A 56,161-nucleotide genomic window follows, 5' to 3' on the forward strand; every position below is an offset into this window, starting at 1 on the left:
CCCGGCAGGAGGAGGCCCAGCGATTGGGCCGGCTGCTGCGCCCCAAGAACGGCGCCACCGCACACTTCTACACCGTCGTCGCCCGCGACACCGTCGAGGCGGACTTTGCCCAGCACCGGCAGCGTTTCCTCGCCGAACAGGGGTACGCCTACCGGATCGTCGACTCCCACGACCTCGACGCCGTCACCCCCTGAGGGGTTAAGGTCCTCACCTGATGAAAGGTGAGGACATGACTGCGGACCGACCCTACGGAGCGCCCGGTGGAGACCCCGGGCAGCACCCGCCGACCCGCCCACAACCACCGGAGCGCCCGCCCGGCAAGGATGCGCCCAAGCATCTGATCGCCGGCCCGATCCTGATGATCCTCGGTGTTGCCCTGTGCTCGGTCGGCGTCATGTTGCCGTGGAATCCGCAGGCACTCGCCAAGGGCGAGGCCTGGAACGGTGTCGAGCAGGCGATGGTCAACATCGAAGAGGGCCGGATCTACGGCTGGCTGATGGTGGTGGCCTTCGGGGTGGCCGCCGTCGCCGGCTTGCTCGCTCTGATCGCCGCGGCGCTGGCAATGACGAGGCGGGCCGCCGCCGTACCCGCCGTCACCGCCACCGTGTTGGGCCTGGTGGCCACCCTCGGAGTCCTGAGCGGGTACGTCGCGATGGAGGCCTTGGACGAGTCAACCGTGGGCATGTGGCTCTACGGGGCGTCCTTCCTGCCGGTGCTGATCGGCGCGGTGGGCGTCGCCGGCCGTCGGTTCTGACCCGATCCCGGGCACGGGACAGCCGCCTCAGATCGGTCGCGGCGACTCGTCGTCGACCTGGCCCAACTCCCAGCTGGGCGGCACCGGGACCTGGCGGGCCCGGCGTACCAACTCCACCAGCTGTGCCGGCCAGATCCATTCCTGGGTGGTCGACAACTCGACCAGTGGCCACCAGCGGGCGCCGGTCAGCGTGATGACCTCCTCAGGCGTCAGGCCGCTGGTGTCGAGATCGAACCGCTCCACCTCGACCGCATAGAACAGCTCGGTCTGAGTGAAAATCTGGTCGGAATAGCCGTGCCGCACCAGCCGGTTCGCCAACGGGCCGATCAGCTGGTCGGTGCCGATGCGCAGCCCGGTCTCTTCGATGAGCTCGCGCACCGCCGCCTGGTGGTCGGACTCCCCGGGATCAATGCCGCCGCCCGGAGTCACCCACCAGTGCAGGTCTGGACAGCCGGGGTCGGTGTCCCGCAGCAGGAGCACCTCGTCCTCGGGGGTCATCACGACGACTCGGACGGCCTGCCGGGTGACGGTGTCGCGGTCAGGTTCGTAGCGGAAGCTGCGCACGCGCCCGATTCTAGAGGCGCGCGATCCTCAATGCAGCCGGTTGCAAGGGCAGGGAATCACCTTGCGCAGGCCGGGAGGCCGGCGTACGGTCTCTTGCTTCCCCTCTTTCGCTTCCCCTTGGCGTTTGGAGCAGCCGTGCCCGAATCCCCCACCACCGATGCCCTCGCCGCCGAACGCGACCACCTGCGTACCGCCCGGGAAGCCCTGGTCTCGATGTTGGACCGCGCCGTCGACTGGGAGACCGCAGTTGCCGCCGACCACGTGTCCACCCAGCACCTGCGTCAGACCCTCTATCGGCGGATGCAGTCGCTGCAGGCCGACCCCGAGGTGCCGCCCTTCTTCGGACGGATCGACTACGACACCAGCGCCGGCGCCGCCACTGACGAGGTCTGCCACATCGGCCGCCGCCACGTCTCCAGCGACGCCGGCGGCGAACCCCTGGTGGTCGACTGGCGCGCGCCGCTGTCGCGGCCCTTCTATCAGGCCAAGGCCGACGACCCGATGGGCGTGGCGCTCCGGCGACGCTTCGGTTTCCGCGACGGCGAGCTGACCGCGTACGAGGACGAGCGCCTCACCGAGGCCGACAGTGATGCCAGTTCGGCGCTGTTGGCCGAGGAGATCGAGAAGCCGCGTACCGGCCCGATGCGCGACATCGTCGCCACCATCCAGCCCGACCAGGACATTCTGGTGCGAGCCGACCTGGCCTCCTCACTGTGCATCCAAGGGGCGCCCGGCACCGGCAAGACCGCGGTCGGCCTGCACCGCACCGCCTGGCTGCTGTACGCCTTCCGCGATCGATTGGCGCGCACCGGTGCGATGGTGGTCGGGCCGAGCGCTGCCTTCCTCTCCTACATCGGCGACGTGCTCCCGACCCTGGGCGAGATCGACGTCAGCCAGCACACCATCGACTCCCTCGTCAGCACCGACCTCGGGCTGACCGCCAGCCAGTCCGACCCGGCCGAGCTGGCCGTCCTCAAGGGCGACGCCCGGATCGCTGAACTGGTACGCCGCGCGGTCTGGGCACAGCTGCCCGCCGAGGAACCGCGCGAATCGTTGGTGGTGCCGCGCGGGTCGCGGCAGTGGCGGGTGCCGGGCTACCTGGCCGCCGAGGCCGTCGCCGGGCTGCGGGAGCGCGGCGTACGTTTCGAGTCAGGACGGCAGTTGTTGCCGCAGCGGCTCGCCCACCAGGTGCTGGTGCGCATGGAGGCTGCCGGCGAAGCCCCCGACGACCGAGTCCAGAACGCGGTCGCACGCAGCCGACCGGTCAAGGCGTACGCCGCGCAGATGTGGCCCAAGGTCGATGCGGAGAAGCTGTGGTTGGCGCTGCTCACTGATCCCGAGCTACTTGGCGAGCATGCTGAGGGCCTCCTGGACGACGAGGAACAGCGGCTGTTGCAGTCCCGTCGGCCTGGCCGATCCAAGGCGCAGCGTTGGTCGGCGGCTGACCTGGTCGTCATCGACGAGATCACCGACCAACTGCAGCGGACGCCGAGTCTGGGGCACATCGTCATCGACGAGGCGCAGGACCTGTCGGCGATGCAGCTGCGGGCGCTGGGGCGCCGCAGTAGCACCGGATCGGTGACCCTGCTGGGTGACCTGGCCCAGGCCACCACGCCGTGGGCCAGTGAGTCTTGGGACGAGGCGCTGCACCATCTGGGCAAGCCCGACACCCGCGTCAGCGAACTGGTCGCCGGCTTCCGGGTGCCGGCCGCTGTCATCGACTACGCGGCCCGGCTGCTGCCCCACATCGCCACCGGATTGGACACGCCGCACTCGATCCGGCCCGGCTCCGGCGAATTGGTCATCACCGCCAGCGAGGACCCGCTCCGGAACGTGATCGCCGTCGCCACCGAGTTGGGCAGCCGGCCGGGCACCCTGGGCGTGATCGTCCCCGACGCGGCAGTCACCACGGTGTCGGCCGCGCTCCCGATCAGCCATGCGGTGCTCGGCGAGTCGCAAGGGGCGGATGGCGCCGAGGCCCCGTCGGTCGATGTGGTGCCCGCCAGCTTGGCCAAGGGCTTGGAGTTCGACCACGTCATCGTCATGGAACCAGCCGCAATCGTGGCGGCTGAACCGACCCGGCGCACCGGATTGCGCCGGCTCTACGTCTGCCTGACCCGCGCCGTCACCACCTTGCACGTCAGCCACGGCCAACCGCTGCCGGCGGAGCTGGACCTGACACCGAGCGGGACCTGACACACTGACACCGACGCCGACCGGAGGACCACCATGACCGAGCTGAGGACGCTGGACCACACCGTGGCCGGGCATTCGATCCGCGCCAGCATCGCACCGGCGTACGCCGCGCAACTCACCGACCTGCTGGCCAACCTGGCCGAGCAGCCCCAACTCGTCTTCGAGGGCGCCACCGTACAGTTCGGCTGGGGTCCGATCTTCTTGGAGTCGCTGGAGGAGGGCAGCGACGCCCTGATGATGCGGATCCCCGACTACGCCGGCGAGGCGACCCACGAACGTACCGATGACCTGACCGCCGCCTTCGCCACCGAGGTCGCGCAACGCGACGCGGCCGACCTGGGCGGATTGCGGCTGCAGGAGGTGCTGTTCTGGCAGGACATTCTGCTGGTACGCGGCTGGCAGGACTTTTCCGGCCACCGATTGCGCCGAATGATCTCCGACGTCGACCGCTGGTCCGGCTGGCTGGTCACCTCCGCCGACCACGACTACGACCTGCACTTCGAGGAGTCCGAGATCGAGCACGAGGCGGCGTGGCGGGTCGCCCAGCTGCGCCCCGAACTCGCGCAGGTGTGGCAGTTCCCCGCCGGCGTCGGCGTCGAGATCCGAGACGGTCAGATCGACCACATCCTGGATCTCGACGACGACGAGCGGGAAGTCTTCTACAACCGCGGCGACAGCTGATTCAGGGGCCGGTTCAATCGGTCGGCTCGGGGAGTTGGGGGTAGTCCGGGATCGGATAGATGCCCAGCGCAAAGCCGTGTACGACATCGCCCTCGCGCTCGATACTGTCGAACTCGTCGACCAGGGCCGTCATCTTCTGCCAGAACTCGCGCCTCTGCGCGGCGCTGATTCGTGCCCTGCGCACGAACCCCCACAGTTGACCCTCGGCGTACGCGGGTGCGGACTCGCGCGCCGCCACCTCGAAGTCGTTGAAGTCTTGCGGGTGGTCCTCGCCGCCGTCCTCGAGCTGCACGTAGAACAACCGCGCGGTGCGACCGTAGAACGACTCCTCGACCGCGCGCACGCGGCGCGTCCGCACCACGTGAACCAGCCCAGCCTCGGCCAGCACCTTGACGTGGTGGGCGACCGTGCTCTTGGGGCGGGCGACCGCCGTACTGAGTTCGGTGACACTCGCGGCGCGCTCGTGCAGGAGTCCCAGGATCGTCGTGCGCAACGGGTTGCCGAGTGCGCGGACCTGCTCCGGCTGCGTCAGCGCGAGCCGGTCCGGAAGGTCGTAGTCGAGGGTCTTGACACTCATGGGAAGCACATACTACCGTTCCAGAACGTTCCACAAAATTGGTCCGATTCTGCAAGCCAACCCAAGGGAGTGACCATGGCCGAGATCGTCCTGTTTCATCACGCACAGGGACTGACCGACGGGATGAACGCCTTCGCCGACGAACTGCGATCTGCCGGGCACACCGTCCACCTACCCGACTTGTTCGAGTCACAGACCTTCGAGGACGTCGAGTCGGGCGTGGCGTACGCGCAGCAGATCGGGTTTGACACCGTCCTGCAACGAGGAGTCGATGCCGTTGCCTCCCTGCCGGATGACCTGGTCTATGCCGGTTTCTCCCTGGGCGTCATGCCGGCACAGAAACTCGCCCAGACCCGCGCTGGCGCGCGCGGCGCACTGCTGATCGATGCCTGCTTCCCGTCCGACGAGTTCGGGTCATGGCCCGCTGGGCTGCCCGCACAGATCCACGGCGGCACCGATGACGACTGGTTCGCCGAGGACATCGACGCCGCGCGGCAGTTGGCCGAGGCGCAGCCGTCGGTCAACCTGTTCTGCTATGCCGGCACCGCGCATCTGTTCGCCGATTCCTCGCTCCCGACCTACGACGCCGCCTCCGCCGCCCAGTTGCGCGAGCGGGTCGCGGACTTCCTGACCCGACTCGCCTGATCGACCACGACGTCGGCGCACCGGCGGGCGCCGACATCTGGGGCAGCTGGGTCGGGGCGCCGGCTCAGGGCAGCTTCCCGAAGCCCGCCGACTCCTGGCAGATCCGCGGGATGTCGATCATGCCGGGCTCCCCGCCCTCCCCGCCGCGCCACATGAAGCCGATCGCCCCCTGCGTCATCGGGGCCGTCGCATCGAGCTGCTGCCGGATTCGCTCCAGGGTGGAGACGCCGCGGCTGGTGGTGGTGCCGCCGCCGGGCGTCATGCACTCCACCGTCACCCAGATCCGATCCGGGTCGACCTCGGCGAAGGCGGCGAAGAACTCCTCAGTGGTGTGGTGGTGCTCGGACAGATCGTCGACGGCCAGTGCTGTGGTGTCCGTGCCGAGGCCGTCCTGCGGGGCGATGATCAGGTTGGTGCCGTTGGCAGTCTCCAGCAGCTTGGCGTAGCCGAGCGCCGCATCTTCGGGCCCGAAGGCCGACGCCTTGGCGATCCGGTCCTCCAGGTAGGGCGCGATGATGGTGAGGACACCGGGCCGCAGCTCGTTGGCGAACTGGTTCTGCCGGGCGTACAGGTCACGCACGTCATGCCAGGCGTCGACGTGGCGCATCGGCATTTCGACGTGGTGGTAGTAGCCGTCGGTGTCGGGGTAAGCCTTCAGGAAACGCTTCGAGAAGGCGTCCAGTTCAGGCAGATAGCTGCGGTCCGGCAGCCACGCCGGGTCCTTCCCCATGATCGGCGCCGGCATCCCGAGCACCACCTGGGCGCCGATGCTGCGGGCGGCCTCGATCAGCATCCGGTTGCGGTCGCTGCCCGGGTCGGCCGGCGCCACGACCGCGGCATCATCGGTGATGCTGAGCACCACGAAGCGACCGCTGGCGCTGTCGACGAAGACATCGTCGGCCTGGCGACCCTGCGCGAGCTCGAGGCCGCCGCTGTACCGGAAGGCGCGGCGGCTGCCGACCACGGCCTGGACTTCGGCGGCCAGCGAGTCGGTGGCGACCGGGGTGAGCCGGTAGCCGAACGTGATCGGCGCGGCGTTCATCCGGCGGATCATCCGCCGGTTGTCGGACACAGTCCCCGCCGCGAAGACGAAGTTGGCGGCAAACTGGCCCGGCGATCCGGCGGTCGCGCTCGGAGCGGCGACGGCGATGCGCGGGCCGACCACGGCGGCGCCGGCCAGCGCGGCGGCAGCTCCGATCAGGGTCCGGCGGGACATTTCATGTGACATGGCAAACCTCTTCTGTGGGGTATCCGCCCATCCTGCCCGAGCCACGCTGTGGGACTCAGCGGGGGTCACTTCCGCGGCAACGGGTGCCGGCGCGCCAAGTCGTCGATGAGCCTGCGCCAGGATCCGACCAGCTCCGGATCGACGGGGCCGTCCCAGGTGCCGCCCCGGGCGGGCCGGCCGATGTGGAAACGGCGAATCCCGACCCGCATCAACCACGGCAGGTGTTCGGCGGTCAGGCCGCCACCGGCCATGATCAGTTTGGCCTGCTCGGGGTGAGTCCGGGCCCGGTCCAGTAGCGTGTCCAGGCCGTGCTCGACGCCGCGGGCGGAACCTGCCGTCAACACCGATTCGAGCCTGGGCATGTGGGTGACGGTACGCCAAGCCTGCCCACTGTCGAAGGCTTGGTCGATCGCGCGATGCATGGTCCATGGCCATTCGGTCTCCCGCAACAGCTCGATCATCACCTCGGTGTCGACCTCGCTGTGGCCGTTGAGGAAGCCCATCACGATGCCCTCGGCACCGGCATCCAGATAGGCCTGCGCCAGACCGCGCAGGCGTACGAACTCACCGCCGTCGGTGCCGAATCCGGGCCGCAGTCGCAACATCACCCGCACCGGAAGGGTGGTCGCCGCGGTCACCTCGCGGGCCACGTCGACCGCCGGGGACATGCCCCCGTCCTCGAGGCTGCCGAGCAATTCGATGCGGTCAGCGCCGCCCGCTTCGGCGCGACGCGCGTCCTCGGCATCCAGGCAGATGACCTCCAACATGGCCATGGCTCCAGTGTGACCTGCGGACGCGCTTCGGTGGCGGACCCACGCGCAAGTCGCGCGCACTGGGCGCAGTCGATTCACGGGACAGCCCACATCGGGGCTCTGGACGATTCGACTGCGCGTCGTGCGCGCGAATGTCGCTCTCAGCCGATGGCCGACTCAGAAATAGACGGCGAGCCGACCCTTGGGGCCGTCGATGATCTCCACCGGCGTCTCGAACAGCCCGGTCAGCACCTCCGAATCGAGCACCTCCTCGGGTGAGCCCACGGCGTACACCTTGCCGTCCTTCATCGCGCAGATGTGGTCGGCGTAGGTCGCGGCGAAGTTGATGTCGTGCAGCACGATGACGATGGTGCGATCCAATTCGCGGGCGGCCCGCCGGAGGTGCTTCATCATCTGCACCGAGTGCCGCATGTCGAGGTTGTTCAGCGGCTCGTCCAGCAGGATGTATTCGGTGTCCTGGGTCAGCACCATCGCGACGTACGCCCGCTGCCGCTGGCCACCCGACAGCTCATCCAGGAACCGGTCCTCCATCTCGGTGAGCCCCAGGAAGTCGATCGCCTCGCTGATGATCACCTCGTCCTGCTCGTTGATCCGGCCGCCGCTGTAGGGAAACCGGCCGAAGGCGACCAGCTGACGCACGGTCAGCCGGGTGATGAAGTGATTCTCCTGGCGCAGGATCGAGACCACCTTGGCCAAGGCCTTGGACTTGGTGGTGGTGACGTCGTGGCCACCGATCCTGATCACGCCGGTGTCGAGCCCGAGCAGTCGTCCCATCATGGTCAGCATGGTCGACTTGCCGGCACCGTTCGGGCCGACCAGCGCGGTGATGCCGCCGCGGGGCAGGTCGAGGTCGACCGGGCCGATGGTGACCTCGTCGCTGTAGACCTTGGAGACGTCCTTGAGCGAGATCACAGCCGCCCCTTCCTGAGGATGTAGACGAGGAACACCGTGCCGCCGACCAGCTCGATGATCACCGACACCGATCCGCCGGCGTAGAAGATGTTGCGCAGCACGAAGTACGCCCCGGCCAGCACCGCGAAACAGGTCAGCAGCGCCACCGGGAAGACCAAGCGGTGGTCGTAGGTGTCGGCGAACTGGTAGGCCAGCATCGCCACCATGAAACCGAGGAACGTCATCGGCCCGACCAGTGCAGTGGAGGTCGCCATCAGCACCGAGACCAGGAAGAGCACCGTCATCACCTCACGGCGATGGTTGATGCCCAAGTTGCCGGCGACGTCCTTGCCGAGCCCGACCACATTCAGCCTCCGGCTGCGCCACCACAACGCCCCGGCGGCCGCCAGGCACAGCGGGATCGCGATCGGCAGGTATTCGTCGCTGGCATTGGAGATGTTGCCGAACAGCCGCGCACTCAACACGTCGAACTCGCTCGGCGCCAGCATCCGCTGCATGAAGGAGGACACCGAGCCCAGACCCCCGCCGATGATGATGCCGATCAGGAGCATCAGATGGAGGTTGCCGTAGCGCCCCGACAGCAGCCAGCCGTAGAGCACCAGCGCAAAGCCCACCATCAGCGCCACCTGCAACAGGAACTGCGGTACGCCTTGGATTGCGGTCACCCCGGCCACCCCGAGGAAATAGACCGCAGCGGTCTGGATGGCGGTGTAGAGCGACTCGAAGCCCATGATTGAGGGCGTGATGATGCGGTTGTTGGTGACGGTCTGGAAGGCGACGGTGCCGGTGGCCTGACACAGCGCCACCACGGCGATCACCAGCACGCTGTCGACGCGAGTCCCGGCGACCCGCCAGTAGCCATCGGTGCCGAAGGGCAGCGGGTTGTTCCAGACCAGGATGCCGATGGCCGACACCAGTCCGATGAGGACCAGGACGGCGATGACGATGGCGTAGCGGCGGCGCTCGGCCGGCGTACGCAGGGCTTGGGCGCTGCGTTGCCCGGATCGGGTGAGTGCCGGCGTACGCCGGCTGGAGACCTGAGTGTCAGCCACGGCGACGCTGCCTCAGCAGGACCGCGATGAAGACCGCAGCGCCCAGGATGCCCAGCACCAGCGAGACCGGCACCTCGAAGGGCGCGATGATCGTCCGGCTGACCAGGTCGCAGACCGTGACGATGGCGATTCCGAGCAGACAGACCCAGGGCAGGTTGCTGCGCAGGTCGTCACCGCGGAACATCGAGACGATGTTGGGCACGATCAGTCCCAGGAATGGCAGGTTGCCGACCACCACGGTCACCACGCCGGCGGCGACGGCGATCAGGCCGGTGCCCAGCAGGACCACCCGGTTGTAGTTGAGGCCGACATTGGTGGCAACGTCCTCCCCCAGCCCGGCCACGGTGAACCGGTCGGCGACGAAGAAGACCAGCACCACAACGATCCCGGTGATGAGCAGCGGTTCCCACTGACCCTCCACCACCGAGGTGAAGCTGCCGGCAAACCAGATGCCGAGGTTCTGCAGCGAATCGGTCTCCAACGCGATGAAGGTCGACACGGCGCTGACGACCGAGCCGAGCATGATGCCGACGATCGGCACGATCAGCGAGGAACGCAGCTGGACCCTGCGCAGGAAGGCGAAGAAGATCATGGTGCCGACGAAGGCGAACAGGATCGCGCCGATCATGCGCTGGCCGACGGTGGCAGTCGGGATGGCCAGGCTGACCAGCAGCAGGCCCAGACCCGCCCATTCGGTGGTGCCGGTCGTGGTGGGTTCGACGAACCGGTTCTGGGTGAGGAGTTGCATCACCAGTCCGGACATCGCCATCGCCGCGCCGGCGAGCACCAGCGCCGCGGTCCGCGGGATGCGGGTGATGGCGAACATGTCGGCGCCGAAGTCACCGGCGAAGATGTCGTACTGGCCGGTGAACAGCGACACCACCAGCAGCATCGCCACCACCACGATGCCGATGATCAGCTTGGGGTCGAACAGCCGCCCGGTGCTGCGCCGATCGCGCTTCACCGGGCGGGTCTGCTCAGTGTGGGTCTGACTCATCCGAGGGTCAGCTCGCCGACTCCAGCTGGTCCGCCAGGTCGTTGAAGAACTCCGTGTAGGTCTGGACGCCCTCGTTGGTGTAGGTGTCCGGGGGCATGATCACGATGGCATCGTTCTGCACGGCAGGCACATTCGCAAGTGCGGCGTTGTTGGCGAGCAGGTCCGCTGCCGGGGTGTAGCCCTCCTCATCGGCGCCGACGGCTGCGTCACGGTCCATCACCAAGATCAGGTCCGGGTTGGACTGCGCGATCGCCTCCACCGAGATGTCATCGCCCTGGTGGTCGTCCGAGGCACCCTCAACTTCCAGCGCGGGGGTGAATCCGAAGATGTCGAAGGCCGGGCCGAGCGTACGCCCGACAGTCGGAGCCAGGTAGCCGATGTTGCCACCGGAGGTGTTGACGGCCATCACCTTGGTGGCCGGGTCATAGGCGGCCTTGACGCGCTCGATCGACTCGTCGAAGGCGGCGTTGACGGCCGCAGCCTCATCCTTCTTGTCGAAGATCTCGCCGAGCACCTCGACCTGACGCTTGAGTTCCTGGTCGAAGGGCTCGCCCTCGCGCGGATCGAGCTCGATGATCACCGCGTCAGGAACCAGCTCCTTGATCTCATCGGTGTACTGAGCAAACCGCTGACCAGTGATGATGACGTCGGGGGCAGCGCCGGCGATCAGGTCGAGATTGGGCTCGCGGTGGCTACCGACGTCCAGGATGGACTCGTCCTCGGCGAACTTGTTGGTCGAGGGCATCAGCGACCGGGCCGCAACGGTGGGCTTGATGTCCCACTCGGCGAAGAGCTCGAACGTGCGGTTGTCAAAGATCCCGACCGATTCGATCGGCAGCGGAATGGTCTTCTCGCCGGTGTTGTCGGTGATGGTGACGCTCTCGCGGTCATCGGGCGCGGCCGGTTCCTCAGCGGGGGTGCTGCAGCCAGCCAGCAGCAGCGCGGCCGAGGCCAGCGCAAGCGCGGCAGCGCGCGCACGGCGGGTGAAGGATGCGGGACGCATCGGCTCTCCTTGCCCTCGGGCAGTCCGCCCGAGCTATAAGTAATGAGGGTGTGACGTTATTCGCCGTCGCCGACGTTAACATAGGCTTGCCTTACATCAGAACCGATCCCAGCGATCGCCCTGTGACCTGCGTCACACCGGTTCGAGGCTCCGAGAAAGCAAACGTGGCGGTGACCCGAAGGTCACCGCCACGTTCGGCGTACTGAGTGTCAACTCAGGACTGGATCACATCATCCCGCCCATGCCACCCATGCCCATGTCGTCGCCGCCGGCAGCAGGCTGAGCCTTCTCCGGCTTGTCGGCGATGACGGCCTCGGTGGTGAGGAAGAGAGCCGCGATGGAAGCCGCGTTCTGCAGCGCCGAGCGGGTCACCTTGGCCGGGTCGATGATGCCTGCCTGAAGCATGTCGACGTACTCGCCGGTCGCCGCGTTGAGGCCGACGCCGGCCTCCAGGTTGGCAACCTTCTCCGCCACGACGCCGCCCTCAAGGCCGGCGTTGATGGCGATCTGCTTCAGCGGAGCCTGCGAGGCGGTGAGGACGATCTGTACGCCGGTGCGCTCGTCACCGACACCCTCCTCGATGCTCGCCTTGGCAGCAGCCTGCAGCAGCGCCACGCCACCGCCGGGGACGATGCCCTCCTCGACGGCCGCCTTCGCGTTGCGAACGGCGTCCTCGATGCGGTGCTTGCGCTCCTTGAGCTCCACCTCGGTGGCAGCGCCAACCTTGATGACAGCAACGCCGCCGGCGAGCTTGGCCAGCCGCTCCTGCAGCTTCTCGCGGTCGTAGTCGGAGTCGGAGTTCTCGATCTCGGCACGGATCTGAGCCACGCGACCGGCGATCTGGTCGGCATCGCCGGCACCGTCGACGATGGTGGTCTCGTCCTTGGTCACGACGACCTGACGGGCCTGACCCAGCAGCTCCAGGGTGACGCCGTCGAGCTTGAGACCGACCTCCTCGGAGATGACCTGACCACCGGTGAGGATGGCGATGTCACCGAGCATGGCCTTGCGACGGTCACCGAAGCCCGGAGCCTTGACGGCGACGGACTTGAAGGTGCCACGGATCTTGTTGACGATCAGGCCGGCGAGGGCCTCACCGTCGACATCCTCCGCCACGACGACCAACGGACGGCTGGCCTGGACAACCTGCTCCAGGATCGGCAGCAGGTCCTTGAGGTTGGACACCTTGCCGCTGACCAGCAGGATGTAGGGGTCATCCAACACGGTCTCCATGCGGTCGGTGTCGGTGACGAAGTAGGGCGAGATGTAGCCCTTGTCGAAGCGCATGCCCTCAGTGAGCTCGAGCTCCAGGCCGAAGGTGTTGGACTCGTCGACGGTGATGACACCTTCCTTGCCGACCTTGTCCATCGCCTCGGCGATGATCTCGCCGACGCTGGGATCACCGGCGGAGATCGACGCGGTGGCGGCGATCTGCTCCTTGGTCTCGATGTCGGTGGCCAGGTTGGTCAGCTCTTCGCTGATCGCGGCCACGGCGCGCTCGATACCGCGCTTGAGGTCCATCGGGTTCGCGCCGGCGGTGACGTTGCGCAGGCCCTCGCGTACGAGCGCCTGAGCGATCACGGTGGCGGTGGTGGTGCCGTCACCCGCGACATCGTCCGTCTTCTTGGCGACTTCCTTGACCAGCTCGGCGCCGATCTTCTCGTACGGCTCCTCGAGCTCGATCTCCTTGGCGATGGACACACCGTCGTTGGTGATGGTGGGGGCGCCCCACTTCTTCTCCAGCACGACGTTGCGGCCCTTCGGGCCCAGGGTCACCTTCACCGCGTCGGCGAGGGTGTTCATGCCACGCTCGAGGCCACGACGAGCCTCGACGTCGAATTCAATCAGCTTTGCCATGTTCTTCGGGAGTCCTCCCGCGTCTGGGGCTGGTGAGCCCCTGTGGTTGTCAGTTACCTGTCAGACGGTGCCCGCGACGGACGGCTCGTAGCTGGACGCTGATGCCTCACCGGACTGACGTGGCACTCTCGCCTGCCGAGTGCCAACTCCATTCTTAGCACTCGCCCCCTACGAGTGCAAGAAGTTGGCACCCGGCAGGCTTGCTCCATGACGTCGAACTCAGCCGCCTCGGGTACGCCCGCGGCCCGTGACTCGAAGCGCCCCGCCACCCGCGCCCGGCTGCGCCGCTGGGGCAACCTGCTCAATGGCTCCACCGGCCTGGGCCTGCTGACCGCCAAGCTCGGCGGCGCCACCCTCGAGAAGGGTCCCGCCGGACTCCACCTCGCGCAGGGGTATGCCCTGCCCTTTCCGATCGCCGGCGCCTTCACGATCGGCAACGTCATCATCACGTCGCGGCAGTGGACGGACTTCGGCTCCCGCTGGCCGACCGTGATGCAGCACGAGGAACGCCACAGCTGGCAGTGGTTGCTGTGGGGCGGCCCGGCCGGCTTCCTGCCGGCATACACGGTGGCGATGGGCTGGTCCTGGCTTCGCACCGGCGACCGGGCCGCAGCCAATGTCTTTGAGACCCTGGCCGACCTCGATCTCGGCGGCTACCGCAAGGTCAAGCCGCGCTGGCAGGGCGTACGCCGGCTGCTGACCCGCACCCGACTACGGTGAAGCTCATGTCGGAATCCTTGTCCCCGATGGACTATCTGAATCTGTTGGATCAGGTCAGCGCCGAGTTTCAGGCTCAGGCCGATGCCATCAACGCGGCCGTGGCCGCCGCAGCCGCCACGGTGGAGACCAAGTACTTCACGATCCGGGTCACCAACACTCAGGTGGAGTCGCTGGAGTTCACCGACCAGGCGGGCAAGCTTGCGGGCACCCAGCTGCGCGAGATGGTCCTGAAGGCGTACGCCGACGCCTGCGCCGAGGCGTCCACCCAGCTGGCTGACTCGGTCAGCCGGGCCGGCAGCCCTGCGGTGGCCGAGGGCGTACGCCAGGCGCGTCGTCCGGAGACCGCGGAGGCGGTGGAGCGCCGCGATGCCGCCGTCGATCGTGGCTCCGCCGAGGAGGCCGACGCTCCCGCCGATGCCGACCAGCCGACCGCCCGCGAGCAGTTGGCGGCGCAGGTGGGCAAGCCACTGCTGCCGTTGAGCCGCGAAGAGATCGACGAGCTGGCCGCCCAAGCCCCCGAGGACCCTGCGGCCGACCTGCAGGCGGACCCGGACTGGATCAAACACCACCGCCCCGAACCTGCCGGTGGCTGGCAGGCCGACTGGGCTCAGGAACTCACCGACCACGTGGCGACGGTCAAGGCCCAGCTCCAGGAGGCCGCCAACCGACATACCACCGCGAGCTCGACCACGATGACCGTGGTGGTCAGCACCGACGGCTCGCTGCTGGACCTGACCTTCCGGCGCCGCGCCGAGGCGAGCGTCCTGACCAGCGAGTTCACCAAGCTGTACGCCGAGGCAGTCACCGAAGCGGCGACCGAGGCCGCCCAGCTGCTGGACGATCTGGACGATGATGATGAGGACGACGACGATCCGACCGAGAATTTCTTCGCGGACCTGCTGAGCCGATTCCAGCCGCCAGAGCCTGACGAAACCCGGCACGCGCCGCGGCGCTGGTGACCCCAAACCCGCTTAATGTTTGGTGGGTACTTTTCCGAGGGAGGCAGACATGAGTGGCATGAGCCATGAGGTGAGCGTCAGTGAGATCGAAACGCACCGCAGCAAGGTGCAATCGATCAGCGGCGCCGTCAGCTCGACCGCATCATCAGCGCAGGGCACCGGCATCGGCGACACCTCGCTGTACGGCATCATCGGCCAGGCGATCCTGCCGCCGATGATGGATCCGACCCTCAAGGCCGCCAGCGGCGCCATCGGCGAGCTCGACAAGCTGCTGCAGGAGGTCGTGGTCGGACTCGGCGAGACCGTTTCGGCGTACTCGACCACCGAGCAGACCAACGCCCAGGGCAGCACCTCGATCGGGAGTTGGTGACATGGCGACCACCCTGTCGAACCCGAACATTGGCGGCGCGGATCTGAAGATCCCGATCTACAAAGACATGGTCGCGATGACCGCGAACCTCACCGACGGTGAGTTCGCGCTCAACGACATCACCAGCGTCGCCGACATCGGCCTGGGCATCCTCAGTGCCGCACTGGACCCGATCGGTTCGGTCGTCGGCGCCATCGTCGACTGGTTGCTGGACCTGCTGATCCAGCACTGCCAGCCGCTGCAGGACGCGCTCAACAAGTTGCTCGGCAACCCTGATGAGATCCAGAAGATCTCCGATGACTGGCGGAAGTACTCAGAGGAGCTCGCCAACCAGGCCAATCAGCATGCTGGCACCGCCGGTGACATGCCCAGCTGGCAGGGTCCCGGAGCCAATGCGTACCGGCAGATCCTCAGCGGCACCAACGACGCCTTCAAGGCTGGCAGCTCCGCGGCAAACTCGATGTCGACCGCGGTGCAGAACTCCGGCACCATGGTCGCCGCCTTCCGGGAACTGATCTGGGGGATGATCAAGGACTTCATCAAGGCCGTCGTCAGTGCGGCACTGAAGTCGTTGATGACTGGCCCCGCCGCTCCGGCAGTTTTCGGTGGCTGGCTGGCCGGCAAGGTCGGCGCCATGATCACCAAGGTCGGCAAGAAGCTCAAGAAGCTGATGGAAGCGCTGTCGAAGTTCGCCAAGAAATGCGGCATCGCGACCGACAAGTTCGACGAGTTCATCGACGGTTTCGGCAAGCTGGTCAAGCAGCTCGGCAAGAATTCCGGCAGCGGGATGGCGCCGTTGGGTGGGCCAAAACCATCGCTGCCGGGCAAGACAGATCTCGGCGACACCCACCCCGGCGTCAAGGACGCGATCGACGCCTACAACAAGGGCAAGAAGACCAAGGCGCAGGACCTCACCGGGGGCGAGGCCGACCCGGAGATCCAGGACATCTGAGTGGCCAGGCCCAGCAAGAAGACCCCCAGCCAGCCGGCCTGGCTCACCGGCACCGTGCTCGCGGTCGTGGTCGGCCTGTGGGTGGTCGGCGCACTGCTGGCGATCCAGGTCATCACCGCGCTCGGTGGACCCGGCGAGGGTGCCTCGACGACCCGTCGCGGCACCGCGACGATCATCTCGTGTGAGTCAGCCAGCTTCGGGCTGGTGCAGGAATGTCAGGCCGAGGTGACCTGGGAGCCCGAGACGCAGTGGGATGAGGCCGACCTGCCCACCGAGCCGACGATCACGGTCTGGTCCAAGGAGCCGCTCTCGGGCGAGGTGGCCGTGACCGGCTACTGGGCCACGGCGCTGGGCGATGAGAACACCCCGGCGATCCGTGAGGGTTCGGAGTATGTGACGCCCACCGATGATCCGGTGAAGGATCCACCGGCCGGCCTGACCGTCGGCGTGGTGGTCGGCGTGATCGTGGTGCCGTTGGTAATCGGCTGGCTGATCACGCTGATTTATCACCGCGGCCGCGGCAGTGCGGCGCAGGGCAAGTCGACCTCGAAGAAGTGAGGCGGCGTCTCAGTCGAGGGTGACGCCGAGCCGCTTCGCGGAGCGGGCGCGCTGCCGCTGGGATCGCAGCCGCCGCAGCCGCTTGACCAGCAGCGGGTCGGTGGCCAACGCCTCGGGCGTGTCGATCAGTGCATTCAGCAACTGGTAGTAACGGGTCGCAGACATGTCGAACTCGTCGCGAATCCCCTGCTCCTTGGCGCCGGCGTACTTCCACCACTGCCGCTCGAAGGCGAGGATCCGCTCATCGCGCTCACTGAGGCCGCCGGTGGCGACGTGCTCGTTGGATGCTGCGCTCATGTCGACCGATTCTAGACCCGAATCACACCCGTGTCATTCGGCGGGTGGGACTCGCGGCGTACGCCCTGGCCCCCGCTGGTGTGCAGCTCGGCCCGGCGAGGTGCCCGTTCCGGTCAAAGACGCAGCAACGAAGAGGTGGGCGAGGGTCGGGCTGCCTGGCGCCGCGGCCGTGCACAACTACGCGATGCTGTAGCTAGGCGGGTCAAACGGCCCGAATCGCCTGCGCAGCTACGCGATGCTGTAGTTGTGCAGGCGCGGGGACACAGCGGCCGCCCCCACAAGAGAGCCTCCTACAGGATTCGAACCCGCGACCGGCTGTTTACAAAACAGCTGCTCTACCAACTGAGCTAAGGAGGCGTACGCGGCTCGGCCGCGCACCCATCATGCCGGGCCGGGGCCCTGGGCGCCAAACAATTCGGGTCAGTTGATGCCGTGGGCCGCCAGGAAGGCGGTGCCGGCACCGGCCAGTCGGACCTGTTCGCCGGCAGGCAGATAGATCGACTGGCCCTTGGCCACGGTCAATTCACCGGCAGCACCGGTCGCCGTGTACGAGCCGTCCAGCACCAGCAGGATCCGGGCCGAGGACTCAGCCGGCAGGGCGGCCTCCACGTCGTCCAGGCAGCGCAGCGCAAACTCCGGAGCCGGCGTGGGATAGCGGCGTACGCCGGGTGCTTCCTCCACCGGGGTCAGGATCGGCGGCGCGTAGGGCGAGAAGTCAACGACCTTGGTCAGTTCCGCCACGTCGATGTGCTTGCTGGTGAGACCACCGCGCAGCACGTTGTCGGAGTTCGCCATGATCTCCACGCCGGTACCGCGCAGGTAGGCATGCAGGTTGCCCGCCGGCAGGAAGATCGCCTGTCCCTGCTCCAACGTCACCCGATTCAGCAGCAGCGCCGCCAAGATGCCCGGGTCGCCCGGATAGGAGGCGTCCAACTCGATCGCGGTCCGGGCAAACTCGCCCACCGGGCCGCGGTCCTGAGCGTGTTCGACCGCCGCCACCAGGAGTTCGTTGATCAGTCCGGCCCGCTCACCGGTCAGGCTCAGCGCGTCCAGGAAGGTCTCCGCCAACGCGGCGGCCCCCTTGCGTTCGGTCAGCGGCCCCAGCACGGTGCTGAGCCGGTCCGCCAGCCCCAGGCCGCCGAAGAGGTCGGCAGCGGCACGCGGTTCCCGGAAGCCGCACAGGGCGTGCATCTCCCCCAGCGACACGATCATCTCGGGCTTGGGCCAGGAGTCCTTGTAGGTCCGCTCGCGGGCATCGGCGGCGATCCCCTGCTCCTCCTCGCGGGCGTACCCCTCCTCGGCCTGGGCGCGGCTCGGGTGCGCCTGCAGCGACAGCGCCCGCTCAGCCGACAGGATCTTCATCAGATAGGGCAGTCGGTCTCCGAACTGCTGTCGGCTCGCCTCCCCCAGCTGTGCCGGATCCTCGGCGATCACGGCATCGAGGGGGCGGTCACCGACCTGCGAGGGAGACTTCGGGTGCGCGCCGAGCCAATACTCGGCCTGCGGCTGGCCGTCGGGGCTGCGGCCCAGCAGGTCGGCGATGCCGTCGCTGGTGCCCCAGTCATAGTTCTGAATGGTGCCGGTCAGGAACTCCATGCCCGCCATTGTGGCCCATCCTGCCGAGGAGTGTCGTACGCCGCGTGTCCCGTCGGCCGCCTCCGCGGCGGCTCAGGCAGGCCGGGAGGCGATCGCCACCACGAAGTCCGAGGCGTCGCCGAAGGGCCGGAGGTCCCAACTGCTGAAGCAGGCGTCGATGTCGAGCCCGGCCTGCGTCAGGTGCCGCAGGAAGTCATCGAACGGATAGCCGCGGCCGGCGCCGAAGCCGATCACCATTCGAGCACCGGGCCGCAGGTTGGCTGCCAGTCGGGCGACCACGTCGGCGCGGGTGGATTCGGCCAGGAAGGTCATCACGTTGCCGGCGGAGACGATCAGGTCGAAGCCGGACTCGTCCGGCTCCAACTCGGCCAGATCACCGACGCGCCAGTCGCCCTCGGGATGGTCGGTCCGCGCCGCGTCGATCAGGACCGGGTCGAGGTCCACCCCGACCACCTGGTGGCCCCGGTCGTGCAGCCAGCCACCGATCCGCCCGGTGCCGCAGCCGGCATCGAGGATCCGCGAGCCGCGCTCGGCCATCGCGTCGATCAGCCGCGCCTCACCCCACAGGTCGCGGCCCTGGGCAGCCATGTCGATCCACCGCTGCCGATAACGATGGGAATGGGAGGGATCGGCCTCGATGATCTTCTGCCATTGGCTCGCTTCAGGCATGCCGCCATCCTCCCATGTCAGCCCTGCTGCTGGGGCTGGTTCTCAGCCCCCTTGGCCGCCGCCTCGGCCTTGACCTTGCGGCGGCTGCGCCACCACATGCCGGCGAAGATGACCACGATCAGACCGATCGAGACATACCAGGCGTACTGCCCGTAGACCTCGAGGAAGCCGACCGCCGGCTCACCGATCCGGTAGCCCAGATACATGTAGCCGGCGCGGCTGATGAGCGCGAAGAGCAGGTCCAGGATCAGAAACTTGCGCAGGCTGGTGCCGGCCATGCCGAGCGCGGCATGGACCACCGGGGTCGGGAACGGCAGGAAGGGCACGTAGGTGAGCGCCATCGCCAGGGTGGCGTACTTCTTGGTGAGGTTGGCGGCCCGGTCGGCATTGCGCTTGGCGCGCTGCCCGCGATCGCCGACGATGATGTCGATGATCCCGCTGCCCCACAGCTTGCCGGCCCACCAATAGATCCAGTCAAACTTGCTGATGCCGATGGTGCCCAGCACCAGCCCGATCACCCACCACCAGCCGCCGTTGACCGCGGCTTCGGCGCCGATCAGCGCCATCGAGATCGAGGATCCCGACACGATCGCCAGCACGAAGGGGTTGGCTGCCAGCAACACCGGCCGCAGCGGCATCATCACCAGAGCCCAGACCCCGTACGCCGCGATCGCGATCCAGCAGCCGATGTCCTGTTTGCCGGGCTTGCCCGCCCACGGCATCCGCGGGTCGTCCCACCACTCCCGTTCGGCCTCCTTCGCCTCCCCGGCCGTCCCGTCCTCGGTGGCGGCCCGGGCCTCCTCGGTGCGTTCGGCGGCGGTACGCCCCGCCTCGGCCACCTCGATGTCGGGCAGCGGGGACAGCGGCCGCCCGTCGTCGCGGCGGTCGGGGTCCTGGTCGGAAGTCACGCCCCGACTGTAACGCTCAGGACCCGGTCACGGCCTCCCGCGCGGCTTCGAAAGCAGCGATCGCCCGATCCAGATCCGCCCGGGTGTGGGCCGCCGACAGCTGGGTCCGAATCCTGGCCTTGCCCTTGGGGACCACGGGATAGCTGAACGCCCGCACATACACCCCGGCAGCGAGGATCTGGTCGGCCATCCGGGCCGCGGTGGCGGCGTCGCCCACCATCACGGGCACGATTGGATGTTCGGAGACCGGAATCTCGAACCCACGCCGGGTCATCTCGGACCGGAAGTACGCCGTGTTCTCCCGCAACTGCGCCAACAGCTGCCCCGAGTCGGCCAACAGGTCCAAGGCGGCCGCGGTGGCCGCGACGATCATCGGCGCCACCGAATTGGAGAAGAGGTAGGGCCGGGAGCGCTGCCGCAGCAGGTCCACGATCGCCTGCCTACCGCTGGTGTAGCCGCCCGAGGCGCCGCCCAACGCCTTCCCGAAGGTGCCGGTGAGGATGTCGACCCGGTCCTGCACGCCGAACATCTCCGGGGTGCCGGCACCGGTGCCGCCGATGAAACCGACGGCGTGGGAGTCGTCCACCATCACCAACGCGTCGTGGCGTTCGGCCAGCTCGCAGATCTGGTCCAGCGGCGCGAAGTAGCCGTCCATCGAGAACACCCCGTCGGTGGCGATGATGCGGCGCCGGGCGCCGGCCGCCTCGACGAGTTTTGCCTCCAGATCGGCCATGTCGCGGTTGCGGTAGCGGAACCGCTGGGCCTTCGACAGGCGTACCCCGTCGATGATGGAAGCGTGGTTGAGCTCGTCGGAGATGATCGCGTCCTCGGCGGTGGTCAACACCTCGAAAAGGCCGCCGTTGGCGTCGAAACAGGAGCTGTAGAGGATGGTGTCATCGGTCCTCAGGAAGCCGGAGATCTGCTGCTCCAGGGCGGTGTGGGCGGTGGTGGTGCCGCAGATGAAGCGCACCGACGCCATCCCGAAGCCCCAGTCCTGCAGGCTGTCCCGGGCCGCCTCCACCAACACCGGGTGGTCGGCCAACCCCAGGTAGTTGTTGGCGCACAGGTTGAGGATTCCGCGCTCGCCTGCCGGCGTACGCCGGTGGTCACCGACCTGCCCGACCGCGATCTGCGCGGACTGGGCCGAGGCCAGGGGCTCCTCGACCTTGATCAACCCTTCGGCGCGCAGCTGGTCCAGCTCGGCGCGCAGGTCGTCACTGATGGTGTCCATGTCTCAGTTCTCCTCAGGTCCAGTCCAAGACGACCTTGCCGGCGGCACCGGCACGGGCAGTCTGGAAGGCAGCTTCCCACTCGTCGGCGGGAAACCGGTCGGTGATGATGCCGGAGATGTCCAGGCCGCTCTGCAACAGGACGGCCATGGCGTACCAGGTTTCGAAGATCTCCCGGCCATAGATCCCTTTGATGGTGAGCATCCGGAAGACCACGGTGGACCAGTCCAGACTGATCTCCTCAGCGGGGATGCCGAGCATTGCGATCCGGCCGCCGTGGCGCATGTTGTCGATCATCGCCCGCAGCGCAGACCCGGCGCCGGACATCTCCAGGCCGACGTCGAAACCTTCGCTCATCTCGAGCTCCTGCTGGGCCTGCGCCAGGCTGGTGGTACGGACGTCGATCGCCTTGGAGACGCCGAGTCGCTCGGCCAGCGCGAGCCGTTCCGGGCTCAGGTCGGTGATCGCGACGTGGCGGGCGCCGGCATGCTTGGCGACCAGCGCGGCCATGATGCCGATCGGTCCGGCACCGCTGACCAACACGTCCTCACCCAGACAGGGAAAGGCGAGCGCGGTGTGCACCGCATTGCCGAACGGGTCGAAGATCGCTGCCACGTCCGGGTCGATCGGCTGCTTGTGGACCCAGACATTGGTCGCAGGCAGCACCAGATGGTCAGCGAAGCAGCCGTCGATCTGGACACCGATGCCCTTGGTGCGTTGGCACAGGTGACGGTTGCCGGCCCGACAGTTGCGGCACTGGCCACACACCAGATGTCCCTCACCGGAGACGAACTGACCCGGGGACAGGTCCGTGACGGCCGACCCGACCGCGACGATCTCGCCGGAGAACTCGTGACCCACCACCACCGGGGTGGTGCTGACCGCACCGCGTGCCCAGTCGTCCCACGCTTCGATGTGCAGGTCCGTGCCACAGATGCCGGTCCGCCACACCTTGATCAGCACGTCGGTCGGCCCCGGTGTGGGGGTGGGCGCCTTGATGTATGTCAGCCCCGGCTCCGGGGCAGCAGTGGAGCCGAGCGGCAACGCCTTCAACGAGATCTCCCTGGACCCCTTGGGTCGTCCCCGCAACCCGATGATCAACATCGGCGCCATCACGACCACCTCGCTTGCCTCGATCGACCCCGATCAGCGGTGGCAGCGGATCCACAGTGGGCTGTCGGCCTTCGCCGGCCGGGAGCTGGAGGTGGACGAGTCGGTGTATCGCTCCGAACTGGAGATCTCCAGCCGCAACATGTCGCTGGCGTACATGGTGAAGGCCCATGACCGACTCGAGGGCGACCCCGACCGGGTGGTCGCCGACTACGTCCGGCAGTGCGCGCTGGTCGTCGATGTCCGCGACCTGGCAGTGATGGGGATGACGCTGGCCAATCAGGGCCGCAACCCGATCACCGGCGAGGAGGTGGTGCCAGCCGCGATCTGCCGTCAGGTGCTGAGCGTGATGATGACGTGCGGCATGTATGACGCCGCCGGTGACTGGATGAGCAACGTCGGTTTCCCCGCCAAGAGCGGGGTGTCGGGCTGCATCATGGGCGCCCTGCCGGGTCAGGTCGGCATCGGGGCGTTCTCGCCGCGACTCGACCGTTTCGGCAACTCCGTGCGGGGCGTACGGGTGTGCGAACGCCTATCGGCCGACATGGGGCTGCATCTGATGCAGGCGCCCGAGGCGGCCTCGCACGTGCTGCACAGCCTGGGCGACACCCCCGAAACCGACAAGGACGGCGACGGCGTACGCCAGATGCAACTGCAGGGCTCCCTGCATTTCGCTGCCTCCGAGGCGGCGCTGCGCGAGTTGGCGCGGATCCCCGAGGACGACACCATCATCGAAATCGACCTGGATCGGGTGACTGCGATCAACTCGGTCGGCAAGCGGATGCTACGGGAGGGCGTACGCCGACTGCGGCTGGACGGTCACGAGGTGCGGGTGCTGGACGGCCAACAGCATCTGGGGGGCCAGGACCAGTAGCGATCAACCGCCCCGGGTGGCGCGGCGCAGCACCGCTAGCACCGGGGCGCCGAGCACCGCGATGAACAACCCGTTGGCGACCGCCCGGCCAGTGTCCCAGCCCAGCGTCGAGGTGAGCAATGTGAACGTGAGGAACCGGGCCAGGTTGTCTCCGAGCGGCGCCCCCGGTACGTAGTCCAGGCCGCCGGGCGCGATCCCCTCGGGGGTGGCGCTGCCGGTGACGAAGGGCCAGAACCACAGGTTCATCAGGGCACCGAAGGCGTACGCCGCCACCGCGACGTAACCGACCAGCATCACGATCTCACCGACGCCGCGGACCCGCCGCGGCAACAGCCCGGCACCGCAGCCGATCCAGGCCGCGAACATCATCTGGAAGGGCAGGTAGGGCCCCACCCCGCCGGTCAGCAGCGCCGAGGCCAACAGCGACGTGCAACCCAGGACGAAACCAAAACCGGCCCCGTACGCCCGACCGGCCAACACCAGCAGGAAGAACACAGCCTCGATGCCGGCGGTGCCAGCGCTCAGCGCGGGCCGGATCGCGGCATTCAGCGCCGACAACACCCCCAGCATCGCCAGGCTGCGGGTGTCCATACCGCGTTCGCTGAGCTGGGCCAGCACCACCGCGATGATCATCGGCAGCAGCAGCGCGAAGGCCAGCGGAGCGTCGGTGGCCTGCCGGGTGGCGCCGGCCGGCACCGGGACCAGCAGCGGCCACGCCACCATCACCAACCCGATCAGGGTGGCAATGATCAAGGTGGTGGCCGAGGCCGGGCCGAGCGGTACGCCGACCTCCGGTTGTCCCACCACCAGCCGTGGCAGGTCGTCCAGCTTGGCCGGCTTGGCCTTGGGAACGGTGTGGTCACTCACTCGGCTCACCTGCCAGCGCCTGCGTGACGTCCTCGGTGGTCAGCGCCGGCACCGGCGCCATGATCCGGCTCACCTGCGGCGCGAGGTAGGGCGATCGGGTCAGCACGGCGCGGGTGGGTCCGTCGGCCACCAGGTCGCCTTCGGCCATGACGAGGACCCGTTCGCAACTGCGGGCGACGAACTCGACGTCGTGGGTGGCGATGAGGACACAGCGACCACCGCGAGCCAGGTCCGCCACCACGGCACCGAGGGCCGCCTTGGCCTCGTAGTCCAGGCCGCGGGTCGGTTCGTCGAGCAGGATCACCCTGCTGCCGGTGACCAACTGCAGTGCCAACACCAGCGCCAATCGCTGCCCTTCGGACAGGTCACGGGGGTGCCGGTCGAGATCGACCTCGCCGACCAGATCGCTCAACATGTCGGCCGTGGTGCCGGGCAACGCCTGCGCGCGGCCATCGGCCTCGGCGCATTCGGCGCGCACCGACTCGAGATAAAGCAGGTCGGTCGGACTCTGCGGCACCAGCGCCACCTGCTGTTCCTTGGCCCTACCGTCCCCAGCGATCCGGACAGTACCGGCGTGCCGGGCGTCGGCACCGTGCAGCGCCCACAGCAGCGATGACTTGCCTGAACCGTTGCGTCCCATCAGCGCCACCACTTCCCCCTCACCGACCCGCAGGTCGACGTCGGAGACTGCGACCCGGGCGCCGTAGCGCACCGTCACGCCGCGAGCGGTCAGCAGTTCGGGTCGAGCCGGCGGTCCCGCCGACCACCGATCCGGGTTGCTGCCCTTGCGGATCGTGAGCTCCTCGCGTACGCCAACGGCCCGCCGTCGCGCCGCCCGGATCGACAGTGGCAGCGGCTGCCAGTCCAGGGCCCGCCCCAGCTCGACGATCGGAGGAACTGGCCCCTCGGTGAGCATGTCGGCGGGCTCACCCTGGCGCACTTGGCCCTCGCCGATCCGGATCACCTCATCGACCTGGGCGATCACCCGTTCCAACCGGTGTTCCGCGATGACGACGGTGGTGCCCTGGTCCTCGACCAGACGTTGCAGCACCGCCAACACTTCTTCGGCCGCGACCGGGTCCAGCGCCGACGTCGGCTCGTCCAGCACGAGGACGCGGGGCTGCGCGGTCAGCACCGAGCCGATGGCGACCCGCTGCTGTTCGCCGCCCGAGAGCGTACGCAGGTTGCGGCGCCGCAGGTGCGCGATACCGAGCAGGTCGAGCACCAGCTCGACTTGGGTGCGCATCCGGTCGGGGGCGTACCCCAGCTGCTCCATGGCGAAGGCAAGCTCCTCCTCGACGCTGGAGGTGACGAATCCGGCCATCGGGTCCTGGCCGACCCAGCCCACCAGGTGCGCGAGGTCGCGGGGCGGCAGCAGGGTGACGTCCTGGCCGTCGATGACGACCCGGCCCTCGCGGGTGCCACCGGTGAAGCGCGGCACCAGGTTGTTGAGGGAGCCCAACAGGGTCGACTTGCCCGACCCGGTACGCCCGACCAGCAGCGCGAAGTCTCCCTCGGCGACGCTCAGGCCGGCGTCGCGGATGATCCAGGGCGCGTCGGCGCCGTAGCGCACCGACAGCGAGCTGCAGCTGATCATGGCTTGGCTCACGACACCGCCCCCGTCGCGGGGGTCTGTCCCGAGGCCGTCGTCAACGCAGGCGGCGGCGTCAGGAAGGCCAGCAGCACCACCCCGACCAGCGGCGCGGCGGTCGCGAGGGTGAGCGTGGGCCACTCCCCCATGCTGGGGTGCAGCGCCACCATGTCGGCCGGCCACACGCCGAGCAGCGCCTGACCGATCACCAAGTAGACCACCCCGGGTGCGAGCCCCAGCACCGCGACCAGGGTCTCGGCCACGCCCCAGCGTTCGGGTCGGTAGCGGGTGCGGCGCACCTGTCGGCCGGCCGCCCAGAAGCCGACCTGGGTCAGCGCCAGACCCGCCACCAGCAGCGGCCAGCCGGCCAGCGAGGTGCCGCCCGGGCCCACCATAGGCGCGTCGCCTGACAGCAGGACGTAGACGGCGACGAGGAGCAGGCACAGGCCCGCGATGACGGCGGCGCCCACCAGGTGTTGGCCGCGCCGGCTGCCCTCGGTGCGGCCGAATCCGCGTACGTCCATCGACTCCGCCAGCCGGACCGAGCGTTCGATCGCGTCGGTGAGCACGGGCACCAGCACGCGTTGCACCCATCCCAACCACCCGCGTACGCCCTTGCGACGACCCGAGCGGAGCCGCCGAGCACGCGCAACCCGGCGGGCCGAGTCGGCCAGTTGGACGAACGCATTGACAGCCACGACCAGCACCGTACCGATCTCATAGAGCGCTGCGGGCAGGGTGGCGAGCAGCCGACGCGGGTTGACCAGAGAGTTGGCGGCACCCACGCACAGGATGATGGTGGCCAGCCGGAGACCATCGAACAGGCCACCGAGCAGCGAATACAGCGTCACCGGCCCCAAGAGCCGAAAGCCGACCGCCTCGGGCATCTCGATGCCGGGCAGCGGCAGCACCACCGGGCCGCCGTCACCGCCGCCGAAGACCACCCGATAAAGGGTGCGGACCACCACGATCGCGAGCGCCAACCACAGATAGATCCGCAGCGAACCGGACCATTCGGAGTCGCCACGGCGCGCGACCACGACCAGCACGATGGCGCCGATCATCAGCAGGTGCAGCAGCGGGTTGGTGGTCGCGCCGGCGGCAACCGCCAGCCCGATGGCCATCAGCCACCAGGACCAGGGATGCAGCGATCGGGGCAGCCAGTAGTTCGCAGCAGGGCGGCGCCTCGGCCGCGTCGGGGTCGTGACGGTCAGTCCACCTCACCGCCCTCGACGTCAGCGCCATCATCAAGGGGCGTCCTACGGCGCAGCGCGTACACCACCGCCGTGCCACCCAGACTGAGGGCCGCCAGCACCGCGAGGATCGTCGGCCAGGGCAGGCCCGGGTCCTCCTCGTAGGGCCGGACCGAGGGCGGCGGGCCGTCGAGATCATGGTCGAACGGCGTCGGGCTCGGCGTCGGCGGCGCGGTTGCCGGCTCGCTCGGCGTCACCGGTGGCTGCGGTGGTGGTGAGGACGGTGGCGCCGAGGTGGTGTGACCGGGCTGTTCCCCGGCGTCCTCCTCGGTCCGGCCCGGGCGCTCCGAGGTGCGGTCCGGGGACGGCGCCCGCTGCGTCGAGGGTGCCCGGCTGGTCGCCGGCGGACGACCGGTGCCGGGCGCCCGACTGGTTCGCTCGGGCTCCGAGTTCCGGGGTGGCGCGGGCTGCTCGGGTCCCGGCTCGGGCTGCGGCTCGGGCGGCGCGGTCTCGGCGGGCTTGGTGGGCTCCCCTTCGTCGCCATCACCGGGGGTCGGCTCGGGATCGGGCGCCGGCGCCGGATTCGCTCCGGTGCCGGGCTTCGGCAGGCCGCCTCCCTTGGGGATGGCGTCCTGACGCAGCTGGAAGACCAGCGCCAGCAGTTCGCCGTTGTCGACCCAGCGGCCGGCCACGCCCTGCTGGGAGAAGGTCCACGAGCGCTGCCCAGGCCGGGAATACCAGAACGTCCAGTACGCCGACGCTTCCGGAGTGTTGGCACAGGTCTCGTAATGGGGCCGGCCGTCGCGGTCCACCAACTTCTCGGTGGCGCTCGGGCGGCCGTCGACCCGGCAGACCAGCGCGTCACCAAACCGCGCCGTGCCCTGGATCGAGAAGCCCGCGGTCCGGATCACGGTCAACGCCAGTGACTCATCCGGCATGCCCCGTACGCAGCGGATGGTGACCTGACCGCCGGCATCGAACTGGGTCGAGTCCACGACGACGCTGATGCCGTCCTCACCGCGGCACTTGCCGGCGCTGACGCTGGGCGTCGCCGAGGCGGGGGCGCCGGCGTACCCGACGCCCCCGATCGCCAACATCATCGCCACGGCAAGGCCGAGGCATCGTCGAATGGTGTTCCGATCGCGCATCAGCGACGGCGCCGCAGCGCCAGCGTTGCGCCGGCCCCGACCAGCAGCAGGGCCGAGATTCCGGCTGCGGTCTGGCCGCCGGTGGCGGGCAGCGCGGTGGGCCGGGGCGAGGGTGTGCTGGACGGGGAGCTGGAGCCGGCCGGGCTGGTGGGCGCCGGCGTGCTCGGCCCGGCGGGCGTGCTCGGAGCTGGCGTGCTGGCCTCGGGGCTCGGCGCCGGGGTGCTCGGGCCCTCCTCGCCGGGGCTCGGTTCGCTCGGGCTCGGCTCGTTCGGTTCTGGGCCAACCTGGCCGATCACGTGCAGACCGACCGGCGCGAGCGCGAAGATCGCCTGGGTGGTCGCCCGGCGGAACTGGTCCTGTTGGTTGCGTCCGATGCCCTCGGTCTGTGCGGTTGCCAGCGCGTTGCCGTCGTAGGCGATCGCGCCGATGTCGGCCTGGGCGGCGCCGGCGTTGTCTGCGGTGAGCTGGCGCGCCGCGACGAAGGCTCGCGCCGCCTCGGCTGCCTCGGCCTCGCCGGCCGCGGCCAGCACGGGGGCGACCAGTCCGGTGCTGTTGGTGTTGGGCGAATCGGTGCCGAAACCGCCGGCGAATCCGCCCTCGTCGGTCTGGTCCTCCACCAGCCACGCGACGGCCCTCTCGATCGCCGGGCCCGCCTCGGCAATGCCCTGCTCCTCGGCGGCCAGCAGCGCCATCACGGCCATCGCGGTGGCGTCCCGGTCCGGTTGCACCGGCTCGCCGTTCGCGCCGGTGTCGCAGGTGGCGTCGTCGTTGAAGAAGATCCGGAAGTAGCCGTCGCTGCACTGCTGACGCAGCAGGAAGGTCACCGTCTCCTCCGGCATCCCGCCGTTGCGGGCCAGCGCCATCATCACCAGGCTCTGGCCGAACATGTTCGCGGGGGTGCTCGTGTGCTCGCCCTGCTCGGTGTCGACGACCCGACCCTCCTCGGTGACGGTGCCCCGCACCATCTCGACCCAGTCGCGGCCGGCGAAGTCAGTCGGATCGGCACCGATGCTGCTGATCGCCAGCAGCACCTTGCCCGCAGCCCCGCCGATGACGTGCTGGGACTCGGGATCCCACCGGTCGTACGTCGCGTAGTCCACCGCGTTGGCCTCAATGCCGCGCGCGACCCGATCGATGTCCGCCTGGGGTGCACCCGCGGCGATCAGCGCCCACAGCGCATCGATCGTCAGGCCGATGTCACCGCCCCGGCCGAAGCCGGGCATCACATCGTCCTCGGTCAGGCTGGCTTCCAGCCAGGCAGCTGCGGCCAGTGCCTGCTCCGAACGGGGCGCGGCGGTTGCCTGGCGTACGCCGATGAACCCGGCGCTGGCGACCAGCAGGGCGAGCATGGCGACCAGCAGCGCGAGCGGGGAGCGTACGCCGGCGCGGGGCTGCGCGGTCGACGCAGCCGGCAAGACGGCAGAGGTTGGGAGCATGATCCACGTCCTTTCCGAGACGCAGACTGGTGTGCGACTCGGACGGATGGGAACCTCCGTCGGCCCACCCACATCTGTGATCCTCGACAGAGTAATTTGGTGACCTCGTCGTCAGTGGCATTCCGACTTCACGCTCCTGCGGGGCGTGTCACGGCTGCGGGTCAGCGCCGGATTCTCACCGACTTCCCCACTGAGGACCGCCACATCATCGCACAGACCCGCGAGAATGGCACTGAAAGCGTTTGCTTGGGTGCTCTGCCGTTGCTATTCGCCGACAGTGAGGCACAATGAGGGCGTGACTGTCTCAGCGTTCGAGCTGTTCAAGATTGGCATCGGCCCCTCCAGCTCCCACACCGTCGGGCCGATGCGCGCAGCGAAGCGCTTCGCCACGGCGCTGGTCGAGGACGGCATCCTGCTCAACGTGACTCGGATCAAGGCCGAGCTCTTCGGCTCCCTGGGCGCGACCGGCTTCGGTCACGGCTCCCCCAACGCCGTGATGTGGGGGCTGGAGTACGCCGAACCCGAGACCATCGACACCCACACCGCGCCGCTGCGGGCCGAGGAGATCATCGACAGCCAGATCCTGCTGCTCGCCAACCGGCATCCGGTCCGCTTCGAGCCGCGCACGGATCTGGTGCTGCACCGCACCAAGTCGCTCGACTTCCATCCCAATGGGATGACCTTCCGTGCGTGGAATGAAGCCGGCGAGCAGATCGCCGAGCACACCTACTATTCGGTCGGCGGCGGCTTCGTGGTGGCCGACGACGGCTCCGGCGCACCCTCGGTCCAGCTGGACCCGACCCCGGTGCCGCACCCCTTCCGTACCGGCGCCGACCTGGTCGAGGTGTGCAACAGCACCGGGCTGAGCGTGGCCGAGGTGATGTGGGAGAACGAGACCGCGCGGCGACCCCGTGAGGCGGTCCGAGCCGGGCTGCTGCGGATCTGGCAGGTGATGCGTACCTGCGTGGAGGCCGGTTCCCGCACCGAAGGCGTGCTGCCCGGGGGCCTGAAGGTACGCCGCCGCGCGGCCGATCTGCACCAGCGGCTGATCGCCGCCGCAGAACCCGGCCAATTGGTCGACCCGCTCGCCGCGATGGACTGGGTCAACCTGTGGGCACTGGCGGTCAACGAGGAGAACGCCGCCGGAGGCCGAGTGGTGACCGCCCCCACCAACGGTGCCGCCGGGATCGTGCCGGCCGTGGGCCACTACGTGGCCCGGTTCGTCCCGGGCACCGATGACGACGCGATCTGTGACTACCTTCTGGTCGCCGCCGCGATCGGCGCCATCCACCAGCAGACCGGGTCGATCTCGGGTGCCGAGGTCGGCTGCCAGGGAGAGGTCGGCACCGCCTGTTCGATGGCGGCGGCCGGCATGACCGCCGTCAAGGGCGGCACTGTCGAGCAGATCTGCAATGCCGCCGAGATCGGCCTGGAGCACCACCTGGGCCTCACCTGCGACCCCGTCGGCGGCCTGGTCCAGATCCCCTGCATCGAGCGCAACGCCGTCGGATCCATCAAGGCCATCAATGCCGCCAAGCTCGCGATGGCCGGCGACGGCACCCACAAAGTCAGCCTGGATCAAGTCATCAAGACGATGATGCAGACCGGCAAGGACATGAAGGTGAAGTACAAGGAGACCTCCCGCGGCGGCCTGGCTGTGAACATCGTCGAGTGCTGACCCCAACCGGCCAGAAAGCGTTTGAACAAGCGGTTGACGAGCGACCCGCTGGTCGTGCAACAATGCGACAAATCGCCGGCTCAGGTGCCGGCTGAACATCGGCCCGGAGGTCACTCCGGGCACGTTTCCACTACGGATCGTCGGGCACGTACCTGCCCGTGGAAAGGATGTGGCTCATGGCCACTGTGTCATTCGACGACGCGACACGCGTCTACCCGGGCGGCGAAAGCCCCGCCGTCGACAAGCTCAACCTCCAGATCGATGACGGCGAGTTCATGGTGCTCGTCGGCCCGTCGGGCTGTGGCAAGTCCACCTCGCTGCGCATGCTCGCCGGCCTCGAGGAGATCAACGAAGGCAGCGTCCACATCGGTGACCGCGACGTCACCGACCTGCCGCCCAAGGACCGTGACATCGCCATGGTCTTCCAGAACTACGCGCTCTATCCGCACATGACGGTGGGCGACAACATGGCCTTCGCCCTGAAGATGGCGAACGTGCCCAAGGCCGAGCGTCAGCAGCGCGTGATGGAGGCTGCCTCGCTGCTGGGCCTGGAGGACTTCCTCAACCGCAAGCCGAAGGCGCTGTCCGGTGGTCAGCGTCAGCGTGTCGCCATGGGCCGCGCCATCGTCCGCCAGCCGCAGGTCTTCCTCATGGATGAGCCGCTGTCGAACCTTGACGCCAAGCTGCGTGTGTCGACGCGTACCCAGATCGCGGCCCTGCAGACCCGCCTCGGTGTCACCACCGTGTACGTCACCCACGACCAGGTCGAGGCCATGACGATGGGTGACCGCGTCGCGGTCATGAAGGACGGCGTGCTGCAGCAGGTCGACAGCCCGCTGGCGCTGTACGACACCCCGAAGAACCTCTTCGTCGCCGGCTTCATCGGATCCCCCGCCATGAACCTGATCCGCGCCGACATCGCCGAGGGTGGCGCCCGCGTGGGTGACTACATCGTGCCGCTGCCCCGTGAGGTGCTGGCCCGCGCCGGCAACGACACCAAGGTCACCATCGGCGTCCGCCCCGAGAACTTCACCCTGTCCGAGACCGGCGAGGGCATCGCCCTCGAGGTCGCGGTGGTCGAGGAACTCGGCGCCGACTCCTACGTCTACGGTCACCTCGCCGGCATGAGCGATGAGCAGAAGCTCGAGGCTCAGCAGATCGTGGCTCGTCTGTCGACCCGCCGTCCGCCGCAGCGCAACACCGAGGTCCGCCTGCTGGCCGATCCGGAGAGCATCCACGTGTTCTCCGACTCGACCGAGGAGCGCATCTCCTGATCGCCGTCCGCGGACGCCGATGACGATGGCCAGCCCCACCGGGGCTGGCCATCTGTCGTTTTCAGCAGGCGTACGCGGCGCCACCTCGATAGGATGACCCCGTGCCACGTTTCCTGTCAGCGAAGCCGGATGGGCGGTTGATCCCCCTTCCGTGGGACGTTCCGCTGGCCGATTGGCCCACCGATCACCTCGTTGCTCTGCCCCGTGGTATCTCCCGCCACGTCGTCCGATTCATCAAGTTGGGCACCTCGGTGTATGCCGCCAAGGAGATCCTCGACTCGGTCGCCGTGCGCGAGTATCGGCTGCTGCAGGACCTGCACCGACTGCAGACCCCGTCGGTCGAACCGGTAGCAGTGGTCACCTCCCGCAGGGACCGCGACGGCAATCCGCTTGACTCAGTACTCATCACCCGGCACCTGCAGTTCTCGCTGCCCTACCGCTCGCTGTTCGCACCCGGCGTACGCCAGGACACCGTCACCCGGCTGATCGACGCGCTGGTGGTGCTGCTGGCGAAGCTGCATCTGGTCGGTTTCCTGTGGGGCGACGTGTCGCTGTCCAACAGCCTGTTTCGCCGCGACGCCAGCGAGTTCGCCGCCTATCTGGTCGACGCTGAGACTGGTGAGTTGCATCCCACCCTCAGCACCGGTCAGCGCGAACACGACCTCGAGATCGCGCGGGTGAACCTGTTCGGCGAGTTCTCGGACCTCGAGGCCGGCGGTCTGCTCGACGAGTCGCTGGACCCGTTGGCACTGGTGCAGCTGATTGAGGCCCGCTATCGGGAACTGTGGTCCGAACTCACCGATGTGGAGGAGTTCGCCGGCTCCGAACTGCATCGGTTGGAGTCTCGCGTACGCCGCCTCAACGCGCTGGGATTCGATGTCGCCGAGCTCGACATCCGCACCACCGAGGACGGCAAGAAGATTCGGATCCAGCCCAAGGTCGTCGACGCGGGCCACCACTCCCGGCGGCTGATGCGGCTCACCGGACTGGACGCCGAGGAGAATCAGGCGCGCCGGCTGCTCAACGACCTGGACAGCTACCGGGCCCGGACCAATCAGCGCAATGCCGATGAGGCGATCGTGGCGCACCAGTGGGTGACCCAGATCTTCGAGCCGGTGCTGGCCGCGGTACCAGAGGACCTGCGCGGCAAGCGGGATCCCGGCCAGCTCTTCCACGAAGTCTTGGAGCATCGCTGGTTCCGTTCCCAGGAGGAACATCGCGAGCTCTCGATGCTCGAGGCCACCGAGAGCTACATCGATTTGGTGCTGCGACAGCTGCCCGACGAACGGCTCAGCCAGGATGCGTTGACCGTGGTCGGTGGCGAGGAACGTCGACTGGCCAACCCCTACGACCCGTCGATGGGCTTCGCCGACGACCACGCCGACAAGCCCTACGACCCGTGGGAGGACGGCGAGGCGGAATCACCTCCGACACCGGCCAGCGACTTCCTCGACATCGACGCCCTGCGCGCGAAGGCGAAGAAGTAGGGCGTTTCAGTCGACGGTGATGGTGATCCGGGCGGGCTCCGAGGTCCCCACCGGCACACTCACCACGATCCTGGCCTGATTCAGGGGGGCCGCACCGTCCTTGGCGTACGGATTGTGCGGCCGGACTGGCCACTCGAGGATCGCCTGCTCCGGCAGTTCGAGGCGCCAGCCGGCGTGGCTGAAGCGGCCGCCGTGCTCGGCGCCGGTGAGCCGGATCGGCGTCTCCCCCAGCACCCCGTGGTGCTCGCCGGCCTGCCACTCCTTGCCGACCTGAGCGACGAAGGCGGCATGGGCCGCGACCGGCGCGTCAGTTTCGCGATCGACCCGGTACGCCAGCAGTGCCCGTTCACCGTCCAGCTCCACTCTGACCTGACACGGCACCTCCCCGTAGACCAGATCGACGCCCCAGCCGTCCGTGCTCAGGGATGCCGTCGTCGGCAGGTGCTCGAGGCCGTCCGGTGCGGTGAAGTCGGGTTCCTCCTCGCCACGATGCTGCAGCAGCTGCGGGTCACCCACGGTGAACGTCGACCAGCGGGGCTGCAGCCGGGTGTTGCTCCCGCTCAGCACCAGTCCCACCCGGTCGTGGAAGACCGACAGGTGGGCCTGGCGGTCCTGGATCCAGCGCGCTTCCGGCGGAGCGCAGTGGTAGGTGTACTGACCGGACACGTTGGTTGAGGAGCGAAACGCGATTCGGTCTCGTCGTGCGGGAGAACTCCTCACCGTCGGACGAGGAGTTCCTGTGATGCGGCGCAGGCTTGGGTGAACACCTTCGGGTCTCCTTGGATTGACGCGCTGACCTGTGCGCCTTCATAGAGCAGGTGCAGCAGGGTCCCCGTGTTCTGGTCGCCACTAGCAATCTGCGTAAATAAGGCCAGCATCCAGGCCTTCTCCGCCCGGATGAAATCGGCGGCCTCATGGTCGCTAGCGCCGATCTCGGCCCATGCGTTGACGAAAGCGCAACCACGGGGGGTGCCGGTCGCCCACTGGGCAGTGTGCCGGTAGACGACGTCCAGGCCTTCGGCTGGGGATGCGCCGGTCAACGCTTCCAGGAGTTCGCCCTGCCAGGCGTGCGCGCGTTGTTGCAGGTAGCAGGCCACCAACCGATCCTTGGATCCGTAGCGCTGGTACAAGGTCCTCTTTGTGGTTCCTGCACGCTCGACGATGCTGTCGACACCGGTGGCTGTGATCCCGCGGTCACGGAAGAGCTCGGCAGCAGCATCGAGGATGCTATGACCGACCGGTGTGGTGTCGACAGGCTCGAAGACCTCAAGGTCAATGTCCATGGTCTCGTCCCCTCAGCTGGCTTGAGTGCACTGACAGTATACCGACCGGTGTGTTTATCTAATCGGATGCGATGGGTCATGTGTGTGGCGTTCGTGGTGGCGTGGAGTTCCGGGTTCGTCGGGGCGACGCTGGCGGACCGGATAGGTGTGGGGACGTGGCCCCTGCTGGCGTGGCGTTATCTGGTGACTGCCCTTGTTCTGCTCGTCGGGTGTTTGCTGGTTCCTTCGCTGCGTCATTCTTTCCGCGCGTTGAGTCGACGCGAGTTGTGGCAGCAGGTCGTCCTGGCCGTCCTGTCTCACGTGGTCTTTCTGGGCGGTGTCTTCCTATCCGCTGGGCAGGGGCTGGATGCCGGCTTGTCTGCGCTGGTGTGTGCACTTCAGCCGCTGATCGTGACCGCGGCGGGACGGATCATCTTCGGCGATCGGGTCCGCATCCTCCAGTGGTTTGGCCTGCTCATCGCCCTGGGCGGCGTCAGCCTGAGCGTGGGAGGCATCAGCACGGCAGGGGCGGGAAGCGTGGGCCTGGTGGCGATGAGCCTGCTGGGGCTGTCCATGGCTTCCCTACTGGAACGCTCGTGGAAGCCCCAGGTGCCAGTGGTGATCAGTCTGACCGTGCAGGTGAGCGTGGCCGCCGTGATCTTCAGCGGCGCCGCCCTCCTGACCGACGGGCTTCGTCTCCAGGTCACGGGGACACTGGTGCTGGCGATCAGCTGGCTGGTGCTCTTGTCCGGCCTCGGTGGCTACGCCACGTTCATCTGGTGCCTCCGCCAGGTGGGAGCCACCACGACCAGCACTCTGCTCTACCTGACTGCGCCCGTAACGATGCTGTGGGCGTGGTCCATATTCGGCCAGCAACCCTCGACCCTGCAATGGATCGGGCTCGCGGTCGTCCTGAGCGGCGTCGGCCTCGCGGCCAGACGCACCAACCGCCGTGAGCAAGACACGGCCTGACCACGGGCTCCAAACCGGGCGGACTCGGTACACCTCGACACCTCGTCAACACCAGGAACAAGTCTTCGATGACCCACACGAATGCAGCTCTCACCCCCCGGCACCGACTGATCGTCGCTCGTCTGGTCGTTGACGAGGGCTGGCCGATCAGTGAAGTGGCCGCCCGCTTCCAGGTCTCCTGGCCGACCGTGAAGCGCTGGGCCGACCGCTACCGAGCCGGCCAGTCGATGCAGGACCGTTCCTCACGGCCCCACCGGTCGCCGAACAAGACCAGCCACAGCACCACGAAGCGCTGCATCCAGCTCCGGCTGCGCCTGCGCGAAGGCCCGGTCCAGTTGGCCTGTCGACTGGGGATCGCCCCGTCCACTGTCCACCGGATCTTGGCCGACGCCCGCCTGAACCGGCTCTCGCACGTCGACCGCGCCACCGGAGAGCCCGTCCGCCGCTACGAGCACGACCACCCCGGCGCGATGCTGCACGTCGACGTGAAGAAGCTCGGCAACATCCCCGACGGCGGCGGCTGGCGCTACGTCGGCCGACCACAAGGCGTCCGCAACCGAGCCGCCACACCGGACAAGCCGCGCAACAAGTGGCGGGACCCGTTGATGGGCAAGGCCTACGTCCACACGGTCATCGACGACCACTCCCGGGTGGCCTACGCCGAGATCCACGACGACGAGACCGCCCTCACCGCCACCGCCGTCCTCGTTCGGGCCGTTGAATGGTTCAACCAGCGTGGCGTCACCGTTGAGCGGGTCCTGTCGGACAATGGAAGCGCCTACCGCTCACACCTGTGGCGAGACACCTGCGCCGAACTGGGCATCGGGCACAAGCGCACCAGGCCGTATCGGCCGCAGACCAACGGGAAGATTGAGCGCTTCCACCGCACCCTGGCCGACGGCTGGGCCTACGCCCGCTGCTACACCTCCGAGACGGAACGCCGCGGGGAACTCGAAGGCTGGCTGCACTACTACAACCACCACAGGCCCCACACCGCCTGCGGCAACCAGCCGCCGTTCTCGCGCTTGACCGGCACCCAGGTGCAGCGAACCTAGTTGGCGATCTGGTCGACCGTTTGGGACTCGATCCCGAGTCCCCGATAGAGCCCCTTCAGGAGGCCTTGGGCTTGTTCGAGCGGCCTGGTGTCCACGCCCTGGACCACCGTGGTCTTGATGTATTCGTCCGCTGTGAAAGTGGGCATTTGATTGAAGACGTCGTTGTTGTTGTAGATGGTCCCGCGAGTCTTGGTCACCCGAAGACCGATCCGCCATGGCCCGGTGTATCCCCAAGTCAGTGACCGGCTTTCGATCAACTGCAGGGTCTGCACTGCCAGTGCTGAGATGAGCCCAACGAACAGGAACTTCGCCGGTCTTCCTGGCTGGGTCTCGTACTCCGCGGTCCCACCGCCGGACACCACCTCGATGGAGCTGTCGTCCTTCAACAAGACGTGGCAGAGCCCACGCTCGTACTGGCTTCGTACAGGATCGCCATGCGCGGGGATCGACGCATACGCCTCACCCTTGGGGTCGAAGGCCCGATACGTGCAGTCCGGCACCGTTCCGGGCCAGCCACTCGGCCGGATCCCTTGGCGCAGAGCGGCCGAGCCCTGAGGCTCCTCGCTCCGCACCACCGGCACACAGGGTTCGGCCACAAGGTAGATGTGTCCGTTGCCAGTGGGGTGACCCTCGATGTAGTCAACCAGCGGGTCACGAGCCTCCATCCCTGTCAGGCGGGAGAGGAACGCGTCCTCGCCCCGATCACGCTGCAGCAAGAGCCGACGCACCTCTGCATCGTCGAGCTTTCGCTTGCCGTTGCTGCTCCGGCCCCAATAGCTGCCGTCGACCATGTGGGGAGCCAAGGGTGATGGGGGAACCTGGACGACCAGGACCGCCCGGGCGTCATCGTCGGGATGGACCAGTGCAGGCTGGATGGTGGGCGAAAGCGGTGGGTGGATCCGAGTCGCGGACACTTGGGCAATCCGGTCGGCGAGTCCGGCAGTGTCACAGCCGACGACCTCGAAGTCTCTGTCGCGCACCCCGTAGATGAGTAGCCCTCCGTCGACGCTGAGCGAGGCAAGGTCGCGGGCCATCTCCAGATTGGCATCCTTCTTCGCAGTTCCGGCCGGGGTCGCCATCTCCTTCAACTCGCACCAGACCGACTCCTCGAGAAGACCGCCCGCGGCTGCTTCAACGAGTTCCGACCAGGTAGAGAAGGAGACCACACCCATCGCAGGGCCGAGGTACTGCTGAGCCATGCCTGCTCCAATCGCCGCTGACAAGGTCAAGATACCCGGCTGACCAGACGGAGCCAGAAGACATCCTCAGAGATTGAGGCGGAGCCGGCTCTCCGCGATCTGACAATCAATCAACGTGTCCGGTCAGTACAGGTAGGCCGACAACACCACGAACCAGGGCTCGGCCCGCTCCACCCGGGCCATCCCGTCGCTGGCGAGGAAGCTGTGGTGCGGCAGCAGCGCTGCCGGCTGCTCGATCGGCCCGGAGGCACCCTGTCCGATCAGCACCGCCAGCGCATCCGCCCGGGCGGCGGGGCTGCCAGCGACCTCCTTCGTCGGCCCGAAGCGCTGCAGCCAGGCCAGCAGCCCTCGGCCCAGCTCGGAGAAGGTGAAACCCACGCTGCTCTGTGCCGGGGCATGCCGATAGAGATTCCGTTCGTCGACGGTCTCGACCAGCGTCCCGTCGGGATAGGTCAGATTCGCATGGAACTCGGCGGCGGCTTGCAGCGCGGGCAGCACATCGGGGTCGCCAGACATCGCGTAGTAGCTGCCCAGCGCGTCCACATAGACGAGGTTGTACGCCACCACCGGCCCCTGGTGTTCACTCCAGTAGCCGCCAGACTGCTGCGCGTCGGTGACCCGATGCAGGAAGTCGACCGCCACCTGCGCCCAATCGGGACGGTCCAGCACCTGGGAGGCCCGGAAAACCGCCATCGCGTGGTGGGCCGGAATGTTGTGGATCCGGCCCTGCAACTCGGTGGCGATGATGCCCTCCACCGCTCGGATCAACGCGGCATCCCACGCCTCCCGCCGCTCGGCTGGCATGGCGTCGCGGACCAGACCCCAGGCCCGGATCCAACGGGAGTACGTCCAGGGCATGTGGATCCAGCCCCAGGTGGAGTTGTCCTTCTTGCGAAATTCGAACTTGCCGTCGGAGTCGGCGACCTCCAGCAGCGCATCGCCGGCCGCCACGATGGCGGTCAGGATGTCGTCTCGGTGGTGGAACGGGTTGGTCACCCCGGCCGGCTCACCGGCCCAGGCCACCGCCAGGGCGTACATCACGTTCTGGTCGGCGACGATGAAAGGTTCGGTGCCGAACCGGCCCGTCTGCGGATCCTGGTCGGCCAGGATCCGCGGGACCAGGTCGAGGAACTCGGACCACAGCTGTGTGGTGTGCCACCCATCGGTGGGCGTGTTCGTGCTCATGCAACCAGCCTAGGGCCGCCGCGATCACCGTGGTTTCGCGAGCCAGCGCGCGAGCCACGCCTTCCGGGCTGCCACCCCGATGGCGGGGTTGTCCATCGTGATGCCGCTCCACCCCTCATCGAGGATCTGCAACACCTCCTCGGTCTCGCGGACCGGCCAGGTGTTCGTGTGGCCGCCCTGCTCGCGATACGCCGCCACCTCCGACATGTCGGCGATGGTGCGGTGCACCAGGACGCAGAACCGCGGATCGTGGCTGAAGTCCGCCAGGCCGGTGCGGATCTTGTCTGCCTCGGAGGCGCCACCGATGAGTCCGACCCGGCAGTCCCCGGGGACCGCGAGCGCGGCCGCGACGACCTCGGCGTCAAAGCTGGTGAGCATCAGTGGCGCCGAACGCGGCTGGCTGCGGAGCAGTTCCAGCACCGGCCCGATCGCTGCGGGTGCCTTGATCTCCACCTGAAGCCCGATCTCGGCCAGCTTCTGCCAGACCTGGGGCAGGTCCGGGATCCGCTCCCCCGCACCGGCATCCAGGCGCTGCAGTTCCCGCCAGGTCATGGTGGCCACCGCACCGCTGCCGTCCGTGGTCCGGTCGACGGTGGCGTCGTGCATGATCACCATCCGGCCGTCCCGGCTCAGCCGGACGTCGAGCTCCAGCTGATCGGCGCCATCGGCCAGCGCGCGGCGAAAGCCCAGCATCGTGTTCTCGGGTGCGACATCCTTCGCGCCGCGGTGACCATAGATCACCAGCGGTGACGCTGACTGCATGCTCGCTCGCTTCCGTGTGCGTCCTCGGCGGATGTGCTCCACCAGTCGCTCCCGATGCTGCCACACCTGGCCGGAGGGCCGGACCGATCCCAGACGGTGCCAGCGCTCACCCTAAGCTTGACCGGGTGAGCACCCTGTCCGCGCAGTACGTGTCGACCCGGGGCCTGGCGCCGGCCCGCAGCTTCAGCGAGATCCTGCTGGAGGGGCTGGCCCCCGACGGCGGCCTCTACCTGCCGCAGGAGTACCCGCAGCTCACCGCCGCCGACCTGGACCGGCTGGGCGGCATCCTGCGCGAGGAGGGGTACGCCGCTCTCGCCAGTCAGGTGCTGGCGCTGTTCATCGACGACGTGCCCGAGCTCGATGCGCTGGTCCGGGACACCTACACCACCGACAACTTCGCCGACCCGGCCATCGCGCCGGTGACCTGGCTGAGCCCGGAGCTGGGACTGGCCGAGCTCTCCCACGGTCCGACGCTGGCCTTCAAGGACATGGCCATGCAGCTGCTGGGCGCGTTCTTCGAAGACGCCCTGAGCCGCCGCGGCGAGACCCTCACCATCTTGGGCGCCACCAGCGGGGACACCGGCTCAGCCGCGGAGTACGCCATGCGGGGCCGCGCCGGCATCGAGGTCTTCATGCTCTCTCCGCACGGCCGGATGACCCAATTCCAGCAGGCCCAGATGTTCTCCCTGATGGAGGAGAACATCCACAACATCGCCGTCGAGGGGGTCTTCGACGACTGCCAGGACCTGGTCAAGGCCGTCTCGGCCGACCTCGACTTCAAGCGTCGGCACCGGATCGGCACCGTCAACTCGATCAACTGGGCCCGGATGGTGGCCCAGGTGGTCTATTACGTGGCGACCTGGCTGCAGGCTCGCGACGCCGGCGCCGACCGGATCAGCGTCGCCGTGCCGACCGGGAACTTCGGCAACATCTGCGCCGCCCACGTCGCGCGCCGGATGGGGGTCCCCTTCGAGCGGCTGCTACTGGCCACCAACGAGAACAACGTGCTGGCCGAGTTCTTCGAGACTGGCCACTACAGGATCCGCTCCGGCGCCGAGACCCACCAGACCAGTTCGCCGTCGATGGACATCTCCAAGGCCTCCAACCTCGAGCGGTACGTCGCCGACCTGCTGGACCGCGACACCGAACGGGTCGCCGACCTCTTCGGCCGCCAGTTGCGCGAGACCGGCGAGTTCGACCTGTCCGCCGATTCCGCTTGGGCTCGGGTCCGCGAGGACGGTTTCGTGGCCGGCAGTTCCAGCCACGCCGATCGGCTCGCAGCGATCCAGTGGGCCTGGTCCGAACACGACCGGATGATCGATCCGCACACCGCCGACGCGATCACGGTCGCGCGCCGGCTGCAGTTACCCGGCGAGACCATCGTGGCGATGGAGACCGCGCAGCCGGTGAAGTTCGGCGAGACCATCCGGGAGGCCTTGGACCGCGACCCGGTACGCCCGGCCGCCTACGAGGGCATCGAGGAGCTGCCGCGCCGGGTCCAGGTCATCGACAACGACCTGGCCAAGCTGACGGCCCTGATCGAGAACCGCTGACCACAGCCGCTGATCAGCCGGAGCGGGGCTGCCCGCTAGGCTGAGACGGTGAACTTCCGCCTCTACGACACGGCCACCCAGCAGGTCCGCGACTTCGTGCCCTTGCGCGAGGGCGAGGTGTCGATCTATCACTGCGGCCTGACGGTGCAGTCCTCCCCGCATCTGGGTCACATCCGCAAGGAGGTCGTCTTCGACGTCCTGCGCCGCTGGCTCACCCATCAGGGTTTCGCGGTCACGGTGGTCGCCAATGTCACCGACATCGACGACAAGATCCTCACCAAGTCCGCCGACCGGGGCGTGCCGTGGTGGGCCCACGCGTACGAGTTCGAACGTGAGCTGCACCAGGCGTACGCCTCGCTGGGCTGCCTGCCGCCCACCTATGAGCCGCGCGCGACCGGCCACATCCCCGAGATGGTCGAACTGGTCCAGACCCTCATCGAGCGCGGCCACGCGTACGCCGCCCCCGACGGTTCAGGCGATGTCTACTTCGATGTGCAGTCCTGGCCCAACTACGGCGAACTGTCCCACCAGAAGATCGACGACATGGAGCCCGCCGCCGACGCCGATCCGCGCGGCAAGCGTGACCCCCGCGACTTTGCGCTGTGGAAGGGCCACAAGGAGTCCGAGCCATTGACCGCGTCCTGGCCCTCCCCGTGGGGCCGGGGTCGGCCCGGTTGGCACCTGGAGTGCTCGGCGATGGCCGGCAAATATCTGGGCAGCGAGTTCGACATCCACGGCGGCGGCCTGGACCTGCGTTTCCCCCACCACGAGAACGAACTGGCCCAGTCCAGCGCCGCCGGCCACGCCTTCGCGCGCTACTGGATGCACAACGCGTGGGTCACCGCCAAGGGCGAGAAGATGTCCAAGTCGCTCGGCAACGGCGCGCTGGTCAGTCAGGTCACCCAGCAGTACGCCCCCCGTGCAGTCCGGTTCTATCTCGCGGTGCCGCACTATCGGTCCTCGATCGAGTTCTCCGACACCTCGCTGGCGGAGTCGACCGCTGCGCTGAACCGCATCGACACCTTCCTGGACCGAGCAGGTGACGTCGATGCGGGGCAGCTGCCGCAGGCCTTTGTCGACGCGATGAACGACGACCTGTCCACCCCACAGGCGATGGCGGTGCTCTACGAACACGTCAAGGCCGGCAATCAGGCCCTCACCTCCGCCGACGCCGAGGCGGTGCGCACCAACGCTGCCGCAGTCCGGGCCATGTTGGGCGTGCTGGGCCTGGATCCCGCCGACGAGGTGTGGGCCAGCGCCGGCGGGTCCGATCTGATGCCGCTGGTGGACGGCCTGGTCGGCGCCTTGGTCGAGCAGCGGACTGCTGCCCGAGGGCGCAAGGACTACGCCGCCGCCGATGCGATTCGTGACCAGCTCAGCGGACTCGGTGTGACCCTCACCGACACCCCGCAGGGCTCCAACTGGGAGGTGAAGCGCTGATGCGAGGAAATTCCCAACGCAAGGGCGCCGTACGCAAGCGCGGTAAGGGCACCGGAAACACCACCGGGTCCGGCGGTCGGATCCGCAAGTCGCTGGAGGGCAAGGGCCCCACCCCGAAGGCGGAGGATCGGCCCTACCACAAGGCTCACGCCGCCAAGGTGGCACGCGACAAGCGCGCCCAGGCCACCCCCAAGCGGGACACCCAGCGTTCCCGCTCCGAATGGGTGGTGGGCCGCAATCCCGTGCTGGAGGCGATGGAGGCCGGCATTCCGGTCCGCAACGGCTATGTGGCCGAGGGCGCCGAACGTGACGACCGGCTGCGGGACATCTTCAAGATCGCCGCGGACCGCTCCATGTCCCTGCTGCAGGTCACCCGCAACGAACTGGACCGGCTCACCGGCGGACTGGTCCACCAGGGTGTGGCGCTGCAGCTGCCGCCGTTCAGCTACGCCCACCCCGACGACCTGCTCGACGAGGCGATCACCTCCGACAGCCCGCTGGTGCTGGTGCTGGACCACCTCAATGACCCCCACAACCTGGGTGCGATCATCCGTTCCGCGCGGGCCTTCGGCGCCAACGGCGTCATCATTCCCGAGCGGCGGGCCGCCCAGGTCACCGCGACGGTCTGGAAGACCTCGGCCGGCGCTGCGGCCCGGACCACGGTGGCCCGCGCCACCAACCTCAACCGGACCCTGCAGGCGTACGCGAAAGCCGGCTTCACCATCGTCGGCCTGGCCGGTGAGTCCGACACCGAGATCGCCGCCGCACCCGGGCTGGACGGCCCCGTGGTGCTGGTGGTCGGCTCCGAGGGCGATGGCCTGTCCCGACTGGTGCGGGAGAACTGCGACGTCCTCGCCAGGATCAGCATCGACGGCATCGAGTCGCTGAACGCCTCGGTCGCCACCGGCATCGCGCTCTACGAGATCAGCCAGCACCGCTGATTCGCTCAGAAAAGCGCGCCAGCGGCGGTCGGTCGCAATAGTTGAGACCTACCGCCGCTGCGGCGCGGTTTTCGTACGCACACCCCGCTGCCGGGCCCCCGGGACCGGCGACGATACTGGTGCCCGCGCCGGGGCACCGGCGCGACGAAGCGACACCACCGGAGGCAACGATGCAGTACACCACCCTCGGCCGCACCGGCGTGACGGTCTCCCGCTTGGTGCTGGGCACCATGAACTTCGGCCCCGAAACCAGCGAGAAGGACAGCTTCGCCATCATGGACTCGGCAATCGAGTCCGGCATCAACTTCTTCGACACCGCCAACCGGTACGGCGGGCCGGGCCACGCCGGCCGCACCGAGGAGATCGTGGGTCGCTGGCTGAAGTCCTCGGGCAAACGTGACAACGTCGTGCTGGCGACCAAGGTCTACGGCGGCATGAGCGAGGATCCCAACGCCACTGGCGTCAGCGCCAAGAACATCCGCGTCGAGGTGGAGCAGTCGCTGCGCCGGCTCGGCACCGACTACATCGACCTCTACCAGATGCACCACATCGACCGCTCGGTGCCGTGGGAGGAGCTGTGGCAGGCGATGGACCAGCTCGTCACCGCGGGCAAGGTGCTCTATGTCGGCTCGTCCAACTTCGCCGGCTGGCACCTCGCCCAGGCCAACGAGGCGGCCCGCCGTCGCGGCACCACGCTGGGCCTGGTCAGCGAGCAGTCCAAGTACAGCCTGCTCACCCGCGACATCGAGCTGGAGGTGCTGCCCGCCGCCCGGGCGTACGGGATCGGAGTCATCAGTTGGTCCCCACTCGCGGGCGGTCTGCTCGGCGGGGCGGTCGCCAAGGCGAACGAGGGGCGACGGGCCCGCGCCGACCAGGAGCGAGTCGCGCAGCTCGAGCCCCAACTCACCGCGTGGGAGGACCTGTGCGCCGAGCTCGGTCACGCCCCCGGTGATGCCGCGCTGGCTTGGCACCTGACCCGCGAGGGCGTCACGGGGCCGATCATCGGGCCGCGCACGATGGACCAGCTCGACGGCGCTCGCCGAGCGCTCGACATCGAGCTCGACGAGGCAACGCAGGCGCGGATCGACGAGATTTTTCCCGGTCCCGGTGGGCCTGCACCCGAGGCGTACGCCTGGTGACCCGCCTCGAGGCTTAGGATCCCGTCATGGGGATCACCAAGGACAATCACAATCTGACCATCGACGAGCGGCCGGTCCGGGTCGTCGGCAGCACCGGCCCGATCGCGGCGACCTGGCAGCTCTTCGAGGGCGACACTCTGCTGGCCGAGGAAGCTGTGGTCAGCGGCGAGGCGACCCTGGTCGGCACCCTCTCGACCGGCACCGAGGTGACCGCCATGGTCACTCAGTCCGCCCTCGGACCGACCGCAATCTCGGTATCGGCGCATGGCGAGACCGTCGCGGAGTTCGAAGGGTTCGTCGCCTGATTGGCGCAAAACATTCGTCGCTCAGATGATGACGAACAGCCAGGAGTTCGTCCACAGGAGGAACATGATGCCTTGGGTGAGCGCGCAGATCGCGATCACCGCCGAGCGCACCAACGGCCGCGCCGTGACGAACGCCACCAGAATCAACAGCACCGGATAGATCTCGGCCTGATAGCGCAGGATGCTCTGGTACCAGCGCTCCCCCATCATGATCGGCACGATCAGCAACACCCAGCCGATCGCCTGGTGTGCCAACGGAATCCGCCGACAGCCCGCCAGCAGGATGGCGGCAACCAGCACCACCGACCAGGCTTTGAAGGTGTCGAGGTTCATCGGGTCGGCCGCAGTCAACGCCTCGAGCCACTCCAGGGGCGCCCCGAGTTCCACTCCCCAACCGGACTTCTGGAGGATGTTGTACGCCTGCAGCTCACCGGTCATCTGCTGGCAGTAGACCATGTAGGTGCCCCACCCCAGCAGCGGTGCGACCCCGGCCGGCAACGCCTGCAGCCAGGGCCGCAACCGAAACGGCCGATAGTTCTGCTGCCGCAGGAAGATCAAGAACAGCGCGCCAGCCACGGCCATCCCGGTGGACCGCGACAGTGCCACCAGGATGCCGGTCAGCACCGCCCAGTGCCACTGCCGTTTCTCCGCCAACACCAGCGTCGCCATCAGCAGCGCCACGAACAGCGATTCGGTGAGCGCCGCCTGGAAGAGGAAGCTCATCGGCAGCGCCATCACAAGCACGACCGCATGCGGCGCGTCCGCCTGCGGCAGCAGCAGCCGAGTCAGGTCCCAGGTCAGCGCCAGCACCGCGATCGCGGCGACGTTGACCACCAGCAGCACCGCCAGATCGGCATGGCCACCGGTCAATGGCATCACCAGCTTGGCCAGGAAGGGCAGCAGCGGCGCAAAGGTGAAGCGGTTGAGTTCCGACGGTACGCCGGCGGTCCCGCCGTCGACCGCGAACTGCATCGCCTCCAGTCCCGCGGGGCTGAGCGGGTCGTAGTAGTTGTTGGCCGCCAGGCGTACGTAGTGCTCGGAATCGAAGTGGAACCACATCGACACCGGATTCCACTGGCTCGCCGACATGTTGCCGGGCCACACGTCACCGCCGGCCTTCACCCGCCCCAAGATGTATTCCAGCGCGACCGCCGTGAAGGCACCCAGCGTGGTGAGGACCAGTTTGCCGACCAGGAACGCCCAGACGACGGCATTCCACTTGGCCAGATCGATCCGGGTCCGCCAGCTCCCCAGCAGCGCCGTGTCGTTCATTTCTGTTCGTGGTATTCCTGTTCGACGTTGACGTCCCAGACATTGTCCTTGTCGGTACGCCCCGAGGCGATGTTCTCCACCGCCGCGATCGCCGTGAGCATCGAATGGTCCTGATTGTTGTAGCGGTGCTGGCCGTTGCGGCCCAACAGGAAGAGGTTCGCGAAACCGTCGGTGTAGGCCCGGACCTGGTCGAAGTCGGCGTAGCTGCCGAAGTAGGCCGGATAGGTCTTGGGCACATGGATGACGGTGCGGTCGAGGACATCCTCAGGGTTGATGATGCCGATCTGGGCGAGCTCCTGTACGCCGACGTCGGCCATCTCCTGCTCCGAGAGCTGCCACAGCTCATCGCCCTCGTTGCAGAAGTACTCCATGCCGACCCAGACCTGGTTGGGGTCAGCCACCATGTAGGGGCTCCAGTTGTTGAAGACCTGCAGTCGCCCCACCTTCACATCCGGCTCCTGGATGTAGATCCAGTTGTCCGGGACGAGACTCGCCACCCCATCGTCTATCGGCGTCTCGTTGCGGATCTTGAGCTGATCCAGCAACAACCCCACGGTGATGAAGTCGCGATACGGCAGCTCGGTGGCGATCCGGCGTACCTCGGCATCGGGCGCCAGGCCGGCGTCGTGCTCGTCACGGATCCCCGCGATCAGATCCTTGACCGGCATCGTCGACAGCACCTGGTCGGCCTCGACACGCTGCCGATTGCCATCGGCATCGGTCACCTCGACGGCCGTGATCTGCCGCTGCCCGCCGCGCTCACCGGCGTACAGCTGGGTGACGTGGGAGTTGAGGTGCACCTCGCCGCCGCGTTCGCGCACCATCCGTGCCACGGTCTCCCACATCTGGCCCGGACCAAACTTGGGATAGAGGAAGTATTCGATCAGGCTGACCTCGGTGTCCTTCTGCCCCAGATCCTTGGCCCGGCCGGCGCCGCTGCGTTGCTGCCACAGCTTGCGCACCGCATGGACCAGGGTGGAGCGCACCGACAGCCCCTTGACCCGCTGCGCACCCCAGTCGGGGGCGATCTCACTGCAGGGCACACCCCACACCTTCTCGGTGTAGTCGCGGAAGAAGGTGTTGTAGAGCTCGCGCCCGAAGCGGTTGACGTAGAACTCCTCCAGCGACCGCTCCGGCAGCGGCCGCAGCGATGCCTTCAGATAGGACAGCCCCATCCGCACCAGCCGGGCGGGCCCCAGGTTGCGGATCGTGGTCGCATCCAGGGTGATCGGATAGTTGTAGAACTTCTTGCCGTAGTAGATCCGCGACAGCCGCGACCGGACCAGCATGACGTCGTCGGTCTGCTCGGGGTCCACGCCGTTGTCCGCGCCGCCCAGCACCCGCTCCTTGCCCTGGTAGCGCAGCGTGAAGGACACGCCCTCAGGGGTCCGTTCAATCGGCAGGATGTCGTTCCACCAGGCCATGATCCGGTCGGAGCGGGAAAAGAACCGGTGCCCGCCGATGTCGATCCGGTTGCCCTTGAAGTTCACCGTCTTGGAGATGCCGCCGATCTCGTCGGTGGCCTCATAGACGATTGGCACCACGTCGGTGGTGCGCAGCAACTCCAGTGCCGCCGTCAGCCCCGCCGGCCCGGCTCCGATGATGACCGCAGTCCTTGCCACGAACGCCCCCACTCTGGTCCGGACCCGTAGGCGGGTCGTCCCCGCCGGGCTCACCATAGCGAAAAAGTCACCCCGGATCGGCCCTCGCGACGGGCTGGTGGAGCGTACGCCCGGTGTTAGGCTCGCGCGGTGCAGGACGATCCCGACGCGACCCAGGCCGCGGCGCCGCAGGGCTGGCGCCGCCTGTTCACCGGCCACACCGACCACGTCGGGATTCAGCTGTTCCGCTACGTCTTCGTCGGTGGCACCGCCGCCGTGGTGGACCTCGGCCTACTGCTGCTCCTCAGCAGCGTCGCCGGCCGCGACCTCTATCTGGTCTGGGCCGGCATCGCCTTCCTGGCCGGGCTGGCGGTCAACTATCTGCTCAGCATCGCGTGGGTCTTCCAGAGCTCGGACCGGCGGCGCACCGAGATGATCCTGTTCGCCGCCATCGGGGTGGTCGGGCTGGGCTTCAACGAACTGATTCTGTGGATCGGGGTGAGTCAACTCGGCCAGGATCTGACTCTCAGCAAGCTGGTGTCGATGGTGCTGGTGATGTTCTGGAACTTCTTCGCCCGGCGTACTCTCTTCGCCCGCCTCAACCAGGCGTCGGCCGGCCCTCGCTGAGCGCACTAGAGTTGGCCGCACGGCAGATCCCAGCCTCACGAAGGAGCACCCGTGTCCGACAATGCCCAGGCCTCCCAGGCATTCCAGTCCGCGCTCTCGGTCATCGAGACGGTGGAGCCGCGCATCGCGGGCGCCATCCGTTCCGAGCTGACCGACCAGCGCGAGAGCCTCAAGCTGATCGCCTCGGAGAACTACGCCTCCCCGGCCGTCCTGTTGACGATGGGCAACTGGCTCAGCGACAAGTACGCCGAGGGCACCGTCGGTCACCGGTTCTACGCCGGCTGTCAGAACGTCGACACCGTCGAGTCGGTGGCAGCCGAGCATGCCCGGGAGCTGTTCGGCGCCGAGTACGCCTATGTGCAGCCCCACTCCGGCATCGACGCCAACCTGGTGGCCTTCTGGTCGATCCTGGCGCACCGTGTCGAGAAGCCGGCGCTGGCCGAGCTCGGAGCCAAGACCGTCAATGACCTCAGCGAGTCGGACTGGGAGACGCTGCGGCGCAGCTTCGGCGACCAGCGCCTGCTCGGCATGTCGCTCGATGCCGGCGGTCACCTGACCCACGGCTTCCGCCCCAATATTTCCGGCAAGATGTTCCACCAGCGCTCCTACGGCACCGATCCGACCAGCCAGCTGCTGGACTACGACGCCTTGGCCGCCCAGGCCAAGGAGTTCAAGCCGCTCATCATCGTGGCCGGCTACTCGGCGTATCCGCGTCGGGTGAACTTCGCCAAGATGCGCGAGATCGCCGACTCGGTTGGCGCCACCCTGATGGTGGACATGGCCCACTTCGCCGGCCTGGTCGCCGGCAAGGTCTTCACCGGCGACGAGGATCCGGTGCCGCACGCCCACGTGGTCACCACCACGACCCACAAGTCCCTGCGTGGCCCGCGCGGCGGCATGGTGCTGGCAACCCAGGAGTACGCCGATTCGGTGGACCGGGGCTGCCCGCTGGTGCTCGGCGGTCCGCTGTCGAACATGATGGCCGCCAAGGCCGTCGCGCTGGCCGAGGCCCGCACCGACAACTTCCGGAGCTATGCCCAGCAGGTCGCCGACAATGCCCAGGCGCTCGCCGAGGGCTTCCTCAAGCGTGGCGCCAGCCTGGTCACCGGCGGCACCGACAACCACCTGGTGCTGGTCGACGTGGGCGGCTTCGGGTTGACCGGCCGCCAGGCCGAGTCGGCGCTGTTGGACTCCGGTGTGGTCACCAACCGCAACTCGGTCCCCAACGACCCGCAGGGCGCCTGGTACACCAGCGGTGTCCGGCTCGGGACGCCCGCGCTCACCAGCCGCGGCTTCGGACCCGAGGAGTTCGACCGGGTCGCCGAGCTGATCGTGGACGTGCTCAAGGGCACCGAGCCGACCAGCACCAGCGCCGGCGCACCGAGCAAGGCCAAGTACGCCATCGCCAACGGCCTGGCCGAGCGCACCCATGCTGCGGCGTCCGAACTGCTCGACAAGCACCCGCTCTACCCTGGCCTGGAGCTCTGAGCCGCAGCGCCACAACGACAATGCCCCGGGGATGTCCCCGGGGCATTGTCGTGTCGGTGTCCGTGGTCAGCGCAGGAAGAGCACGCCGCTGACGCTGGTGATGAAGTTGCGCATCGAGCCCGGGAAGTCCCGCAGATGCCAGGTGTCCGGGGCGTGATACCAGCTCAGGTCACGCGGGTCGGCCACATCGTCATCGTCGGACTCGACGAAGGCCTTCAGCCAACGATCCGAACCGCCCAGCACCACCGCGTACGGCAGCAGCTCCGACAGTTCGCGCAGCTCCTTGCCGGGCGGCATCTCATCGGTGGGTCGGTTCACCAGGTCGGCGCGCAGCGCCAGCATGCCCTCCAGGATCCGCGAGCCGTTCGCGGTCCGCGCCGGCATCTCCTCCGAGACCAGCAACAGCCCCAACGCCAGCATCACCAGCACGAGACCGAGCAGGCCGAAGCCGGTGAAGGCAGCCAACACGACGGTTGCGACCACGGCGACGCCCAGCCCGATCCAGCCGCCGGTCTTCCACAGGTTGCGGGTGGAGTCGGGACGCTGTTCGTACCAGCCGCGCTCGACCAGTTCGTCATAGAGGGCGGACTGGATGTCGTTGAGCGAGTTGGGCAGCGTCTCGGGCAGCTGAGACACCTTGGTGACACTGTCGGCCTGCGGTGTCAGCGCCTCGATGATGCGCTGCTCGTACGCGTGCAGCCCTTCCCCCTGCGCCTTGCCGCGGCGGATCTCCCAGTCGGTCGGATCGTACTCGTTGGCGCGGGGCAGCTCGGTGATGTGCAGGTGGCCGCGGACCGCCAGGTCGATCAGGCTGGCGGTGATGTCGATCGGGTCCACTCGCTCGTCGAACATGGTGCCGACCTGCCCCGGGCGTACGTCCTCGATCACCTGGAACTCGCTGAGCCCCTCGCCTGCGGCGCGGAATTCGGCGATCCGGATCGGGTCGCCGGTGGGGGCGGCGTCCCGGCCGGCGCGGCGGTGCATGCTCCACAGCACCAGACCGCCGACCACCAGCACGCCAAGCGCAACCAGCAGCGGCAGCGGCGAGAAGGAGAAGGCCCGGTCCAGGCTCCAGCGTTCCTGCAGGTCCTCGGTGACCGGGACAACGCTGGTCGGGTAGACCAGCGAGAACTCCACCATCTGGCCCTGGCCCAGCGGGCCGGCGCGGAAGTAGGGGTCCGGGTTGTTGTGGGTCGAGGTGACCCACTCGTTGCACTTGGAGGGAGCGTCGGGGGAGCCGGCGTTGCAGTCGATGCCGACGCTGCCGGGCGGGGCGGAGACCACCGCGTTGAAGTCGCGCACCGGGGCCGACAGGCCCTGCAGCGCACGCCAGCGGACGTCGGTGGCGTCGGGACCCTTGGCGTGGGTGGCGCCGGCGACGGTGTAGGAGATCGTCACCGATCCGTTCAGTCCGTCGGTGGGCACCGTGACGACGGTCGCGTCACCCTCCTCGGTGATCGTGGCGCCCGACACCGGGCTGCCGTCCGCGGTCACCTCGACTTTGCTCAACTGGTAGCGGTACTCCCGGTTGTCGAGCGCGGCCTCGGTCGTGGCAAAGCGCTGCTCGAGGGTGCCCGGCACCCCGTCGCTGGCGAAGGTGATGGTGGCATCGACGTCGATCGTGCCGTCCTCGTTGAGGATGGCCTGGACGTCATAGGTCTCGACCATGCCTTCCGCGCGGGCCGGCAGTGCGCCACCCGCCCAGACGGTGATCGCCAGCAAGGCGACCATGATCACGGCCGGGATGCGGCGAAGATGTACTGATCCGGACACAAGAATCCTTCCACGGGAGCCCGTGCAAACTATCGCACACCGGAGCCGCCGCGGGCAGGCGCGGCACCGCGGCCGCCGTCCTAGGATGCACAGGTGACTTCTGCTGATTCCGCCCCACCGATGCCTCGGCTGCGCACCGGGATCGGCACCGATGCGCACCGGTTGCAGGACGGCGTACCGATGCACTTGGCCGGTCTGGCCTTTCCCGATGAACCGGTTGGCCTGGCTGGCCACTCCGATGGTGACGTCGCCTGCCATGCGCTGTGCGATGCGCTGTTCTCTGCCGCTGGGCTCGGTGACCTGGGGAGCAACTTCGGCACGGCCGAGCCGGAGTGGGCCGGGGCTGCCGGCGTACGCCTGCTTGCCGAGGCACACCGCCGGGTGCAGCAGGCGGGCTGGTCGGTGGCCAGCGCAGCAGTCCAGATCATCGGGGTACGCCCGCGACTCGCCGCTCGACGCGGCGAGGCAGAACAGACCTTGTCCCAGGTGTTGGGCACTGGGGTCAGCGTCAGCGCGACCACCACCGATGGGCTCGGCTTCACCGGCCGCGGCGAGGGTGTCGCCGCCGTGGCCACGGTGCTGTTGGTCGCAGATTCAGCCCGCTGAAGCCCGGCGTCGGGACCGGCTGCGGCACCACAGCCCTGTCCGGGCGGTCCGACTTGGGCATACCATTGCCGTGTGAGTCAGCAATGGGGTCAGCAGTTGGGCTGGGGAGACCAGTCGAACGGTTTCCAGCAGCAGGGTGGATATCAGCAGCAGCCTGGTGGATATGGCCAGAATGCCTTCGGCGGTCCCGGCGGTGGCGGCTTCGGCCAGTCTTGGCAGGGCGGCCAGCAGGGTTGGGGCCAGCCCCCGCAGCAAGGCTTCGGTCAGCCCCAGCAAGGCTTCGGTCAGCCCCAGCAAGGCTTCGGTCAGCAGGGCTACGGCCAGCCCGGTTACGGGCAGCAGGGCGGCTACCAACAGCAGGGATATGGCCAACAGTTCGGTCAGGGTGGCTACGTCCAGCAGCAGGGGTGGCAGCATCAGCAGTGGCAGCAGCCCGGCGGGCCGGCACCGAAGCGGCCCGGCTCCCCGCTGCGCCCGATCCTGATCGCCGTCATCGGCGTCCTGGTGCTGGCCATCGCAGGCATGGGCATCGCCTCGCTGGTGGGTCCCAGCTATGAGAACGAGGACTACGAGGTCCCGGCACCGTCCGAGACTCCGGCGCCGCCGCCGGACTTCCAGGCCTCCGAGGTTGAGGACTACATGGTCAACAACCCGCTCTATCAGCAGGTTGTCCCCGCCCCGGTCCGCTGTCAGGTCACCCCCGCCGACTGGCAGAACGGTACCGACGAGGACATCGAGCGATACATGGACGAGCTGGTCGCCTGCTTCACCCGGGTCTGGGGCCCCAGCCTCGAGGCTGCTGGCTTCACCCCGGTGGCCTTCAAGTCCGAGGTCTACTCCCCCGATGTCGCCACCGGCTGCGGCAAGCTGCCGGAGGTCAACGCGGTGTTCTGCGGCAACACCCAGAAGATCTACTACACCCAGACCCTGGCGCAGTTCCTCTTTCCGGAGTTCCCCGACCCCAGCTTCATCATCGAGTCGGTGATGGCTCACGAGTACGGCCACGGCATCGCCTACCGAAGCGGCATCCTGATCGCCGAGCACTACACCAGGCGTTCGGAGGGCCCGACCACCGAGGCCGGGCTGCTGTCCAATCGCCGCTCGGAGTTGCAGGCCGACTGCTTCGCCGGCCTGACGATGTACTCCCTTCAGGAGAGCCTGGAGATCACCGAGCCGAACATCGAGACCATCCTGTCAGTCTTCTCCGGAATCGGATCCGACGAGGAGGGCTCCAGCCACGGTCTGAGCACGTCGCGGGTCGCGTGGACTGAGCGCGGCTTGCAGGCCGATGGCGCGATCGGCACCTGCAACACGTTTGCTGCCGACGAGTCCGAGGTGCGCTGACCCGGGCCCGAACTGGGCGGCTGAAGCAGGTCAGCTCGGGTTGGCCCCCGCCAACTGCTCTGCCAGCGCCGCCGCCAACGCCAGGTCATGCGGGTTGGTGATCTTCATGCTGGCCACATCACCGGCGACCAGCACCACCTCACGGCCCAGTGCCTCACAGGCCGCGGCGTCATCAGTGACGGCGATCCCCTGCTCGGCCACATGCGCGTGGGCCAGCTTCAGGACGGCGGTCTCGAATCCTTGCGGCGTCTGGACGGCCCGCAGTGCCGCCCTGTCGACCACCGCCGAGCCCTCGCCTGTCACCTGCCGGATGCTGTCGACCACCGGGATCACCGGGATGACCGCCGTGGCGCCGTCCTCGACTGCTTCGATCACTCGGTCCACGACCTCGACCGGCACCAGTGGCCGGGCGGCATCATGCACCAGCACGAAGGGCGGCTCCGGATCCAGCGCGGCCAGGCCTGCGGCGACTGACTCCTGACGTTCCTTGCCGCCCGCCACCACTGTCACCGGAAAATCTGACAGGTCCGCGGCGAAGCGGTCTTCCATGCCGGCCGCCACCACGACGACCACCCGGGAGCAGCCGCCGGCGACCATCGCGCGTACGGAGTGCCGCACCAGACTCTCGCCGCCGAGCAACCGCAGTGCCTTCGGTTCGCCACCACCGAGGCGAACGCCAGAACCGGCCGCCACCACGATGGCAGCGACCGGTTCGACAGGTTGTTGTGTCGTCACGTCAGGACGCGAGGACCTCGTCGAGGAGCACCTCGGCTCGATCCTCTTCGACCTTCTCCGCGAGCGCGAGCTCGGAGACCAGGATCTGGCGTGCCTTGGCGAGCATCCGCTTCTCGCCGGCCGACAGGCCACGGTCCTTCTCGCGACGCCACAGGTCCCGCACCACTTCGGCGACCTTCATGACATTGCCCGAGTGCAACTTCTCGAGGTTGGCCTTGTAGCGGCGCGACCAGTTGGTCGGCTCCTCCACTTGCGGCTCACGCAGCACGGAGAACACCCGCTCCAGACCGTCGGCATCCACGACATCGCGTACGCCCACCAAGTCGAGGTTGCAGGCCGGGACTCGCACGACCAGGTCATTCTGACCGACGATGCGAAGGACCAAGTAGAGCCGGTCCTCTCCCTTGATCTTCCTCGTCTCCATGTCCTCGATGACAGCCGCCCCATGATTGGGATAAACCACCGTCTCACCGACAGTAAAGCTCATGTAGGAACCCCTTTCGCAGGCTCCATTCTATCACCCTGAACGCACGGAACCCATCCCGCAAACCCTTGCGCTCCGCCCCCGCGGACCCCTACCATGCCGCGGCCACCCCTTCCCCCTTCCCCAGCGCCTTGGAACCGCAGGCTGACGTGAGGGGCCGGATGCGGCTAGTGTTGGCCTCAACTGGACGTCCCTGTGGACGAGTCGCCCGAGCAAGGAGCACCGAGCATGCTGAAGGACTGGAGGCGCGCAGCAGCGGCCCT

The 56,161-nt window shown here is 68.0% G+C and carries 56 protein-coding genes, 1 tRNA gene and 1 riboswitch (2 of these 58 running past the window's edge); of the genes, 26 read left to right on the forward strand and 31 right to left on the reverse strand.

Going from position 1 to position 56,161, the window contains the following annotated elements; genetic code table 11:
- Nucleotides 1-194, forward strand: partial view of a DNA repair helicase XPB gene (locus CGZ91_RS02950; protein ID WP_094452429.1) — the final stretch only. It extends 1,456 nt beyond the left edge of the window; 194 of the gene's 1,650 nt are visible here — the last part of the coding sequence; its start codon lies beyond the left edge, outside the window; its stop codon occupies nt 192-194.
- Nucleotides 195-229: 35 nt separating this feature from the next.
- A complete protein-coding gene (locus tag CGZ91_RS02955; RefSeq protein WP_094452430.1) occupies nt 230-754 on the forward strand; it encodes a hypothetical protein in 525 nt (174 codons plus the stop codon).
- 27 nt (nt 755-781) lie between these two features.
- On the opposite strand, the gene CGZ91_RS02960 is transcribed toward CGZ91_RS02955, so the two are convergent.
- A complete protein-coding gene (locus CGZ91_RS02960; protein WP_094451304.1) occupies nt 782-1,318 on the reverse strand; it encodes an NUDIX hydrolase in 537 nt (178 codons plus the stop codon).
- A gap of 135 nt (nt 1,319-1,453) precedes the next feature.
- Here CGZ91_RS02960 and CGZ91_RS02965 point away from each other — a divergent pair, with 135 nt between their 5' ends.
- Together CGZ91_RS02965 and CGZ91_RS02970 are read left to right on the forward strand one after the other, a co-directional pair.
- Nucleotides 1,454-3,514 carry a HelD family protein gene (locus CGZ91_RS02965; protein WP_094452431.1) on the forward strand — a complete coding sequence of 687 codons (2,061 nt, stop codon included), beginning with the start codon at nt 1,454-1,456 and terminating at the stop codon, nt 3,512-3,514.
- Nucleotides 3,515-3,547: 33 nt separating this feature from the next.
- Nucleotides 3,548-4,195, forward strand: coding sequence for a hypothetical protein (locus CGZ91_RS02970; protein ID WP_094452432.1), 648 nt, complete (start codon nt 3,548-3,550; stop codon nt 4,193-4,195).
- Between the two features lie 13 nt (nt 4,196-4,208).
- Here CGZ91_RS02970 and CGZ91_RS02975 read toward each other — a convergent pair whose 3' ends face one another.
- Complete coding sequence (locus tag CGZ91_RS02975; protein WP_094452433.1) at nt 4,209-4,772, reverse strand: ArsR/SmtB family transcription factor; 564 nt, start codon at nt 4,770-4,772, stop codon at nt 4,209-4,211.
- A gap of 69 nt (nt 4,773-4,841) precedes the next feature.
- Here CGZ91_RS02975 and CGZ91_RS02980 point away from each other — a divergent pair, with 69 nt between their 5' ends.
- Nucleotides 4,842-5,417, forward strand: a complete 576-nt coding sequence (locus tag CGZ91_RS02980) for a dienelactone hydrolase family protein (RefSeq protein WP_267490224.1) — start codon at nt 4,842-4,844, stop codon at nt 5,415-5,417.
- A 64-nt stretch (nt 5,418-5,481) separates the two neighbouring features.
- Here the strand turns inward: CGZ91_RS02980 and CGZ91_RS02985 are convergent, their stop codons facing one another.
- The 7 genes from CGZ91_RS02985 to groL all read right to left on the reverse strand — a co-directional run bounded on the left by CGZ91_RS02985 (nt 5,482) and on the right by groL (nt 13,239).
- Complete coding sequence (locus CGZ91_RS02985) at nt 5,482-6,645, reverse strand: hypothetical protein (protein WP_144276758.1); 1,164 nt, start codon at nt 6,643-6,645, stop codon at nt 5,482-5,484.
- A gap of 65 nt (nt 6,646-6,710) precedes the next feature.
- Complete coding sequence (locus CGZ91_RS02990; RefSeq protein WP_094452436.1) at nt 6,711-7,418, reverse strand: copper homeostasis protein CutC; 708 nt, start codon at nt 7,416-7,418, stop codon at nt 6,711-6,713.
- Between the two features lie 156 nt (nt 7,419-7,574).
- Nucleotides 7,575-8,330, reverse strand: coding sequence for an iron ABC transporter ATP-binding protein (locus tag CGZ91_RS02995; RefSeq protein ID WP_094451794.1), 756 nt, complete (start codon nt 8,328-8,330; stop codon nt 7,575-7,577).
- Nucleotides 8,327-9,382, reverse strand: coding sequence for an iron chelate uptake ABC transporter family permease subunit (locus tag CGZ91_RS03000; protein WP_094452437.1), 1,056 nt, complete (start codon nt 9,380-9,382; stop codon nt 8,327-8,329). The genes CGZ91_RS02995 and CGZ91_RS03000 overlap by 4 nt, the downstream gene beginning before the upstream one ends.
- On the reverse strand, nt 9,375-10,379 hold the full coding sequence (locus CGZ91_RS03005) for an ABC transporter permease (RefSeq protein WP_094452438.1): 1,005 nt from the start codon (nt 10,377-10,379) through the stop codon (nt 9,375-9,377). The genes CGZ91_RS03000 and CGZ91_RS03005 overlap by 8 nt, the downstream gene beginning before the upstream one ends.
- A 7-nt stretch (nt 10,380-10,386) precedes the next feature.
- Nucleotides 10,387-11,382 carry a siderophore ABC transporter substrate-binding protein gene (locus CGZ91_RS03010; protein ID WP_094452439.1) on the reverse strand — a complete coding sequence of 332 codons (996 nt, stop codon included), beginning with the start codon at nt 11,380-11,382 and terminating at the stop codon, nt 10,387-10,389.
- Between the two features lie 225 nt (nt 11,383-11,607).
- A complete protein-coding gene (groL, locus tag CGZ91_RS03015) occupies nt 11,608-13,239 on the reverse strand; it encodes a chaperonin GroEL (RefSeq protein WP_094452440.1) in 1,632 nt (543 codons plus the stop codon).
- Between the two features lie 207 nt (nt 13,240-13,446).
- On the opposite strand from groL, the gene CGZ91_RS03020 reads away from it, so the two are divergent.
- Genes CGZ91_RS03020 through CGZ91_RS03040 form a run of 5 tightly spaced genes read left to right on the forward strand, consistent with a single transcriptional unit; the run spans nt 13,447 to nt 16,798 of the window.
- A complete protein-coding gene (locus tag CGZ91_RS03020; protein ID WP_229116378.1) occupies nt 13,447-13,959 on the forward strand; it encodes a hypothetical protein in 513 nt (170 codons plus the stop codon).
- A gap of 5 nt (nt 13,960-13,964) precedes the next feature.
- A complete protein-coding gene (locus CGZ91_RS03025) occupies nt 13,965-14,918 on the forward strand; it encodes a hypothetical protein (protein ID WP_094452441.1) in 954 nt (317 codons plus the stop codon).
- Nucleotides 14,919-14,967: 49 nt separating this feature from the next.
- Nucleotides 14,968-15,288 carry a hypothetical protein gene (locus tag CGZ91_RS03030; protein WP_144276759.1) on the forward strand — a complete coding sequence of 107 codons (321 nt, stop codon included), beginning with the start codon at nt 14,968-14,970 and terminating at the stop codon, nt 15,286-15,288.
- A 1-nt stretch (nt 15,289) separates the two neighbouring features.
- Nucleotides 15,290-16,240, forward strand: coding sequence for a WXG100 family type VII secretion target (locus CGZ91_RS03035; RefSeq protein ID WP_094451787.1), 951 nt, complete (start codon nt 15,290-15,292; stop codon nt 16,238-16,240).
- Nucleotides 16,241-16,798 carry a DUF6346 domain-containing protein gene (locus tag CGZ91_RS03040; protein WP_094452443.1) on the forward strand — a complete coding sequence of 186 codons (558 nt, stop codon included), beginning with the start codon at nt 16,241-16,243 and terminating at the stop codon, nt 16,796-16,798. It abuts the gene before it with no gap.
- A 9-nt stretch (nt 16,799-16,807) separates the two neighbouring features.
- On the opposite strand, the gene CGZ91_RS03045 is transcribed toward CGZ91_RS03040, so the two are convergent.
- From CGZ91_RS03045 to tdh, 7 genes are all read right to left on the reverse strand, one after another.
- Nucleotides 16,808-17,095 carry a DUF3263 domain-containing protein gene (locus CGZ91_RS03045; RefSeq protein ID WP_094451785.1) on the reverse strand — a complete coding sequence of 96 codons (288 nt, stop codon included), beginning with the start codon at nt 17,093-17,095 and terminating at the stop codon, nt 16,808-16,810.
- A gap of 284 nt (nt 17,096-17,379) precedes the next feature.
- Nucleotides 17,380-17,452, reverse strand: a tRNA-Thr gene (locus CGZ91_RS03050).
- 63 nt (nt 17,453-17,515) lie between these two features.
- Nucleotides 17,516-18,691 carry a mannose-6-phosphate isomerase, class I gene (gene manA / locus CGZ91_RS03055; RefSeq protein ID WP_094452977.1) on the reverse strand — a complete coding sequence of 392 codons (1,176 nt, stop codon included), beginning with the start codon at nt 18,689-18,691 and terminating at the stop codon, nt 17,516-17,518.
- A gap of 72 nt (nt 18,692-18,763) precedes the next feature.
- Nucleotides 18,764-19,360, reverse strand: coding sequence for a class I SAM-dependent methyltransferase (locus CGZ91_RS03060; protein ID WP_094452444.1), 597 nt, complete (start codon nt 19,358-19,360; stop codon nt 18,764-18,766).
- A gap of 17 nt (nt 19,361-19,377) precedes the next feature.
- A complete protein-coding gene (locus CGZ91_RS03065) occupies nt 19,378-20,268 on the reverse strand; it encodes a DedA family protein (protein WP_094451783.1) in 891 nt (296 codons plus the stop codon).
- A gap of 16 nt (nt 20,269-20,284) precedes the next feature.
- Nucleotides 20,285-21,490, reverse strand: coding sequence for a glycine C-acetyltransferase (locus CGZ91_RS03070; RefSeq protein ID WP_094452979.1), 1,206 nt, complete (start codon nt 21,488-21,490; stop codon nt 20,285-20,287).
- Nucleotides 21,491-21,512: 22 nt separating this feature from the next.
- Nucleotides 21,513-22,550 carry an L-threonine 3-dehydrogenase gene (tdh, locus tag CGZ91_RS03075; protein ID WP_229116379.1) on the reverse strand — a complete coding sequence of 346 codons (1,038 nt, stop codon included), beginning with the start codon at nt 22,548-22,550 and terminating at the stop codon, nt 21,513-21,515.
- On the opposite strand from tdh, the gene CGZ91_RS03080 reads away from it, so the two are divergent.
- Nucleotides 22,432-23,481 carry a glutaminase gene (locus CGZ91_RS03080; RefSeq protein ID WP_229116380.1) on the forward strand — a complete coding sequence of 350 codons (1,050 nt, stop codon included), beginning with the start codon at nt 22,432-22,434 and terminating at the stop codon, nt 23,479-23,481. The two genes, tdh and CGZ91_RS03080, sit on opposite strands and share 119 nt — an antisense overlap.
- 3 nt (nt 23,482-23,484) lie before the next feature.
- Here CGZ91_RS03080 and CGZ91_RS03085 read toward each other — a convergent pair whose 3' ends face one another.
- From CGZ91_RS03085 to CGZ91_RS03105, 5 genes are all read right to left on the reverse strand, one after another.
- Nucleotides 23,485-24,348, reverse strand: coding sequence for an ECF transporter S component (locus tag CGZ91_RS03085; protein ID WP_229116381.1), 864 nt, complete (start codon nt 24,346-24,348; stop codon nt 23,485-23,487).
- Nucleotides 24,341-25,957: an ABC transporter ATP-binding protein gene (locus CGZ91_RS03090; protein ID WP_324252647.1), complete on the reverse strand. Its 1,617-nt coding sequence runs from the start codon at nt 25,955-25,957 to the stop codon at nt 24,341-24,343. Before CGZ91_RS03090 ends, CGZ91_RS03085 begins: the two co-directional genes overlap by 8 nt.
- Nucleotides 25,954-27,063 (reverse strand): CbiQ family ECF transporter T component, encoded by a 1,110-nt coding sequence (locus CGZ91_RS03095; protein ID WP_094452446.1) that lies wholly within the window; start codon nt 27,061-27,063, stop codon nt 25,954-25,956. Before CGZ91_RS03095 ends, CGZ91_RS03090 begins: the two co-directional genes overlap by 4 nt.
- Before the next feature lie 86 nt (nt 27,064-27,149).
- On the reverse strand, nt 27,150-28,238 hold the full coding sequence (locus CGZ91_RS03100; protein ID WP_144276760.1) for a hypothetical protein: 1,089 nt from the start codon (nt 28,236-28,238) through the stop codon (nt 27,150-27,152).
- 41 nt (nt 28,239-28,279) lie between these two features.
- The gene (locus tag CGZ91_RS03105; RefSeq protein ID WP_094452448.1) at nt 28,280-29,716 is read right to left on the reverse strand and encodes a prenyltransferase/squalene oxidase repeat-containing protein; all 1,437 of its coding nucleotides are present in this window, start codon (nt 29,714-29,716) and stop codon (nt 28,280-28,282) included.
- A 96-nt stretch (nt 29,717-29,812) separates the two neighbouring features.
- Nucleotides 29,813-29,953, reverse strand: a riboswitch (cobalamin riboswitch).
- A gap of 58 nt (nt 29,954-30,011) precedes the next feature.
- Here CGZ91_RS03105 and CGZ91_RS03110 point away from each other — a divergent pair.
- The 3 genes from CGZ91_RS03110 (at nt 30,012) to CGZ91_RS03120 (ending at nt 34,155) form a co-directional block, all read left to right on the forward strand.
- Nucleotides 30,012-31,394: an L-serine ammonia-lyase gene (locus tag CGZ91_RS03110; protein WP_229116182.1), complete on the forward strand. Its 1,383-nt coding sequence runs from the start codon at nt 30,012-30,014 to the stop codon at nt 31,392-31,394.
- A 176-nt stretch (nt 31,395-31,570) separates the two neighbouring features.
- Nucleotides 31,571-32,668 carry an ABC transporter ATP-binding protein gene (locus CGZ91_RS03115; protein WP_094451777.1) on the forward strand — a complete coding sequence of 366 codons (1,098 nt, stop codon included), beginning with the start codon at nt 31,571-31,573 and terminating at the stop codon, nt 32,666-32,668.
- 101 nt (nt 32,669-32,769) lie between these two features.
- Complete coding sequence (locus tag CGZ91_RS03120; protein ID WP_094452449.1) at nt 32,770-34,155, forward strand: DUF4032 domain-containing protein; 1,386 nt, start codon at nt 32,770-32,772, stop codon at nt 34,153-34,155.
- A 6-nt stretch (nt 34,156-34,161) separates the two neighbouring features.
- On the opposite strand, the gene CGZ91_RS03125 is transcribed toward CGZ91_RS03120, so the two are convergent.
- A complete protein-coding gene (locus CGZ91_RS03125) occupies nt 34,162-34,821 on the reverse strand; it encodes a hypothetical protein (protein ID WP_094452450.1) in 660 nt (219 codons plus the stop codon).
- A 50-nt stretch (nt 34,822-34,871) separates the two neighbouring features.
- The gene (locus tag CGZ91_RS03130) at nt 34,872-35,438 is read right to left on the reverse strand and encodes a TetR/AcrR family transcriptional regulator (protein ID WP_094452451.1); all 567 of its coding nucleotides are present in this window, start codon (nt 35,436-35,438) and stop codon (nt 34,872-34,874) included.
- A gap of 84 nt (nt 35,439-35,522) precedes the next feature.
- On the opposite strand from CGZ91_RS03130, the gene CGZ91_RS03135 reads away from it, so the two are divergent.
- Together CGZ91_RS03135 and CGZ91_RS03140 are read left to right on the forward strand one after the other, a co-directional pair.
- A complete protein-coding gene (locus CGZ91_RS03135) occupies nt 35,523-36,389 on the forward strand; it encodes a DMT family transporter (protein WP_229116382.1) in 867 nt (288 codons plus the stop codon).
- A gap of 68 nt (nt 36,390-36,457) precedes the next feature.
- Nucleotides 36,458-37,444 carry an IS481 family transposase gene (locus tag CGZ91_RS03140; RefSeq protein WP_094452453.1) on the forward strand — a complete coding sequence of 329 codons (987 nt, stop codon included), beginning with the start codon at nt 36,458-36,460 and terminating at the stop codon, nt 37,442-37,444.
- Here CGZ91_RS03140 and CGZ91_RS03145 read toward each other — a convergent pair.
- The 3 genes from CGZ91_RS03145 to CGZ91_RS03155 form a co-directional block, all read right to left on the reverse strand.
- Nucleotides 37,441-38,643 carry an AlbA family DNA-binding domain-containing protein gene (locus tag CGZ91_RS03145; RefSeq protein ID WP_094452454.1) on the reverse strand — a complete coding sequence of 401 codons (1,203 nt, stop codon included), beginning with the start codon at nt 38,641-38,643 and terminating at the stop codon, nt 37,441-37,443. The two genes, CGZ91_RS03140 and CGZ91_RS03145, sit on opposite strands and share 4 nt — an antisense overlap.
- Nucleotides 38,644-38,766: 123 nt before the next feature.
- Nucleotides 38,767-39,828: a hypothetical protein gene (locus CGZ91_RS03150; RefSeq protein ID WP_094452455.1), complete on the reverse strand. Its 1,062-nt coding sequence runs from the start codon at nt 39,826-39,828 to the stop codon at nt 38,767-38,769.
- A gap of 24 nt (nt 39,829-39,852) precedes the next feature.
- A complete protein-coding gene (locus tag CGZ91_RS03155) occupies nt 39,853-40,590 on the reverse strand; it encodes a glycerophosphodiester phosphodiesterase (protein ID WP_094452456.1) in 738 nt (245 codons plus the stop codon).
- A gap of 125 nt (nt 40,591-40,715) precedes the next feature.
- On the opposite strand from CGZ91_RS03155, the gene thrC reads away from it, so the two are divergent.
- The 5 genes from thrC to CGZ91_RS03180 all read left to right on the forward strand — a co-directional run bounded on the left by thrC (nt 40,716) and on the right by CGZ91_RS03180 (nt 45,968).
- The gene (gene thrC, locus CGZ91_RS03160) at nt 40,716-42,143 is read left to right on the forward strand and encodes a threonine synthase (protein ID WP_229116383.1); all 1,428 of its coding nucleotides are present in this window, start codon (nt 40,716-40,718) and stop codon (nt 42,141-42,143) included.
- A 48-nt stretch (nt 42,144-42,191) separates the two neighbouring features.
- Nucleotides 42,192-43,583, forward strand: coding sequence for a cysteine--tRNA ligase (gene cysS, locus CGZ91_RS03165; RefSeq protein ID WP_094452457.1), 1,392 nt, complete (start codon nt 42,192-42,194; stop codon nt 43,581-43,583).
- Nucleotides 43,583-44,524: a 23S rRNA (guanosine(2251)-2'-O)-methyltransferase RlmB gene (rlmB, locus tag CGZ91_RS03170; RefSeq protein ID WP_094452458.1), complete on the forward strand. Its 942-nt coding sequence runs from the start codon at nt 43,583-43,585 to the stop codon at nt 44,522-44,524. Before cysS ends, rlmB begins: the two co-directional genes overlap by 1 nt.
- A 170-nt stretch (nt 44,525-44,694) precedes the next feature.
- The gene (locus CGZ91_RS03175) at nt 44,695-45,663 is read left to right on the forward strand and encodes an aldo/keto reductase (RefSeq protein ID WP_094452459.1); all 969 of its coding nucleotides are present in this window, start codon (nt 44,695-44,697) and stop codon (nt 45,661-45,663) included.
- Between the two features lie 26 nt (nt 45,664-45,689).
- Nucleotides 45,690-45,968 carry a hypothetical protein gene (locus CGZ91_RS03180; protein WP_094452460.1) on the forward strand — a complete coding sequence of 93 codons (279 nt, stop codon included), beginning with the start codon at nt 45,690-45,692 and terminating at the stop codon, nt 45,966-45,968.
- 21 nt (nt 45,969-45,989) lie between these two features.
- Here the strand turns inward: CGZ91_RS03180 and CGZ91_RS03185 are convergent, their stop codons facing one another.
- Entirely contained in the window at nt 45,990-47,240 is a 1,251-nt protein-coding gene (locus CGZ91_RS03185; RefSeq protein ID WP_094452461.1) for a glycosyltransferase family protein, read from the reverse strand.
- Complete coding sequence (locus tag CGZ91_RS03190) at nt 47,237-48,862, reverse strand: NAD(P)/FAD-dependent oxidoreductase (protein WP_229116384.1); 1,626 nt, start codon at nt 48,860-48,862, stop codon at nt 47,237-47,239. Before CGZ91_RS03190 ends, CGZ91_RS03185 begins: the two co-directional genes overlap by 4 nt.
- Before the next feature lie 129 nt (nt 48,863-48,991).
- Between CGZ91_RS03190 and CGZ91_RS03195 the strand changes: the two genes are divergently transcribed.
- Both CGZ91_RS03195 and CGZ91_RS03200 read left to right on the forward strand, forming a co-directional pair.
- Nucleotides 48,992-49,468 (forward strand): GtrA family protein, encoded by a 477-nt coding sequence (locus CGZ91_RS03195; RefSeq protein ID WP_229116385.1) that lies wholly within the window; start codon nt 48,992-48,994, stop codon nt 49,466-49,468.
- A 51-nt stretch (nt 49,469-49,519) separates the two neighbouring features.
- Nucleotides 49,520-50,956 (forward strand): glycine hydroxymethyltransferase, encoded by a 1,437-nt coding sequence (locus tag CGZ91_RS03200; protein ID WP_094452463.1) that lies wholly within the window; start codon nt 49,520-49,522, stop codon nt 50,954-50,956.
- Nucleotides 50,957-51,022: 66 nt separating this feature from the next.
- On the opposite strand, the gene CGZ91_RS03205 is transcribed toward CGZ91_RS03200, so the two are convergent.
- Complete coding sequence (locus CGZ91_RS03205) at nt 51,023-52,729, reverse strand: DUF2207 family protein (protein WP_094452464.1); 1,707 nt, start codon at nt 52,727-52,729, stop codon at nt 51,023-51,025.
- A 120-nt stretch (nt 52,730-52,849) separates the two neighbouring features.
- On the opposite strand from CGZ91_RS03205, the gene ispF reads away from it, so the two are divergent.
- Together ispF and CGZ91_RS03215 are read left to right on the forward strand one after the other, a co-directional pair.
- Entirely contained in the window at nt 52,850-53,335 is a 486-nt protein-coding gene (gene ispF / locus CGZ91_RS03210; protein WP_094452465.1) for a 2-C-methyl-D-erythritol 2,4-cyclodiphosphate synthase, read from the forward strand.
- Between the two features lie 72 nt (nt 53,336-53,407).
- Nucleotides 53,408-54,679 carry a neutral zinc metallopeptidase gene (locus CGZ91_RS03215; protein WP_144276761.1) on the forward strand — a complete coding sequence of 424 codons (1,272 nt, stop codon included), beginning with the start codon at nt 53,408-53,410 and terminating at the stop codon, nt 54,677-54,679.
- Nucleotides 54,680-54,709: 30 nt separating this feature from the next.
- Here CGZ91_RS03215 and ispD read toward each other — a convergent pair whose 3' ends face one another.
- Nucleotides 54,710-55,414 (reverse strand): 2-C-methyl-D-erythritol 4-phosphate cytidylyltransferase, encoded by a 705-nt coding sequence (gene ispD, locus CGZ91_RS03220; protein ID WP_094452467.1) that lies wholly within the window; start codon nt 55,412-55,414, stop codon nt 54,710-54,712.
- A 1-nt stretch (nt 55,415) separates the two neighbouring features.
- On the reverse strand, nt 55,416-55,901 hold the full coding sequence (locus CGZ91_RS03225) for a CarD family transcriptional regulator (RefSeq protein ID WP_094451763.1): 486 nt from the start codon (nt 55,899-55,901) through the stop codon (nt 55,416-55,418).
- Between the two features lie 225 nt (nt 55,902-56,126).
- Between CGZ91_RS03225 and CGZ91_RS03230 the strand changes: the two genes are divergently transcribed.
- Nucleotides 56,127-56,161 carry the beginning of a hypothetical protein gene (locus tag CGZ91_RS03230; protein WP_094452468.1) on the forward strand. Its footprint extends 472 nt past the window's final position, so 35 of the gene's 507 nt are visible here — the first part of the coding sequence; the start codon lies at nt 56,127-56,129; the stop codon falls past the right edge of the window.

It is taken from the genome of Parenemella sanctibonifatiensis, from assembly GCF_002250565.1.
GTDB classification, from domain to species: domain Bacteria; phylum Actinomycetota; class Actinomycetes; order Propionibacteriales; family Propionibacteriaceae; genus Parenemella; species Parenemella sanctibonifatiensis.

What these genes read in the sequence shown, in the direction of transcription:
- CGZ91_RS03185 (WP_094452461.1), bottom strand. Translation starts at nt 47,240, where the DNA reads ATGAACGACACGGCGCTGCTGGGGAGCTGGCGGACCCGGATCGATCTG.
- CGZ91_RS02985 (WP_144276758.1), bottom strand. Translation starts at nt 6,645, where the DNA reads ATGTCACATGAAATGTCCCGCCGGACCCTGATCGGAGCTGCCGCCGCG.
- CGZ91_RS03175 (WP_094452459.1), top strand. Translation starts at nt 44,695, where the DNA reads ATGCAGTACACCACCCTCGGCCGCACCGGCGTGACGGTCTCCCGCTTG.
- CGZ91_RS03035 (WP_094451787.1), top strand. Translation starts at nt 15,290, where the DNA reads ATGGCGACCACCCTGTCGAACCCGAACATTGGCGGCGCGGATCTGAAG.
- CGZ91_RS03145 (WP_094452454.1), bottom strand. Translation starts at nt 38,643, where the DNA reads ATGGCTCAGCAGTACCTCGGCCCTGCGATGGGTGTGGTCTCCTTCTCT.
- CGZ91_RS03010 (WP_094452439.1), bottom strand. Translation starts at nt 11,382, where the DNA reads ATGCGTCCCGCATCCTTCACCCGCCGTGCGCGCGCTGCCGCGCTTGCG.
- CGZ91_RS03150 (WP_094452455.1), bottom strand. Translation starts at nt 39,828, where the DNA reads ATGAGCACGAACACGCCCACCGATGGGTGGCACACCACACAGCTGTGG.
- CGZ91_RS02970 (WP_094452432.1), top strand. Translation starts at nt 3,548, where the DNA reads ATGACCGAGCTGAGGACGCTGGACCACACCGTGGCCGGGCATTCGATC.
- ispF (WP_094452465.1), top strand. Translation starts at nt 52,850, where the DNA reads ATGCCTCGGCTGCGCACCGGGATCGGCACCGATGCGCACCGGTTGCAG.
- CGZ91_RS03025 (WP_094452441.1), top strand. Translation starts at nt 13,965, where the DNA reads ATGTCGGAATCCTTGTCCCCGATGGACTATCTGAATCTGTTGGATCAG.
- CGZ91_RS03095 (WP_094452446.1), bottom strand. Translation starts at nt 27,063, where the DNA reads ATGGCCATCGGGCTGGCGGTTGCCGCCGGCGCGACCACCAACCCGCTG.
- CGZ91_RS03155 (WP_094452456.1), bottom strand. Translation starts at nt 40,590, where the DNA reads ATGCAGTCAGCGTCACCGCTGGTGATCTATGGTCACCGCGGCGCGAAG.
- CGZ91_RS03005 (WP_094452438.1), bottom strand. Translation starts at nt 10,379, where the DNA reads ATGAGTCAGACCCACACTGAGCAGACCCGCCCGGTGAAGCGCGATCGG.
- CGZ91_RS02975 (WP_094452433.1), bottom strand. Translation starts at nt 4,772, where the DNA reads ATGAGTGTCAAGACCCTCGACTACGACCTTCCGGACCGGCTCGCGCTG.
- CGZ91_RS03030 (WP_144276759.1), top strand. Translation starts at nt 14,968, where the DNA reads ATGAGTGGCATGAGCCATGAGGTGAGCGTCAGTGAGATCGAAACGCAC.
- rlmB (WP_094452458.1), top strand. Translation starts at nt 43,583, where the DNA reads ATGCGAGGAAATTCCCAACGCAAGGGCGCCGTACGCAAGCGCGGTAAG.
- CGZ91_RS02990 (WP_094452436.1), bottom strand. Translation starts at nt 7,418, where the DNA reads ATGGCCATGTTGGAGGTCATCTGCCTGGATGCCGAGGACGCGCGTCGC.
- CGZ91_RS03115 (WP_094451777.1), top strand. Translation starts at nt 31,571, where the DNA reads ATGGCCACTGTGTCATTCGACGACGCGACACGCGTCTACCCGGGCGGC.
- CGZ91_RS03020 (WP_229116378.1), top strand. Translation starts at nt 13,447, where the DNA reads ATGACGTCGAACTCAGCCGCCTCGGGTACGCCCGCGGCCCGTGACTCG.
- CGZ91_RS03105 (WP_094452448.1), bottom strand. Translation starts at nt 29,716, where the DNA reads ATGCTCCCAACCTCTGCCGTCTTGCCGGCTGCGTCGACCGCGCAGCCC.
- CGZ91_RS02955 (WP_094452430.1), top strand. Translation starts at nt 230, where the DNA reads ATGACTGCGGACCGACCCTACGGAGCGCCCGGTGGAGACCCCGGGCAG.
- CGZ91_RS03225 (WP_094451763.1), bottom strand. Translation starts at nt 55,901, where the DNA reads ATGAGCTTTACTGTCGGTGAGACGGTGGTTTATCCCAATCATGGGGCG.
- CGZ91_RS03180 (WP_094452460.1), top strand. Translation starts at nt 45,690, where the DNA reads ATGGGGATCACCAAGGACAATCACAATCTGACCATCGACGAGCGGCCG.
- CGZ91_RS03060 (WP_094452444.1), bottom strand. Translation starts at nt 19,360, where the DNA reads ATGCCTGAAGCGAGCCAATGGCAGAAGATCATCGAGGCCGATCCCTCC.
- CGZ91_RS03130 (WP_094452451.1), bottom strand. Translation starts at nt 35,438, where the DNA reads ATGGACATTGACCTTGAGGTCTTCGAGCCTGTCGACACCACACCGGTC.
- CGZ91_RS03045 (WP_094451785.1), bottom strand. Translation starts at nt 17,095, where the DNA reads ATGAGCGCAGCATCCAACGAGCACGTCGCCACCGGCGGCCTCAGTGAG.
- groL (WP_094452440.1), bottom strand. Translation starts at nt 13,239, where the DNA reads ATGGCAAAGCTGATTGAATTCGACGTCGAGGCTCGTCGTGGCCTCGAG.
- CGZ91_RS03140 (WP_094452453.1), top strand. Translation starts at nt 36,458, where the DNA reads ATGACCCACACGAATGCAGCTCTCACCCCCCGGCACCGACTGATCGTC.
- CGZ91_RS03080 (WP_229116380.1), top strand. Translation starts at nt 22,432, where the DNA reads ATGCCGGTCCGCCACACCTTGATCAGCACGTCGGTCGGCCCCGGTGTG.
- manA (WP_094452977.1), bottom strand. Translation starts at nt 18,691, where the DNA reads ATGGAGTTCCTGACCGGCACCATTCAGAACTATGACTGGGGCACCAGC.